This window comes from Pseudomonas sp. UBA1879, assembly GCF_002338065.1.
GTDB lineage: Bacteria > Pseudomonadota > Gammaproteobacteria > Pseudomonadales > Pseudomonadaceae > Aquipseudomonas.
This window is the reverse complement of the sequence record NZ_DDHJ01000010.1, coordinates 151,005-208,675: the sequence shown is the minus strand read 5'-3', so window position 1 is coordinate 208,675 and position 57,671 is coordinate 151,005. Positions and strand designations below refer to the sequence as shown.

The following is a 57,671-nucleotide window of genomic DNA, read 5'->3' as shown; positions in this document are numbered from 1 at the left end:
ATTGCAAGGCGATCTCGCCACTGTTGGAGGATAGCGGCCCGCTGACCCGCACGGTCTGCCGCACGCCGTCACGCTCCACATGCCAAATGCCGAATGCATTGTCCCGTTCTTTGATCACTAGGCAGTCGTGCTGCTCCAGATCCGTCAACTGCTGAGGCATGCCTCGGCGCGCGAGGTAATCCGGGGCCGCGCACAGCACGCGCCGGTTGCTCACCAACTGGCGGCCGATGTGCTGACCCGGAATGTCGTCACCGACACGAATCTCCAGATCGAAGCCTTCGCTGACGATATCGACGACCCGGTCGAACAGATCCAGGCGCACCTCGAGGTCGGGATACGCTTCGGCAAACTTCGAGATCGCCGGAGCGACGTGATTGCGGCCAAAGCCGAACGAGCTGCACACGTGCAACTTGCCCCGTGGGGCCGAATGGGCGTCGGACAATTCGTCATGTAGCCGCTGGAAATCTTCAAGAATCCGCACCGCCCAACGCTGCACGCGCTCGCCGTCCTCGGTCAGCGCGACTTTGCGGCTGGTGCGGTGCAACAGGCGAGTGGCCAGGGTCGATTCAAGAATCTGGATACGTTTGCTGACGTACGCAGGCGACAGTCCGAGTTCATCGGCGGCCGCAGCGAAACCGGCCTTGCGGACCACAGTGAGGAACACCCGGAGGTCTTCGGGCAACGGCGCCACTTCTTTTTTTGAGGTCATGCGGCTTCTTTGGTCAGGCTTGGTTTATGACCTGTGGGAGCCGGCTTGCTGGCGAATGCGGTAGGTCAGTCGACGCATCCATCGCTGACACACCGCATTCGCCAGCAAGCCGGCTCCCACAGATGAAATCGCGCACAACAATAACACTGCCGCTCACCGTTGGTTTCAAAATGTAAAACCCCGCATATCTCTTTACGTTCTAAAAGTATGGGATTCCGTTCTTTTACGGAATAAATCGCAACCTCTATAACTAGCGCACTTATTCCAAAAGCCACCGATTCCGCTCGAAGGATTTCTCATGGATGTTTTCTGGTTTCTACCGACCCACGGCGACGGCCATTTTCTGGGGACCACCAAGGGCGCGCGCCCGGTCACGCTCAATTATTTGAAGCAGGTGGCCCAGGCCGCTGACGACCTCGGCTACCACGGTGTGTTGATCCCGACCGGCCGCTCCTGTGAAGACTCCTGGGTGATCGCCTCGGCGTTGGTGCCGCTGACTGAACGCTTGCGTTATCTGGTGGCGATCCGTCCCGGCATCATTTCTCCGACCGTGTCCGCGCGCATGGCCGCGACCCTGGATCGCCTTTCCGGCGGACGTCTGTTGATCAACGTGGTGACCGGTGGCGACCCTGACGAAAACCGGGGTGACGGCAGTTTCCTCGATCACAGCGAACGCTATGAAGTCACCGACGAATTCCTGAAAATCTGGCGCCGCGTGCTGCAAGGCGAAGCCGTCGACTTCGAAGGCAAACACCTGAAAGTGCAGAACGCCAAGGCCTTGTACCCGCCGATCCAGAAGCCCTACCCGCCGCTGTATTTCGGGGGCTCTTCCGAAGCGGCTCACGAACTGGCTGCCGAGCAAGTGGACGTGTACCTGACCTGGGGTGAGCCCCCTGCCGCTGTCGCCGGAAAACTGGCCGACATCCGCGAACGCGCCGCGCGCAACGGCCGCACCGTGAAGTTCGGTATTCGTCTGCATGTGATCGTGCGCGAAACCAGCGAAGAAGCCTGGAAAGCCGCCAACACCCTGATCGAACACATCAGCGACGAGACCATCGCCGCTGCGCAGAAATCCTTCGCCCGCTTCGACTCCGAAGGCCAGCGCCGCATGGCGGCGCTGCACGACGGTCGCCGCGACAACCTGGAAATTGCCCCCAATCTGTGGGCCGGCGTCGGCCTGGTGCGTGGCGGTGCGGGCACCGCGCTGGTGGGCAATCCCGAGGAGGTCGCAGCGCGGATCAAGGAATACGCAGATTTGGGCATTGAGAGCTTCATTTTCTCCGGCTACCCGCATCTGGAAGAAGCATATCGCTTCGCCGAGCTGGTGTTCCCGCTGCTGCCCGAGCCGTACCGCAGCCTGGCGGGACGCGGCATCACCAACCTGACCGGCCCGTTCGGCGAGATGATCGCCAACGATTTGCCACCGCAGAAGTAACCCGTTCACCGCATGACCTGTGGGAGACGCCGGAGGTTACGACGGCAGCGACTGCGTCGGGTCAGGGTTGGATGTATCGCCTGACACACCGCTTTCGCGGCCGTCGTAACCTCCGGCTGCTCCCACAAGGTATTAGGCGGCATTCGTACACGGAGTTCCCCGCATGACCGCCAGCGTTCCGTTTCAACCACAAGTGATCCCCATGCAGCTACTGACCTTACCGCCCTCCCCGGCCCTGGCGACGTCCATTCGCGCCACCGCGCAGGTGTTCGAAGACCCGAAATCCCAGGCGCTTCTGGCCCACGTCCAACAGGTCGCACCGAGCGACGCCAGCGTGCTGATCGTGGGCGAAACCGGCACCGGCAAGGAGCTGGTCGCCCGTCACATTCATAATCTGAGCGACCGCCGCCACCAGCCCTTCGTGGCCGTCAACTGCGGGGCATTCTCTGAGTCCCTGGTCGAGGCCGAGTTGTTCGGTCACGAAAAAGGCGCCTTCACTGGCGCCCTGACCGCCAAGGCCGGCTGGTTCGAAGAGGCCAACGGCGGGACGTTGTTCCTCGACGAAATCGGCGACCTGCCGATGGCCATTCAAGTCAAGCTGCTGCGCGTGTTGCAGGAACGCGAAGTGGTGCGCCTGGGCTCGCGCAAAAGCACGCCGATCAACGTCCGGGTGCTCGCGGCGACCAACGTTCAGCTGGAACGCGCGATCAACGCCGGGCACTTTCGCGAAGACCTGTTTTATCGCTTGAATGTGGTCAATCTGGAGCTCAGCACCTTGCGTGAACGCCCCGGCGACATCATGCCGCTGACCCGTCATTTCATCGAGGTGTACAGCCATCGTCTGGGCTGCGGCCCGATCCAGATCAGCGGCGAGGCCGAACACAAGCTGCGCACCTACAGCTGGCCGGGCAACATCCGCGAGCTGGAAAACGTCATTCATCACACCCTGCTGATCTGCCGCAACGGCGTGATTCAGGCCAGCGACCTGCGCCTGTCGAACCTGCGCCTGGAACGTCAGGACGATTCAGCGCCCGTTGTCGACGATTCCACCGACGCACTGCTGGCGCGGGCGTTTCAGAAGTTGTTCGAAGAGCAGGCCGGCGCCTTGCACGAGAAAGTCGAAGACGCGCTGTTGCGCGCGGCCTACCGCTTCAGCCACTACAACCAGGTGCATACCGCGCAGCTGCTGGGGCTCAGTCGCAATGTGATCCGCGCACGGCTGATCAAGATCGGCGAACTGGCCGTGAACAAGCGACGGCCGGGCGAGCAGGTGCAGGGTGACCGAATGGTGCAGCTGTCGGTGTGATCCCTAAAGGCGCCCCACCGATCTGCTGCTGCCCAAGGCATAGGCGCGTCGCCTGCCCGCGATCTGCCGCGAGGCGCCAGCAAAACCAGACGCCTCGGGTGTGTGCAGGCATACGCTCAGGTGTCGGACACGCTGACCAACCTTGCCGCCAACGCCTTCGCCTGTAACGCCACATCCGTCACCGCCGTGCTCTCCCACCACATCCCCCGCAACGGCGGGCCCATGGCGAACAGTCGCGACGAGACGCGCCCCTCAGCATCCAGCACTGCGCCGCCGGCATCGGCCGCAATCCCCAGCGCCAGCGGCCCCGGCTGGATCAGCCCTCGTGACAGCAACTGTCGAGGCAGGGGTCGGTCCACGCGCCGCCAGTCATATTGAATGCCGGTCGAATTGATCAGCGCCGCACCTTGCACTTCGGTCGGCTGAGCCTCTCCGCGATACCGGACGCTGATGCGCACCTGGCCTGCCTGACGGTCCTGCACCTCCAGCAACGAGGCCGCGTGAATGTTCAAGCGGCCTTCTTTCAGCAGCCGGTCCAGCAAGGCTGCGCTTGGCGGTGGCGAACGGTGGTGATGGCTTTCCCACCAGGGCCGGACATGGCGTACGAACTGACGTCGCTGCACGTCAGTCGCCTGGCTCCATAAACGTGGGATATGCACCCGAACCGTATCCAGCGGCGCCTGCCAGTCGATGCCCCGAGCGATGGCCTGCTCGCATTGTTCCCGCAACGCCCGGACCAGTTGCCGAGTGCTGCGCAGGCCAGGATCGGCGCCGAGGAAATCCGGCCAGGTGGGAGGCTGACGGCGCACGTGAGGCAGCAAGCCGTGACGGGAAAACACATCGATGGGGCCGCGATGGCCAGCTTGGTCCAGCGACCCCACGGCATCGACCATGGTCAGCCCGGAGCCAATGATCAACACCCGGCCGTCAGGGTCGAGATGACGCATCGCGGCGACATCCCAAGGGTCCACGGCAGCGGCATTCAACGCATTGGAATCGGTTTGCGGCGTGCGGGCGGCGGCGAACATACCCGTCGCCAGAACCGCGAAGCGGCCGTTCAGTTCATTGCCGTCAGCCAACGTCAGGCGAATGCCGGATGCCACGGATTGCAGATCCGCGGCCTCACCCCGCACATGCGCGAGACTCGAACCGTGCTGCGCGCCAACCGCCTGAGCCTCAGCCAGACGCTGCTGAACATACAGCCCGAAAATGCCCCGCGGAGGAAACAGCTCGGCCAGCGGCACAGCCTGTTGGTCGGATTCTGGCCAGCCGCCCGCAGCGATGAACTCGCCCAACCAGCGCGTCAGGTCATCGGCGGCGTCCGGGTCAACGCTCATGCGCGCGGCATTGCCGTTAAGGGTGTGTCCCAACTCCGTGGCGCTGTAAGCCTCGCCGCGCCCCAGCTCACTGCGGGACTCGACGATTACGATCCGCCGCTGCCCTGGCAAACGCAGCAACTGCACCGCCAGCATCGTGCCGCTAAGTCCGCCGCCCACAATCAGAATGTCGGCGTCAGGTCGATTGTCATGTGAAGTCATTGTGCTTGCCTTATCTTCGCCACAGTGGCGCGCCCGCCCGATTATCGCGAGCCTGCGGATGGATTCAAACAGAACGTTGGCGTAGCCCGTTCCGGTACGAAGGATGCAAGGCACGGCGCGTGCCGCGGTATCAGAGTTTTAATGATCGGAAAACGAGCAAGCTGTTGAACGGGTGTTCCTGCTGAAGCAGTTCGAATGCGAGACCAGCCCTGTGAGCTTGCTCACGAAGACCGATTCGGAGCGTAAGAAAATGTGGCGGATGCAATGGCCTGTTCGTCAGCACGCTCACTCCCACAGGTGATCAGCGTTCAGATGAGAAAACCGTCGATGGCTGCTGCCTACGACACCACGTTTCTCACGAATCGCACCGTGACGTCCCCGTCATTGCGGTAAGCATGAGGCCGGTCGCTGGCAAACATGAAAAACTGTCCCGCCGCCACGTGGTGCGTGTCTTCCGGCAAGGCGACGGTCAGGCGACCTTCGATGACATACACCTGTTCGCTCCACCCTGCCGGATCGGGCTCGGAGGCGTACGCTTCGCCGGGCGCCAATGAGAACTCCCACAACTCCACACCATGCCGCGCCGAGGCCTTGGCCAGCAGCACCGCTTTGCTGCCGGGCAGCTCGCCCGCCCACGCCACTTCATTGATGCGGCTCGGATCGCGCCCGTCAGGCGCTTGAATCAGATCACTGAACGCCACGTCCAGCGCCTCCGCGACCCGATCAAGGGTGGCCAGACTGACATTCCTTTCCCCCGCCTCGATCGCCACCAGCATGCGTCGACTGACGCCGGACTTCTCCGCCAGCGCTGTCTGGCTTAATGCCGCCCCATGCCGCAAACGTCGAACGTTAAGGCTGACGTGCTGCAACACCGACGCGCGGTGCGAATGTTCCTTGTCCACGGAATCGCTCTCCCTCACTGGGCTTGGTGGGCAATGTACTGCTCATCGCCAGGTGCTACAAACCTTGGCCGAGTCTGACGCACTGGCGTGGCAGACCTGCTGCCGCTGCGCGCCAGATCGTCCGGTGGCGCCCGAAGCAAGCAACCCGCCCGCGCACGGCCTTCGGCCAGAATCAAAAGGGCAGATCCCGCACAGGTTCGCGTCTGCCCGAAGGGCGTAGGCGCGCGCTTGCCCGCGATAGCGTCCGATCAGTCGAGAACGGGATGCCCGGATGTACACCATCGCGGGCAGGCGCGCGCCTACCTATAGGTCATTGAGCGCCGTCACGCCTTACGTTTCCCATCCAGCCGCCGTAAATGACACGTCACCTCTTCCCGGTCGTGATACAGCTGTTTGCATCCAATCGACACCTTCACGCCCCGCGCGTTGAACCCCTCTTCGATGCGCGCCAGCAGCCGCTTCACCTCGGCATAGCGCTGTTTCATTGGCAGCTTCAGGTTGACCACCGCCTCCCGACACAACCCTTCGCCCAACCAGGTTTCCAGCAACGCGGCATTTCTCGCAGGTTTCTCGACGATGTCGCACACCATCCAGTCCACCGTCTGATGCGGTTTGTAGGTGAAACCGTCGGCCATCAGGTGCTGCACCAAACCGGTGTCCATCAGGCTTTCGGCCATCGGGCCGTTGTCGATGGCTGTGACCAGCATGCCGCGTTTCACCAGTTGGTACGTCCAGCCACCGGGCGCGGCGCCGAGGTCGACGCCGGTCATGTCGCCAGACAACCGCTCGTCCCATTGATCGCGAGGGATGAAGTGATGCCAGGCCTCTTCCAGCTTCAGCGTCGAACGGCTCGGTGCCTCGCGGGGGAATTTCAAGCGCGGGATGCCCATCGGCCACATCGCTGAATTATCAGCATCGGCCAAGCCCAAAAACACCTCACGACCGCTTTTGAAGGTCAACAGCAAACGCGGCAGGCTCGGGTTGTCCACCAGCTTGCCCGCCTTCTCCAACGCCTTGCGCAACGGGCCTTCGAACTTGCGGCAGAAGGTCGACAGCTCCTTGCCATCGTTGGTGTCCACCACTTCCAGCCACAGACTGCCGCAGGTCGTAAACTCGGCCATGTGCTGAAGAATGACGCTGATGCGGTCGGTTTCCGGCAGCTCGACGAATACCCCACGCGCCCACTGCCGAGGGAAGATTAGGTCGATGAAGCGCACACCGTGCATCAAGCGTTCCGCGCCATCCGGTTCGGTGCAAATGAACTCGGCGCAGGCCGCATTGGGCTTGGCCTTGGCATAACCGGACACGCCCAGCAGCGCGGCATGATCGCTGATTTCCGAGCAGACCTCGCCCTCGAAGCCCGGACGGCAATGCATGAAAAGGGTGTTCACGGCATTCTCCATGACGCGCCGGACAAAAGGCCCACGCGTCCTATACTTGAGGCAATTTCACCTCAGTGACTCGAAAGCCGCGCATGATAGCGGAATCAGGAACCACTGGCCCACGCCAAAGGTCCAGTACTACTCAACGACCGTTTAAAGCCGCCCCCAGAGCGCCCAGACAGACCGTCTTACCGTTTATGCGAGATACACCCGTCCGATCCGTGCGGACCCCGTCAAGGAGTTAGTTCATGCCCTCCCTCGATAGCCTGAAAAGCCTCAAGACACTCGACGTCGGCAACAAGACCTACCACTACTTCAGCCTGCCCGACGCCGCCAAAACCCTTGGCGACCTCGATCAACTGCCCATGTCGCTCAAGGTGCTGCTGGAAAACCTGCTGCGCTGGGAAGACAACAAGACGGTCACCGGCGAAGACCTGAAATCCCTCGCTGCCTGGCTGAAGGACCGCAAATCCGACCGCGAGATTCAATACCGCCCCGCTCGCGTACTGATGCAAGACTTCACCGGCGTGCCCGCCGTGGTCGACCTGGCGGCCATGCGCGCCGCTGTGGCCAAGGCCGGTGGCGATCCCCAGCGCATCAATCCGCTGTCCCCGGTGGACCTGGTCATCGACCACTCGGTGATGGTGGACAAGTTCGGCGATCAGCAAGCGTTCAGCGAAAACGTCGACATCGAAATGGAACGCAACGGCGAGCGCTATGCCTTCCTGCGCTGGGGTCAGAGCGCGTTCGATAACTTCAGCGTCGTGCCACCGGGCACCGGCATCTGCCACCAGGTCAACCTCGAATACCTGGGCCGCACGGTGTGGACCAAGGAAGAAGACGGCCGTACTTACGCCTTCCCGGATACGCTGGTCGGTACCGATTCCCACACCACCATGATCAACGGCCTCGGTGTTTTGGGCTGGGGCGTGGGCGGAATCGAAGCTGAGGCGGCGATGCTGGGCCAGCCCGTGTCGATGCTCATCCCCGAAGTGATCGGCTTCAAACTCACCGGCAAGCTGAAGGAAGGCATCACTGCCACCGACCTGGTGCTGACTGTCACCCAGATGCTGCGCAAGAAAGGCGTGGTGGGAAAATTCGTCGAATTCTACGGCGACGGCCTGGCCGACCTGCCCTTGGCGGACCGCGCCACCATCGCCAACATGGCCCCGGAATATGGCGCCACCTGCGGCTTCTTCCCGGTGGACGAGGTGACTTTGCAATACCTGCGCCTGTCGGGCCGTCCGGATGACACGGTGCAGTTGGTCGAGGCCTACGCCAAAGCCCAAGACCTGTGGCGCCTGCCCGGCAAAGAGCCGGTATTCACCGACGCACTGGAGCTGGACATGGGGTCGGTGGTCGCCAGCCTCGCAGGGCCGAAACGGCCGCAGGATCGCGTCGCATTGCCCGATGTGTCGCAAGCGTTCGACGATTTTCTCGGCCTGGCGCTCAAGCCCAGCAAACACGATGAAAGCCGTCTGGAAAGTGAGGGCGGCGGTGGCGTGGCCGTGGGCAACGCTGAGCAAGTGGGCGAAGCCGAGTATGAATATGAAGGCAATCGCTATCGCCTGAAGAACGGCGCGGTGGTGATCGCGGCGATCACCTCCTGCACCAATACCTCGAACCCGAGCGTCATGATGGCGGCAGGCCTGCTGGCGAAAAAGGCCGTGGAGAAAGGCTTGCAACGCAAACCATGGGTGAAGAGCTCGCTGGCGCCCGGCTCGAAAGTCGTGACCGACTACTATAAGGCCGCCGGGCTGACCGAATACCTCGACGCGCTCGGATTCGATCTGGTGGGCTACGGCTGCACCACCTGTATCGGCAACTCGGGTCCCCTGCGCGATCCGATCGAAAAGGCCATTCAGCAATCGGACTTGACCGTGGCGTCGGTGCTGTCGGGCAACCGCAACTTCGAAGGCCGCGTGCATCCGCTGGTGAAAACCAACTGGTTGGCCTCGCCGCCGTTGGTGGTCGCCTATGCCTTGGCTGGCACCGTGCGCGTGGACCTCAGCAGCGAACCGTTGGGCGAAGGCAAAGACGGTCAGCCCGTGTATCTGCGTGACATCTGGCCGACTCAGCAGGAAATCGCCGACGCCGTGCTGAACGTCAGCACGGGCATGTTCCACAAGGAATATGCCGAAGTGTTCGCTGGCGACGCGCAATGGCAGGCCATTGAAGTGCCGCAGGCGGCGACTTACGTGTGGCAGGACGACTCGACTTACATTCAGCACCCACCCTTCTTCGACGACGTGGCGGGGCCATTGCCGGTGATCGCGGACGTGCAAAAGGCCCGCGTGCTGGCAATTCTTGGCGACTCGGTGACCACCGACCACATTTCCCCGGCCGGCAACATCAAGGCGGACAGCCCCGCTGGCCGCTATTTGCGCAGCAAGGGCGTGGAGCCGAAAGACTTCAACTCCTACGGCTCCCGTCGCGGCAATCACGAAGTCATGATGCGCGGCACCTTCGCCAATATTCGCATCCGCAACGAAATGCTCGGCAATCAGGAAGGCGGCTACACCCTGCACGTGCCCACCGATGAGAAGCTGCCGATTTATGATGCGGCCATGCGCTATCAGGAGGAAGGTACGCCGTTGGTGGTCATCGCCGGTCAGGAGTACGGCACCGGATCCAGCCGTGACTGGGCTGCCAAAGGCACCAACCTGCTGGGTGTTAAAGCGGTGATCGCCGAGAGCTTCGAACGCATCCACCGCTCCAACCTGGTGGGCATGGGCGTGCTGCCGTTGCAGTTCAAGAACGGCCAGAGCCGCAAGACGCTGGAACTGACCGGGAAGGAAGTCCTCAACATCACCGGTCTCACCGGCGCCACCCTGCAACCGGGCATGAGCCTGACCTTGCAGATCACCCGGGAAAACAGCCAGCAGGAAAACGTCGACGTCCTGTGTCGGATCGATACCCTGAACGAAGTGGAATACTTCAAGGCCGGGGGGATTCTGCACTACGTGCTGCGGCAGTTGATTGCGTCGTAACGCTTCATCGCAAGGCGCTTGCCCGAGACCGCGGGCAAGCGCACTGCGCGGTTCTTCCAGACACACCGCGAACTCATGATTTGCTGCCGCTGTGCGCAACACCGCTGCCGTCGTGCCTGCGGCGTCTCCTGCAGTATTCGCGGCATGCCGGCATTCATGAACGACGCTGTCTGCGCCGCTCGCACAATGTTCGTCGACACACCCTGTAGGAGACGCCGGAGGCACGACGGCAGCGATCTGGCGCGCAGCGGCAGCAAAATCTCACGCCTGGGTTAACCCTGACACCCCACGCTGTCCGCCACTGCCCAACCGGTCTCACCGACAACACTTTCAGCCCTTTCCCACAAGCACCCCCGTTTAAACAACGCTAAAATCGCCGTCCTTATCCCACACTCAAGGACGACCCTATGCCGGTGCTGCGCTGGACCGCGCTCATGCTGCTGACCTTCGGCTACGCCGTGGCGTGGGTGTATGGGCAACTAGGCTTGCCGGTCGTGGTGACGTTTGGCCTGTTGATCATGGCCGGTATCTGCGTCGTCCATTTCCGACACTGGGCCGTGCGCGGGTTCGGTCACGGGCTATTTATCGCATTGGCCGCCGGGCTCGCCATTCACTGGCTCCCCGGTTTCTTCAGCGCAAGGGTCATCGCCGCTGTACGCTTCACCCCCGAAGCCGCGCCCTTTTCGATGTACCTCAATCTCGACAAACCCCTGATCGGTTTCTGGATCATCTTGGCCTGCCCATGGGTATTTAGGGCGTTCAACCTGCGTCGTTCGCTGACCACCATCTGTTTCACCCTGCCGCTTACCCTCCTTGTTTGCCTGTCTGCTGCGGTAGCGATGGGGCTGGTAGGCTGGAGCCCGAAATGGCCCGAGCAAGGGGGCCTCTGGGCGCTGAACAACCTGCTGCTGGTGAGCCTTACCGAAGAGCTGATTTTCCGGGGCTACCTACAGGGTGGCCTGTCCCGCCTGTTCGCGCGAGTGCCCTACGCCCAACCCCTTTGCCTGCTCATCGCTTCCCTACTGTTCGGTCTGATGCACCTCGGCGCGGGCTGGCAGTGGATGGTGCTCGCAGGCATGGCGGGCGTGGGCTACGGCATCGCCTACCGATATGGCGGACTGCCGGCAGCGGTGATCACCCATTTCGGGCTCAACCTCGTGCATTTCAGCCTGTTCACCTACCCCATGTTCGGCCACTGAACCCTGATATTCAGCAAGGCGGCCCATGACGCAGTTCACAAAAAGCTTAATTTCTCGCTAACCGGGCCGATAACTCGTCAAAGCCTTCCTGGATAGAACAGCTTATGCGCAATAACCAGCCCATCACCCAACGCGAACGGACCTTCCCGGCACAACAACGGTTGATTTCGACCACGGATGCTCGCGGCGTGATCACCTACTTCAATGACGCCTTCGTCGAGATCAGCGGTTTTACCCACGACGAATTGCTCAAGGCCCCGCACAACACCGTGCGCCACCCTGACGTGCCGTCTGCCGTGTTCGAACACATGTGGAGCACCCTCAAACAGGGACTGCCGTGGATGGGCATCGTCAAGAACCGCTGCAAGAACGGCGACCATTACTGGGTCAACGCTTACGTAACGCCGATCTTCGAAGGCAAGCAGGTGGTGGGCTTCGAGTCAGTGCGGGTCAAGCCCACCGCTGAGCAGATCCGCCGCGCCGAAGCCCTTTACGTGCGTCTTAATAACGGCAAATCCGCCGTGCCGAGCCGCGACACCTGGCTGCCGGTATTGCAGGACTGGCTGCCATTCATTCTGGTCAGCCAATTGAGCTTCCTGATCGGCGTCTGGCTCAACTCGTACTGGGGCTTTGCGCTCGCTGCTGCACTGTCTGTGCCGCTGGGTCTGCTGGGCCTGAGCTGGCAGCAACGCGGCATCAAACGCCTGTTGCGCCTGGCAGACCAGACCACATCCGACCCGCTGATCGCCCAGATGTACACCGACAGCCGTGGCGCTCAGGCCCGTCTGGAAATGTCCATCCTCAGCCAGGAAGCGCGCCTGAAAACCTGTCTCACCCGTTTGCAGGACACCGCCGAGCATCTGAATGCCCAGGCGCGGCAGTCCGACAGCCTGGCCCAATCCAGTTCCAATGGGCTGGAACGCCAGCGCGTGGAGACTGAACAGGTCGCGACCGCCATCAACCAGATGGCCTCGACCACTCAAGAAGTCGCCAGCCACGTTCAACGCACCGCTGACGCCACCCAGCAGGCCAACGAATTGACCCGTCGCGGTCGCACCATCGCCAGCGAGACCCGCGAGGCCATTCAGCGCCTTTCGGCGTCAGTAGGTGAAACCGGCCTGACCGTCACGCAACTGGCCAAGGACAGCGATGAAATCGGCGGCGTGGTCGACGTCATCAAAGGCATCGCTGACCAAACCAACCTGCTGGCGCTCAACGCCGCCATCGAAGCTGCCCGCGCAGGCGAGATGGGCCGTGGCTTCGCGGTTGTGGCCGACGAGGTTCGCCAACTGGCGCAACGCACCACCGAATCTACCGGCCAGATCCACTCCCTGATTGCAAAATTGCAGGCCACCGCCAGCAACGCCGTACAGACCATGGACACCGGTCGCCGTCAGGCGGAAGAAGGCGTCGAACAGGTGATGGAAGCCGACAAGGCCTTGGTGGGCATCAGCGACGCCGTGGCCAACATCACCGACATGACCACGCAGATTGCCGCCGCGACCGAGGAACAAAGCTCCGTTGCCGAAGAGGTCAGCCGCAACATCAGCACCATCGCCCAACTGGCCGACCAGACTTCCGACGAAGCCCGCCGCTCGGCCGACCTCAGCGCCGATTTGACCCATACGGCGCTCAGCCAATACTCATTGGTAGAACGTTTCAACCGCTGACATTTAATTCGAAAGCACACAGCCCCGGCAGCGACCCTGCCGGGGCTTTTTATTGGACGGTGAAAAAGTAGGACGTTTCCCAAGTTGCGGACCAAGTGCTGTTTTTCGAAGCGGGAGCGAAATGCAGGGTTGACACAAAGTCTGGATCGCTATTAGTTGAAGTTCAGATCGCGATATATATGTAACGCCACAAGGGCGGTTATCGTTGATCTAGGCCAGTTAATAGGAAGGCATCCGTTTGCGATTGAACGTGAAAGAATGTGCTTCAAGGAGGATGTTATGAATGACATGAATGTCAAAGCGCCGATTCCACTTCCGCCTGCCGTTGTACCCGTTGCTTTTGAAGATGGGTTGTTAAAGGTAGCTGACTTGGATGCTCCCATTGCCGTAGAAGTTGAAGTGTGGCCTGCTGCCGAGACGGGATATACCGTGAGATTGCATCTGGATAACGAGCCCGTTACGAACGAACGCGTCATTACCGACGATGACAAGCCTGGCAATATGCTCACATTGCATCTAGCCGAGAGCCTGCTACTGCATGACGGCACATACAACCTTCAGTACCGTATTTACAGCCCCTTCGCAGACCTGGAAGACTTCTCGCCCGAAGTCGCGCTTAAGGTAGACCGCACCCCACCGGGCGGTGCACTCCTCGGTCCCGTGCTCTTCGCCGAACGCGAACTCAATAGCAACACCCTCGCCTTCATCCCCGGCTACGCCGGCATCGAAACGGGCGACCTCATTCGCACCCTGTGCAACGGAGTCGCCGGCCCCACCCACACCGTGCAGGCCGACGAACTCACCCTGCGGCCTATCGAAATCGTCTTCGAAAAAGCCTTCCTGCAAAGCCTGGGGGCTGACTACGTGAACATCGATTACACAGTGACCGACCGAGCCGGCAATGAATCGATCCGATCGTTGCCCAAGACGCTCGCGCTGGTCTCGTAACACCCTCCGGCGAATCCACGGCCGGACAAAAATCAACACGATCACCCGATCAAACAGACACACGTTCCGCAAGAGAACGCGGACGACTGTGCCTTATGGAGAAATGCCATGAACGACATGAATGTCAGAGAACCGATCCCGCTCCCGCCTGCTGTAGTGCCAGCAGCGTATGAAGATGGACTGTTGAAAACCGCCGACTTGAATGCGCCCATTGCCGTACAGGTGAAAGTCTGGGCTGGCGCCATAACTGGCTACACTGTACGACTGGACTTGGATGGTGTCCCTGTGACCGATGAACGCGTCCTTACGGACGGCGACAAAGTCGGCGATACCATTACCCTTCATCTGTCTGAAACACACTTGGTGAACGAGGGTTTACATGCCCTTGAGTACCGAATCTGTAATCCGCTCACCGGGGACGAAGTGTTCTCACCCTCGATCCCTCTGATCGTCGACCGAACCCCTCCCGGCGCCCCTGTTCTCGCCCCGCTGTTCTTCGCCGAGGGCTCGGTGGACGGTAACGCCACAGCCATCCTGCCCGGGTACTCGGGCATGGACACGGGCGACGTCGTCCAGACGCTGTGCAACGGCGTTCCTGGCCCGATGCACATCGTGCAGCCTGACGAACTCACTGTTCGCCCGATTGAAATCGTCTTCCAACAGGATTTCCTTTTGAGCCTGGGCGCCGACACCGTGGCGATTGACTACGTCGTGGTCGACCGCGCAGGGAATGAGTCCATGAGATCCCTGCCCATGACGATTTCACTAACTTCGTAACAGCATATTTTCGATATGCATTTGAGTCATTGAGCGGCAATCCGCCATGCATTTGCGTGGAGGATTGCCCGCCATTACGGAAAATTCAAAGATTAGGAAATATTTTTTCAGCGCTTATTTCCTGTTTGCCTACAGCCATCAAGGACTCGTGGAAGTGGGCAAGCACATCCCATGCAGCGGCATGCAATATATATGTACTTACACAGTGGACAAAATCAGCAAAACATCCGGGAACGCATAAATCCGATAGGGTTTCAACCCGTACAAATGACCCAACCCCTACCGTCAAACCTCTACAGCTCGCTTAATTGACATCAAGGCTTTACAACTTGAACATATGCCGCCGGGACATTATGCCCCACCGCGTTATCCCTATCGCTTAGTTGTTTTACATGCTCAATTTCCATTTAATCCGAGGAGTTTCAATGGAAGACGATATGGACGTTCCATCGTCCAACCCTACGCCCGACAACGCCCCAAACAAAAAAGAGATGTCCGCAGAAGATCAAATGGCGAATGCTGACGAACGCTTTGATCAATCGAGTTTCAATCTGGATTCGATACCGCACTACGAAGACTTACGCGCCATTCAACCGCCTGGCGCCACGTCGAAGGATATCGTCGCGTTCTACAGTGAGCACCTTGAACACGTATTGGGTTTTTCTTGGGAGGTCAATGAAGAAGCGAGAAAAACAGCCCCTACCCTGCCTGCACCGACATTGAGCGGAAGCCAGCACGGCGAGGTCTCGACGGAGCAACTCGCCCGAGGCGTGTGCCTCGCTATTCCTCGCTGTTCAAAGATCTGGGCTGACGATCAGCTCAAGGTGCGTTGGGGCAGAAGCATGTTCTACACCGCCGTCCCTCGTTGTGAAGACCGCAAAGGACCGCGGGTGATTATGTTCGTTGCCGCTGAAGGGGTACCGAACGACCGGACCGGCCTGATCGACATTCACTACGAAGTGGTCCGGCGCAAGCGTCTGATTGGTGTGTCGGAAACCCTCACGATCAACGTGCGCGACGATGGGAAAAACGCGCCCGGGAGTTCATATGGCCGTCCGACCCGACGGGGCAGACTGGACGTGTAAAAACAATCGGGCATAACGGTGATCGGCACCCGCCGGATGTCGGCCTGTCAGTTCGAGTAACGAAGAAAAGCCCCGGCGGCATCAATGCCGTCGGGGCTTTGGCAGCGTCTTGATCGCTAAAACATCAATTATCAGAACGCCAGGCGCAGCCCCAGATTAGCCCCCCATGGCTGCTCGACATGCTCGCCCTTCATGTAATCGAAGTCAGCATGCACATGCAGACGTTTGGACAGCGACACCGACACGCCGGCACCCAGCTCGGCCCGGGAGCCGAACAGATCATTGTCGAAACGCTGATCGTTGACGCTGACATCATTGCTACGGGAGAACTCATGCGCACCTGCGACTCGTACGTAAGGTTGCACCACCCCGCCATCCTTGAGGGTGAACTGCCGGCCCAGCGTGGCCCCCACTTTGCCCACAATCGATTGCGTCTCACGGGTCTTGGCTTTCAGGCCATTATCCAGTGTGTAGCTATCGCCGCCGATCCACACACTCGACAGCTGCGCGAAGGGCTCTACGAAATAATCGTCGGACAGCTTGATGTGTTTGCCGAACTCCACCGACCCACCGACCGCCAAGTTGCTGTAATCGCCCTTGGCCTTCTCGCCATCGCTCATCGCCACCTTCGACGCATTGTGGAATTTGTTCACCTTGACCACGCCGTCGAGGTAATAACCCTCGTCCGACAGCCACGTGCCGTAAGCACCGACATAGTAGCTGTCGACCTCGCCCGAGGTGCCTCGGCCCATGTCCAGATCAGACTGGCTATAGCCCCCCATCAGGCCCACCAACAACTGCCCGTCGCTGACCGACACAGGCCCGTCTGCACCGAACGACAGCCCGTGTTGCCGCTGCTGATAGCTCAGCCCCGTATCCAGCGACGCTTTGAAACGGCTGCCATACGTACGAATCCAGCCGCCCCCCTGCTCCTGGCCGCGCACTTCACCCATACGGCCACGCAATGTGCTCAACTCACTGTTCCAGATCGTCGGCCCGACGTTGAACAGCGCCAACACGCTCTCCGTCGAAGGACTGATAGTCTTGCCGGAACCGATGATGAACCAGTCGTTGCCTTGTTGTTCCAGTGCGTAGGAGTAAGCACCGATGTCAGCACGTGCCCCTCGCAGCCGGAACTGCGCGTCCCCTCCTTCGGTGTGCACCACTCGCAATGCCTCGAAATCCGACGGCACCGCCTCTTCGCCGGTATTGCGAACGTTGAGCAGGTGATTGCCGCTGGCCTGGCCTTTGACATTCAACAAGTCGCTCGCCCCATTGGCGGGATCGATGCGCATGTCAAACCGGCCTCGACCCGACAAGTGACCGAGGGTGAGTGTATGAAAGCCATCCCCCGAAAACCCGACACTGCCACCGTCGATGGTCAAGGACTTGATCGAATTGTCTCCCGGGAGCTGCCAGTGACCGCTGGAATCGATGATCACGGCATTACCGTTTACGATGTTGCCATTCAGACGAGCGTGGTTTCGCAGTGCGACGTTCATCGTGCTGGTGTCGTCGGCGACGAAGTTTCCGGTGAGGGCACTGTCGTTGACCTCTACGTTGGCGGTGCTTTCTTCTTTCACATTGATGAGACGGCCATTGCCCGCTTCCAGGGTGGAATGATTGGCGATAAGAATGGTAGCCGTTGTTTTGTCTCTGCCGAGCTCAGGACTTTCCATCACTTCAATCGCTGATCCGGCACGGGCCGTGACTGTTGAATGGTTAACGGTGAGTACGTTTTTTTCTGTATAGAAGCCCTTTGTACCGTTGAATATTCGGACACCATTCTCATCGCCGATCACATGGCTGGCGTCAGCCAGACGGACGGTGCCGCCAGCCTGCGATATCCCCCCGTGCTGCCCATGTGCATCAGGCATCACACCTTCAATGGTCGATTGCACGACATTAAGCTCTCCATTCGGCGAAACAAGTACGCCGAAGCCCACACCTTGGACACGACTGTTCCAAACGTTGGCAATTGACGAAGCTGATGGGTTGTGTTGATTCGCATGTAGCACCATACCTGCCGTCTTTGGATTCGAGATACGAGCATTCCGGATGTGGGCTGACCCCACCTTCAGGCCAATGCCTTCAGTAACCGTGCCGCCATCGATGCTCAGTTCGGCGTTTATCACATCGACATAGTCTACGACTGCTCCGTTCTGAAGATCTAAAACGCCGGAGTTCTTCACCGAGTAGCTTGCAGGCGTTGCGGTATGATCCAACGTCAGGCGTACCCCATCCACCACTATCACTTCACGCATTTGACCGTTCACGTCAATCGTCTCTGTGCCCATGTCAGCTGAGGCATCTTCACGTGAAAAAGCCTCCTTTTCGCTTGCCCATATCAATGGGGAAAACATACTGATTGCCAGCGCAAGCACGCTTCGCTGGAACCGGTTTGAAGGCATATTTCCGATAGACACCCTGAGTCCTCCTATAAATGAGAGCTCAAGTTTGGGAATACATAGCGTCTTCTTCAGGAAATTAAAAAAATTTTCGAGTGGGACGTTTCCGAAATGGACGGGGAATTTTCCGACTCTGAAATCGGTTGAACTCCCATTTTTTAAGGCTTTCGTCAAAGAATTCTGCAGAGGTTGTCGTCGGGCCTTATTCAAACGTCCTACACGGATCAAAAAACTCCTACAGCGAGGAATTGGTACGACGTTGACCGCTGAATAATCATGCGTTTAAGTTATTTGCAGATCAGGGACACTGAATCTCTGGCACTGCTAATAGCGAATAATGCTGTGTTCAATTGGATAAACGTACTTCAATGCAAAGGACTGAATCATGAGCAACACTAGACAGATACCTACCATCCTGCATAACGGAATCAACAGAGAGCCTATTCCCATCGCTCCGCCGGACATTGCGGTCGCATTTCACGACGAGGACAATTTTGGGCTGATCCCCGTATCGGCATTGGATACTCCCATCACCGTTGATCTTAAAGTATGGGAAGGTGCGGAGCCTGGATATTTTTATCAACTCCAGTGGAACGGCAAAAATACGGGGCCTATCAAGGCAGTACAGGACAATGAAAAACCAGGTGACCCGCTGACACTCGAAGTCCCGGTGGAAGTACAGACTGAAGGAAGACATGAACTTTCTTTTGAAGTGAAGAGCCATATCACCGGAGCAGTCGCATATTCCGGCATTATGGGTATCGTGATTGACAGAACGGCACCTGGAAAACCACGACTCGTAGCCATTCAATTTCCCGTTGAAGTCACCAATGGTCTGACACTCGCCGAGCTCGAGCGTCTAAACAACAAGCTACCCGTTGAAGTGGCGGGCTATACAGGTATGGCCAAGCACGATGTCATTCACACCTACTGGGGTGATGTTGTCGGCCCAACCGCTGTGGTTGACGAAACAGATATGGGCTTGAACAAAGTTATTTTCGATTTCTCTCGTGAGTTCCTCAAAACCATTGCTGATGGACCAAAGCTGGTCAAATACAATGTGACTGATCGAGCCGGCAACGTTTCGGAATATTCATTGCCCACGGAAATTACCCTTCTGCTGGAAGAAATTCCCGAAGATTACCCGGCGCCGATCATCGATCCCACCGTGGGTGATCAGATCGAGTACATCGAGGCTCGTTCAGGCATTCAAGTGGATATTCCACGCTATCCGGGTGCTGCCGCTTTTGACCACATCACCTTGTATTGGGGCACCGATCGTCCGATGTATCCGGTTGAGTTGCCAGCAGGAAGCGAAAATGAGGCTATCGTGCTTTCGTTGCGCGTGCCCTACGAGACAATCGTTGCCCAACCGGTGGGAGAGGTTGCGGTCAGCTATACGGTGACACGTCAAAATCAGCTGAACGGCAGCTCTCTGCCTGTCGCGGTGGATGTCTACGTTACATTACCTGTCTCAGAACCCACGCTCGCTCCGACTATTCAAGGGACTAGTGTTGAGAACCCGAATAAGGCGGATAACTTCATCGATGAAGATGACTATGAGCTGAACAGCAACGCCATTGTGGCATGGAGTGATGACTTCAGACTCAACGATTCGTTGAACCTGTTTTGGGGTGATCAAGAACGTCAACTGTGGCATCAAATCAGCGAATTAGACCTTGCTGCAAAACAAGATCTTATCATCCCCATCGCTAATTCCATTATGAAAGCACAAGGCACCGGTGCCGAAATCCCTGTTCATTACACGGTGAGCCGACAGGGCAATCCCAATTCAACATCTTCTCCAATACAGCACGTAACTGTCAGGTCTAAAGAAGAGCTACCTGGTGGGGAAAGCGGCATTGACGGTCCTGAGTTTGTGCTTACGCCTACTGGTTATCTGGCTCTGCCCGTCGCACCAAATGGCACTAAGGGGTTAATTAAACCTTTTGTAAATATGGCTCCACATCAAAAGCTGTTTTTTACCTTCAAAGGTTTCGACGAGAGTGGCAACCCAATCGATGCTGCAACAGTGACTGCAACGAGGGAACTTTACGAGGAGGACGTTATTAATGGTTATAGCTTTGAAGTCCCTTATAATAACCTTCGTTCCATCTGCACTGGCCACTGCGAAGCTTATGTCCGCGTAGAGCCAGCACCCGGTAGTAACCAAAGTGCCGTGACCTCCAAAGTATCGCGAATTCCGGTAGACATGCGTGGACCTAATGAGGTCTTCTGCAGCCTGCGCCCATAACTCAAATGTAATACCTTGGCGGGTTATGCAAGTAGTCCGCCCTCCTATGAAAACAAAAAGGATAATAAATGAACACTGAAAACAATCCGACACCGCGGGAGCCTATCCCGCTGGACTTGCCTGTCATTCCGGTGGCCTTGGAAGGCGGATTAATCCCGATTGAACATTTGACATCGCCTATTGTGGTCAATTTTCCAGTATGGCCAGCAGCGGAGCCTAAATACACTTATCAACTTGTCCTCAACGGCGAGCGTGTTTCTGATGAAAAGCAGATTCTCGAGTCTGAAAAACCGGGCGACTTGCTTACTGTCGAAGTGCCCGTTGACCTGCTGACAGAAGGTGAGCACGCGGTTTCGTATCGCGTATCTAGTCCAATCACCGGCGCCGAAGCGTTCTCCGACAGCATCACCATGCGCATCGACAAAACCGCCCCCGGCGCACCGGACCTCGGCCCTATCCTCTTCCCCAGCGAAGTCCAGGACACGCTCACCTCCGACGAGTTGGAAGCGATGAATAACGTGCTCCCCGGTCGCATCGCCAGTTACAACGGCATGGCCCTTGGCGATGTGGTGCAGACGTATTGGGGTGAGCTGGAAGGGCCGTTGGTCACGGTCGATGGCAATGACATGGGCTTGAACAGCGTGACGGTGAATTTCACCCGCGAGCTGCTGGAGCACGCTGATGGTGTGAGTTCGCCGGTGTATTACACGGTGACGGACCTGGCGGGTAATGTGTCGATGAAGTCCGAAGCCGTGTCGATCAGCCTGCAGTTGTCGGTCACGACGCCGCTCCCCCTCCCTTCCATTAAAGAAGCCACCGACAACATCCTCGACCCGGCGAACGCCAGCAACGGCGCGACGGTGGTGATCGCCGCTTCGGCGTCTCTGCGTGAAGGCGAGAAGATTGCGGTGCGCTGGGAGGGGCCGAAGGGGAGCGATCTCAAAGAGCATGTGGTCACCGCCGAGCAGGCGGGGCAGGAGGTTTCACTGGTCATCGCCAGCGCCCTGGTAACGGTCAACGACGGGCAGACGGTGGTGGTGTCGTACAGTGTCACGCGGCGCAGCGGTGTGGTGCAGGCGTCAGAGAAAGTCTCGCTGAAGATTCTCAGTGCAGCGCTGGACTTACCGGCGCCGACGCTGGACACGGTCGGTGCAGACGGCGTGCTCCGCCCGTCTTTGATCACGGGGGACGAAGCCATTGCCCGTGCGACGTATCGCGGCATGGCGGCGGCGGATGTGGTGAAGGTGCGCTGGGTCGGCAAGACCACGTTCGAAGGCGAGCCGCAGACGGTGGGCGATAACAGTCATCTGAAGTTCGGCATTCCGAAGTCGTTCATCGACGCGTCTGAAGGTGAAAGCGCGGCGGTGTCGTATCTGGTCAGCCGCGACGGCACGGAATCGGAGTCTCAGAAGCTGGAGCTGAGTGTGCGTGAAGGCCTGTTGTTCGACACCTCGCCCGTGGCACTGCCAGGCAAGGTGTACCTGATCCCTGGCAACCCGGACGTGCTGCCGTCGTTCCCTACGGGCACGACGGTGCAGCGCGTCGCCAGCGGAGGTCGCCCTCCTTATACCTACACGTCCAGCGATCCGAAAATCGCCCATGTCGCTGAAGACGGGCTGACATCGGTCCGCGGCAACGGCAATGCAACGATCAGCGTGACGGACGCCGCGGGTGAAAGCCGCAGCTACACCGTATCGGTCACGGGCGTGATCCAGTGTGTGGGCGTGGGTTCGGGCAATCTGACGCAGATGATGAATGCCGCCGCCGCAGTAGGTGGGCGCATTCCGAACATCAATGAGCTGATCGAAATCTACAACGCCTATGGCAAGCGCTGGCCGATGGGTACCCAGAATTTCTGGTCCTCGACCTACGCGGTGAATTTCCTCGGCGCCAAGTGGTACTACGTGAAGAACATGCAGAACGGTCAGCACTTCAAGCTGCTGCACACCAATTCCAGTCTGGGTGTCGCGATCCGCTGACGCCATGATGCTCCACCGCCCTCGGACATCGCTGCAGTCAGGCGATGTCCTTGGGGTTCGTGCCTTAACGCCACACTACAATTCCAAGAGAGATCATGAACGATTCAACACATCTCCATCCCTCGAACGTCCTGCCTTTCGACAAGGATTCGCGCTTCAGTGCGTTGGTCAATGACAAGCCGTTCATCACCACGCGCCTGCAAGGGCTGGCGTGTCTGCGCTCCGAACTGGAGGGCATTCAAACCCACCGGATCTGGAAGATCCATGCGACGGGTAAGGTCGCGAACCGGCGTACGGTGTTCGGCTTTTTCATCGACCAATCCCTCAAGCCCGGCACCTACGACCTGGTGCGCAACGAGCGCGTTTCGGCGGTGTATCACCTCACGCCGCGGCAGCAGGCCCTCGTGTTTCATTCGCGGGATTTTCAGGACGGCACGCTGACCTTGCTGGAATGCGATGTTGAAACGGGCCGATTGCGCGGGACGTTCGCGTTCTCGATCCCGGCCATCGATTTCAATGTGACACGTGGGCATTTCAATCTAGTGTGCAACGCCAGCCAGGGCACGTCCGCATCAGTGCGCTAAGCGTTTGGCGATCTGTTCAGCGGCCGCTTGCAGGCACGCTTCTTCGCTGACGCCCGCCGTCTTCAATGGCTTGAGGTCATGGTTGGCGGTGGGCAGCCAGTGGATGTGGATCGCGGAAGAAAGTGTGTAGCCCTCCACGGCTTGGCGGTTGCCCAAAGCATCGCGTTCACCCTGGACGATCAAGGTCGGGGTCTTGAGTTCGGCCAAGTGCGCGACACGAGGTTTTTCGGGCTTACTCGCGGCGTAGAACGGATAGCCCAGGCAGATCAAAGCGTCGGCGTGCAGTTCGTCCGCCAGCAGACTGGCCATGCGACCGCCCATAGATTTGCCGCCGATGGCCAACGTACCGCTGACCTGCTCGCGGACCGCCGTGTAGACCTCTCGCCACTTCTCCAGCAGCTTGGGCTGCGGATTGGGCGGACGTTTGCCGCCATCGATTCGACGTTGCGCCATGTAGGGGAATTCGAAGCGCAACACCCCGATGCCCAGGGTCGCGAGGCGATTGGCGATGTCGTCCATGAACGCGCTGTCCATCGGCGCACCGGCGCCGTGGGCGAGGATCAATGTTGCAGACGGGCCCTCTTCGACCAACGCCGGGGCGTTCCACAGCCACCCGTGTTCGTCGGCGAGTCGGGCGCAGGGGTCGGCGGCGGATCGAGCGTTGCTCATGGGGGCCTCGATTGGGGTGTCGGAGGATAAAGCGGTTGCAGATAGTAGGGGATTACATCGGATACCGAAACCTCCGGCTCGTCAGCCTCTGCAGGACCAGGCTTGCCGCGATAGCGTCCTGCTAGCAAACGTAAACGTATCCGAGCGATCGCCATTGCGGGCAAGCGCGCCCACAACGTTGTCGGCGTGTGGCTGGCGTCAGTCCATGAAGATACCCACCCGCGACAGCCACGGTTCAGCTTGCAGTCCTTACCCTCTCAAAACACTTCGGCATAAAGCACCGCTGCCTTGAGCGCCCCAAACCCTGCACAACCGGGCGGTTTCATCGGCGGGTGACCTTTACGTCCGGTGCCGGTCGATCATCCGTGGCGATCTCCGGCCTTGCTTGCCAGCTCGGGCCAACTTTTTTTGGGCAGCAAAATGTGCAATTGCTAACGGCTTTTGTATACAAATTCGAAGTAGAAATGTGCCTCTCGCGCGCAAGGAAAGCAGGGAGTGAAGCGTTTCAGCGACCTTCGAAGCAGGTGAGCGCCGCGCCTCGCAATGGGGCGCGGCATCCTGCCATGTGAACGCGTCCAAGTGTCGCAGCCCCCTGCTCTGGTGCTTCCATCCTGTCATAAACCGGTCTAAGCTAGGCGCCACAGTGGTCCGGCGACAGCTGGCCACAGGTTTGGCGTAAGGATTGTGCACGACCGCTCAGCCCTCTTGCAGACAGACAGCGCAGCCCTGTCCGTCACCCGCAGGGTTGTATCCAATTTTTCTTCCATTCACGCGCGCTGCCTCACCGACCTGTCTTCCGCCCTCCTCGGCCCACTAGGGCAGATCGTCGTCGCGCGCGTTCGCACGGCCTCTGTTGGAACACCCCGACAATCGACTGGCAGCCCCGGTTTGCGCCTGGAAATGGCATAAAGGCTACGGATGAATCGAGGTCGCGGTCGTCACCCCACATAACAAAATCCAAACCGTGGAACCTGAGAATGAGCACTGCAATCACTCCGACTGCGTATAACTACAAGGTCGTCCGCCAATTCGCCATCATGACGGTGGTCTGGGGGATCCTTGGCATGGGGCTCGGTGTTTTCATCGCCTCACAACTGGTGTGGCCCGAGCTGAACTTCGGTCTCGAATGGACCACGTTCGGACGCCTGCGCCCCCTGCACACCAATCTCGCGATCTTCGCCTTCGGCGGCTGCGCGCTGTTCGGCACCTCTTACTACGTCGTGCAACGGACCTGTCAGACACGTCTCATCTCCGACGGCATGGCGGCTTTTCATTTCTGGGGCTGGCAGGCCGTCATCATCGGTGCCCTGGTCACACTGCCGATGGGCTACACCACCACTAAGGAATACGCCGAACTCGAATGGCCGATTGCGATCCTGCTGACCATCGTCTGGATCACCTACGCAGCCGTGTTCTTCGGCACCATCGTCAAACGCAAGACCAAACACATCTATGTAGCCAACTGGTTTTACGGGGCCTTTATCGTGGTCACGGCGATGCTGCACATCGTCAACCACATCTCGCTGCCGGTGAGCCTGTTCAAGTCGTACTCCGCCTACTCGGGCGCCACTGACGCGATGATCCAGTGGTGGTACGGGCACAATGCGGTGGGCTTTTTCCTGACCACGGGCTTTCTGGGGATGATGTATTACTTCGTGCCAAAACAGGCCGAACGCCCTATCTATTCCTATCGCTTGTCGATCGTGCACTTTTGGGCGCTGATCACGCTGTACATCTGGGCCGGCCCACACCATTTGCACTACACCGCCCTGCCCGATTGGGCACAATCGCTGGGCATGGTGATGTCGATCATTCTGCTGGCTCCGAGCTGGGGCGGGATGATCAACGGCATGATGACCCTCTCCGGCGCCTGGCATAAATTGCGCACCGACCCGATCCTGCGCTTCCTCGTCGTGTCGCTGGCGTTCTACGGCATGTCGACGTTCGAGGGGCCGATGATGGCGATCAAGACAGTCAACTCCCTTTCTCACTACACCGACTGGACCATCGGCCACGTACACGCCGGGGCGCTGGGCTGGGTGGCGATGATTTCCATCGGCGCGGTGTATCACATGATTCCGCGTCTGTACGGGCGTCCGCAGATGCACAGCATCGCGCTGATCAATGCGCACTTCTGGCTGGCGACCGTCGGCACCGTCCTTTATATCGCCTCGATGTGGGTCAACGGGATTACCCAAGGGCTGATGTGGCGCGCGATCAACGACGACGGCACGCTCACCTATTCCTTCGTCGAGGCACTGCAAGCCAGCCATCCGGGGTACATCGTGCGCGCGCTCGGCGGGGCATTCTTCGCCAGCGGCATGCTGTTCATGGCGTACAACGTGTTCCGCACGGTGCGCGCCTCGAACGCCGAAGAAGCGGATGCCGCCACTCAGATCGCTGTCGTGGGGGCCCACTGATGATCAAGCACGAAGCACTGGAAAAGAACATCGGCCTGCTGTCGATTTTCATGGTCATCGCGGTGGCCGTGGGCGGTCTGACGCAGATCGTTCCGCTGTTCTTTCAGGACGTCACCAATCAACCGGTGGAAGGCATGAAGCCGCGCCCTGCCCTGGAAGTCGAAGGCCGGGACGTATTCATCGCCAATGGTTGCGTGGGTTGTCACTCGCAGATGATCCGGCCGTTCCGGGCTGAAACCGAACGCTACGGCCATTATTCGGTGGCGGGGGAAAGCGTGTGGGACCACCCCTTCCTATGGGGCTCCAAACGCACCGGGCCGGACCTGGCCCGTGTCGGCGGCCGCTATTCCGATGACTGGCACCGCGCGCACTTGTATAACCCGCGCGACGTGGTGCCGGAATCGATCATGCCGGCCTACCCGTTCCTGGTTGAACACACGCTTGACGGCACGCTGACCGGTCGCAAGCTGGAAGTCCTGCGAAACCTCGGCGTGCCGTACACCGACGCGGACATTGCCGGGGCGGCGGCTGCGGTGAAGGGCAAAACCGAAATGGACGCGCTGGTGGCTTATTTGCAAGGCCTGGGCACTGTCATCAAGAGCAAGCGGTGATCGCCATGGATATCGGAATGATTCGAGGTCTGGGCACCGTCGTGGTGATGGTGGCCTTCATCGGCCTGGCGCTGTGGGTGTTCAGCCCGCGCCGCAACGCCGAATTCGACGACGCGACCCTGCTGCCCTTTGCCGATGACCCCGAGGCCATCGCCCAGCTGGAAAAAGCCAAAGCCGCCAGGAGCCACACAGAATGACTACGTTTTGGAGCCTTTACGTCACGGTCCTGACGCTGGGCACGATCATATGCCTCACCTGGCTGCTGTTTGCGACGCGCAAAGGGCAGCGCGCAGACACCACCGACGAGACCGTCGGCCACGCGTTCGACGGCATCGAGGAGTACGACAACCCGCTGCCCAAGTGGTGGTTCATGCTGTTCCTCGGCACTCTTGTTTTCGCGCTGGGCTATCTGGCGCTGTACCCCGGCCTGGGCAACTGGACCGGTCTGCTGCCGGGCTACGACTACGCCGACAACGACAAGAAAGTCGCCTTCTCGGACGGCAAGACCGGCTGGACCGGCGTGCATGAGTGGGAAAAGGAAATGGCCCGCGCCGAGATGCGCTTTGGCCCGATCTTCGCCAAGTTTGCCGCGATGCCGATCGAGGACGTCGCCAAAGACCCCCAAGCGCTGAAAATGGGCGGGAGGCTTTTCGCCTCGAATTGCTCGGTGTGCCACGGCTCCGATGCCAAAGGCGCGTACGGCTTTCCCAACCTGACCGACGCCGACTGGCGCTGGGGCGGAGACGCGCAAACCATCAAAACCACGATCATGGGCGGGCGTCATGCAGTGATGCCGGCGTGGGGTGAAGTGGTCGGCGACCAGGGCGTGCGCGACGTCTCGGCTTACGTCCTGAGCCAATTGGGCGGTCGCCCACTGCCTGAAGACGCCAAGGCCGACGTGGCAGCCGGGCAGAAAATCTTCGCCACCAGCTGCGTCGCCTGCCACGGCCCCGAAGGCAAAGGGAACCCCGTCATGGGCGCCCCGGACCTGACCCACCCCGGCGCGTTCATCTATGGTTCGAGCTTTGCCCAATTGCAGCAGACGATCCGTTACGGCCGTCAGGGGCAGATGCCTGCGCAAGAACAGCTGCAGGGGAATGACAGGGTTCATCTGTTGGCGGCGTATGTGTATAGCCTTTCTCATGGGGAGAAGGCGGCGGATTCGCGGGAATAAGGATTGGGAAAGACAGGCCCGCCAATGTGGGCCGGCGGGGTCCTTCTTGGTTACATATTGAAGATTGAGTCACGCACGCAAGTGGCATAGGATGCGAAATCACGTAGAGTAGCAACGTAACTACATTAAATATAAAGCAGGTGCCCCCATGATCACGACGATTTCCAGCCGCGAATTCAACCAAGACACCAGTGGCGCAAAAAAAGCGACTAAAGAAGGGCCGGTTTTCATCACTGATCGCGGTCGTCCCGCGCACGTACTGCTGACGATTGAGGATTATCAAAAGCTTACTGGCGGATCGGTCAGCATCGTCGATTTGCTCGCGATGCCCGGCATCGAAGACATCGATTTCCATCCGAAACGTGCCGTTGTCACGCCCCGAGACGTGGACCTTTCCTGATGTATCTGCTCGACACCAACGTTGTGTCCGAACTCAGAAAAAACCACAAGGCGGCGCCGAGCGTGCGCAGGTGGGCGGACCGAACACCCGCCTCAAGCCTCTATCTTTCTTCGATTACCGTGCTGGAACTGGAGACAGGCATCCTACGACTGGGGCGACATGATTCAGCGCAATCGGCAATGCTAAGGACCTGGCTCGATCATCACGTACTGCCTGCATTTTCGGGACGAATCTTGCCCGTTGACGCCGCAGTGGCCCTGAAATGCGCCCGGTTGCACGTTCCAGATCCGCGCAGTGAATACGATGCCATGATCGCTGCCACGGCATTGGTGCACGGTATGACAGTGGTGACACGAAACACCGCTGATTTTTCAGGCAGCGGCGTGAGCGTGATCAATCCGTGGGTCAGTCAGCTGAATGAAACACCTGCGACCTACGGGACAGAGGGCTGACCTGTACCCCTCAGCGCATGCGCCCATTACCTCCGGGCAGGGACAGACCGTGCAGATCGTCCCGGCGACTGAAATCATAGGGAAAAGAGTCACCGATTGAACACCACCCACCGACTCCGACCGGCACGCACTGGCCGGGGCAATTCCCCCACCCGGGGACGCTTTGATGAGCACACGCCGATGAGCACTCAAATTCCGGTCCACAATGTCACCCCGCCTTCGAACGGCGACGACGTTGACCTTTACGCCTCTCGGGAGAAGATCTACACCCGGGCGTTCACCGGCGTGTTTCGCAACCTGCGGATCGGTGGCGGCATCGTGCTGTTTCTGCTGTATTTCGGCACGGTGTGGCTTGACTGGGATGGGCATCAGGCGGTGTGGTGGAACCTGCCGGAGCGCAAGTTTTACATCTTCGGCGCCACGTTCTGGCCACAGGATTTCATCCTGTTGTCCGGCATTCTGATCGTCAGCGCTTTTGGGCTTTTCTTCATTACCGTGTTCGCCGGGCGCGTCTGGTGCGGCTATACCTGCCCGCAGAGCGTCTGGACCTGGATCTTCATGTGGTGCGAAAAGGTCACCGAGGGCGACCGCAATCAGCGCATGAAGCTGGACAAGGCGCCGATGAGCGCCAGCAAGTTCGGGCGCAAATTCGCCAAACACGGCTTGTGGCTGTTGATCGGGTTGATCACTGCCCTGACCTTCGTCGGCTACTTCACCCCCATTCGCGACCTGGCCGTGGCGTTTTTTACCGGGCAGGCCGATGGCGGGTCGTATTTCTGGGTCGCTGTGTTCACCCTCGCGACTTATGGCAATGCCGGTTGGCTACGCGAGCAGGTGTGCATCTATATGTGCCCCTACGCGCGTTTTCAAAGCGTGATGTTCGACAAGGACACCCTGATCGTCTCCTACGACCCACGTCGCGGCGAGAAACGCGGGCCACGCAAAAAAGACGTGGACTACAAGGCGCAAGGATTGGGTGACTGCATCGATTGCACGATGTGCGTTCAGGTCTGCCCCACCGGCATCGACATTCGCGACGGCTTGCAGATCGAATGCATCGGCTGCGCCGCGTGCATCGACGCCTGCGACAGCGTCATGGACAAAATGGACTACCCGCGCGGGCTCATCAGCTACACCACCGAGCACACTCTTTCCGGGCAGGTCACGCATACTCTGCGGCCGCGCCTGATCGGCTATGCCGTGGTGCTGTTGGTCATGATCGGCGTGCTGACCGGCGCGTTTTTCATGCGCTCGCTGGTGGGCTTTGACGTCAGCAAGGACCGCATGCTGTACCGGGAAAACGCCGAGGGCCGGATCGAAAACGTCTACAGCCTGAAGGTGATGAACAAGGATCAGGTCGACCACACCTACGTGCTGGATGCCAGCGGCCTGCCTGACCTGAAGTTAGAAGGACGTCGGGAAATCAAGGTGCCTGCCGGCGACATCGTCACCCAGCCGGTAGAGCTGTCAGTGGCCCCCGATCGGCTGCCGTCGAGCACCAACGACATCACCTTCAGCCTGAAAGACATTGAAAACAACGGCACCGAAGTGCAGGCCAAGAGCCGATTCATCGGCCCACACGCTCGTTGAGAGAACGCAGACATGATCGCAACAACCGCTCCGAACCCATGGTACAAGCATCTCTGGCCATGGATCATCATCGGCATTCTGGCCTGTTCGGTGACCCTCACGCTGTCGATGGTGACCATTGCCGTGACGCACCCGGACAACTTGGTCAGCGACAATTATTACGAGGCTGGCAAAGGCATCAACCGCTCGTTGGACCGCGAGCTATTCGCGCAAACCCTGAAACTGCGCGCCACCGTAAGTCTGGACGACCTGACCGGCGAAGCGAATCTGCGCCTGACCGGCAACACCCAGCCGGAAACCCTGATCCTTAACCTGATCTCCCCGACCCAACCGGAGAAAGACCGCAAGCTGGTGCTCGCGCGGGTCGCCGCCGAGCCGGGGCGCTATGTCGGGCAGCTCGGGGACCGGATCGAAGGGCGGCGCTTCGTGGAGTTGCTGGGCGTGGAAAACAGCCGGACCTGGCGCCTGTTCGAAGAAGAAGCCATCACCCGCGACAAGGATCTGGTTCTCGGCGACGAGCCGATCCAGGGTGCCGAGGCGCCGAAGAAGGGATGACGTGAACGCACCCATTCCCTGCTATCACTGCGCCCTCCCGGTCCCCCGTGGCGGACGGTTCAACGCGAGCGTACTGGGCGAAAACCGTGCGTTTTGCTGCCCTGGCTGCCAGGCGGTCGCGCAGGCCATCGTTGCTGGCGGGTTGGAAAGCTACTACAGCCATCGCAGCGAAGCCTCGACCAATCCTCGGACATTGCCTACGCAGCTAGCGGACGAACAGGCGCTTTATGATCGCCCCGATGTGCAAGCGCCCTTCGTGCGCCACGACGCACATCTGGCCGACACCACGTTGCTGATCGAAGGCATCAGCTGTGCCGCCTGCGGCTGGTTGATCGAGCGTCATTTGCGCACTCTGCCTGCGGTCGTTGAAGCGCGGCTTAACCTGTCCACTCACCGCCTGCACCTACGCTGGAATGACAGCGACCTGCCCTTGAGTCAGGTCATGCAGCAAGTGCGCAGCATCGGCTACGCCGCGCACCCCTACCAGGCGGATCACGCCACCGAGCGGCTCGCCCAGGAAAACCGCCGAAGCGTGCGCCAACTGGGCGTGGCTGGATTGCTGTGGTTTCAGGCGATGATGGCGAACATGGCCACATGGCCGGAATTCAACATCGACCTGAGCCCCGAGATGCACACGATCCTGCGTTGGGTGGCGATGTTTCTGACGACCCCCATCGTGTTTTACAGCTGCACGCCCTTTTTCAAAGGCGCCTTGCGCGACCTGCGGACCCGTTATTTGACGATGGACGTTTCGGTGTCGCTGGCGATCGGCATGGCCTATCTCGCCGGGATCTGGACCGCAATCACCGGCGTCGGCGAGCTGTACTTCGATGCCGTGGGCATGTTCGCGCTGTTCTTGCTGGCCGGACGCTATCTGGAACGCCGTGCCCGGGAGCGCACCGCCGCTGCGACCGCACAGTTGGTCAATCTGCTGCCCGCGTCCTGTTTGCGCCTCAATGAAGATGGCCAAAGCGAACGTATTTTACTGAGCGAATTGCGCCTGCATGATCGCCTGCAGGTGCATCCGGGCGCGGTGTTGCCGGCCGACGGGCGTATCGTGGACGGGCAGTCAAGCGTCGATGAATCGCTGCTGACCGGGGAATACCTGCCCCAAGCGCGGGTGACGGGCGACGCCGTGACGGCGGGCACCCTCAACGTCGACAGCCCGCTAGTCATCGAAGTCCTGGCGCTGGGGCATGACACGCGGCTGTCTGCGATCGTTCGCCTCCTCGACCGGGCGCAGTCGGAAAAGCCCCGAACCGCTCAAATTGCCGACCGTGCCGCCCAGTGGTTCCTGCTGATCTCGCTGGTGCTCGCTACGGGTATCGGCCTGTTGTGGTGGCAACTGGACCCGCAGCGAGCGTTCTGGATCGTGCTGGCGATGCTGGTCGCGACCTGCCCCTGCGCCTTGTCGCTGGCCACGCCGACCGCGCTGACCACGGCCACCGGCACGCTGCATGGCATCGGTCTGTTGCTGACCCGCGGACATGTCCTCGAAGGGCTGAACCGCATCGACACCGTGATCTTCGACAAGACCGGCACTCTCACCGAGGGCCGTCTCACCCTTAAAGCCGTTCACCCGCTCGGCTCGGTGGGCAGTGACGATTGCCTGGCAATGGCGGCCGCGCTGGAGCGCCATTCCGAACACCCCATCGCTCGCGCATTTGGCAGCACTGAGCTAACTGCGCAACAGGTGCTGAATACACCCGGCCGTGGGCTCGAAGGCCGCGTGGAAGGCCGTCGTTTGCGGATCGGCGAGCCGCGTTTCGTCTGCGACCTGAGCGCCAGCGCCGTGCCCATGATGCCGGACGAGTCGGGGCAATGGCTGCTGCTGGGCGATCAGCAGCAAGCGCTGGCGTGGCTGGTGTTGGATGACCGCTTGCGCGATGACGCGGCAACCTTGATCGACGCCTGTAAGCGGCGCGGCTGGAAGACGCTGTTGCTCTCGGGTGACAGCTCGCCGATGGTCGCGAGCGTCGCGGCGCAGCTGAAGATCGACGAGGCCCACGGCAGCCTGCGTCCGGAGGACAAACTGCGCTTGCTGCAGCAGCTCAGGGCCGAGGGTCGCACGGTATTGATGCTCGGTGACGGGGTTAACGACGTGCCAGTGCTGGCGGCGGCCGACATCAGCGTGGCCATGGGCTCAGCCACCGATCTGGCCAAGACCAGCGCTGACGCGGTGCTGCTGTCGAACCGCTTGCCAGCGCTGGTGCAGGCCTTCGATCTGGCTCGTCGCACTCGGCGCGTGATTGTCGAGAACCTGATCTGGGCCGGTCTGTACAATGGCGTCATGTTGCCCTTCGCCGCGCTGGGCTGGATCACGCCGCTGTGGGCGGCAGCGGGCATGTCAGTCAGTTCGCTGATGGTCGTGCTCAATGCGCTGCGTCTGACGCGGATCAAGGCCACCGCCGCCGCGACTGTCGCGACGGGCCATCCACGCGCATCGCCTGTGTAACGCATTCCGGAGGTTCGATGCCCGCGCTCTACATCATGATTCCGGTGGCCCTGCTGATCGTCGCGGTAGCGATCTACGTGTTTTTCTGGGCCGTGGACAGTGGTCAATACGACGATCTGGACGGGCCGGCGCACAGCATCTTGTTCGACGATCAGGATCCGAGTCACCAGGCCGGGGTGGACGAGGCGTTGGGGAAAGCGGTTCCGAGTGAGAAGAAGATCGGGTGAACAGTTCAGAGGTTGAGGTGCATTCAACGTCGCTATCGCGAGCAAGCTCACGCCTACAGAGTTATGCGGTCTCCTGTAGCCGTGAGCTTGCTCGCGATAGCGTTTGTGTGCTCACCCTAAAAACACCAGATGCCGCCCATGCCTGACCTCCTCCCCCAACTCGTCTCCGCCCTGATCCTCGGCCTGCTCGGCGGCGGTCACTGCCTGGGCATGTGCGGCGGACTGATGGGTGCATTGACGTTGGCCATCCCCAAAGAGCAGCGCAGCCGACGCTTTCGCCTGCTGCTGGCCTACAACCTGGGGCGCATTTTCAGCTACGCCTGCGCCGGTTTGCTGATCGGGCTGGCCGGCTGGGCTGTCGCCAACAGTCCTGCGGCCATGCTGCTGCGGGTAGTCGCAGCGCTGTTGCTGATGTGCATGGGCCTGTACCTGGCGGGCTGGTGGAGTGGCTTGACCCGCATCGAAGGGCTCGGCCGATGGCTGTGGCGATACGTTCAGCCAGTGGCGAGTCGGACGCTGCCGGTGACGAGCTTGCCGAGGGCGTTGCTGCTTGGCGCATTGTGGGGCTGGCTGCCGTGCGGGTTGGTCTACAGCACGCTGCTGTGGTCGGCCAGTCAGGGCAATGCGCTGCACAGCGCGGTGTTGATGCTGGCGTTCGGTGTCGGCACCTGGCCGGTTTTGCTGGCCACAGGGCTGGCCGCCGAACGCACGACTGCGCTGCTGCGCAAACGCGGCATTCGGATCGTCGGCGGGTTGCTGGTGATGCTGTTCGGGCTGTGGACCTTGCCGGGGCCGCATCAGCATTGGTTGATGGGGCACTAGTTATCACGCCTCACTGAACCCGGATCCCCCAAAGGAACAACACCATCCTTCACTTTCGCCTACGAGCGCCATTGACCCAGATCAATAAACCCTCGTCCCGCCGTCCTTAAACTGCCTTTAACGCCAACCTTCCCGGGACGACCCGCATGCTCGACGACCTTCGTTGGGACTCAGACCTCATCCGCCGCCACGATCTGACAGGACCGCGTTACACGTCCTACCCCACGGCGGTGCAATTTCATAATCAGGTTGGCGCGTTCGATCTGCTGCATGCCTTGCGCGAAAGCCGCAAAGGGGCGCGTCCGTTGTCGCTGTACGTGCACATCCCGTTCTGCGCCAACATTTGCTACTACTGCGCCTGCAACAAGGTCGTCACCAAGGACCGGGGTCGGGCGCTGGCGTATTTGCAGCGCCTGGAGCAGGAAATCCAGATGGTCGCCTGCCACGTCGACGAACGGCAGGTGGTGGAGCAACTGCATTTCGGCGGCGGCACACCGACGTTTCTCAGCCATGCCGAACTGCGTCAGTTGATGGCACAGCTGCGCAAGCATTTCACCCTGTTGGACGATCACACCGGCGACTACAGCATCGAAATCGACCCCCGCGAAGCCGACTGGTCCACCATGGGCCTGCTCCGCGAACTGGGGTTCAACCGCGTCAGCCTAGGTGTGCAAGACCTTGATCCGCTGGTGCAGCGGGCCATCAATCGTCTGCAAAGTCTCGACGAAACCCGCGCCATCGTCGAAGCGGCACGCACGCTGCAATTCCGCTCCATCAACATTGACCTGATCTACGGCCTGCCTTTGCAGACGCCCGACGGCTTCGCGCGCACGGTGGATGAGGTCATCGCCCTGCAACCCGACCGCCTGTCGGTGTTCAATTACGCGCACTTGCCTGAGCGCTTCATGCCGCAGCGGCGCATCGACACCGCGCAACTGCCGAGCGCTGAGCACAAATTGAAGATGCTGCAGCGCACCGTCGAACAGCTGACCGGCGCCGGTTATCGCTACATCGGCATGGACCACTTCGCACTGCCCGACGACGACCTGGCCATCGCCCAGGAAGAAGGCACGCTGCAACGCAACTTTCAGGGTTACACCACTCACGGTCATTGCGATCTGATCGGCCTCGGCGTGTCAGCCATCAGCCAGATCGGCGATCTGTACGCGCAAAACAGCAGCGACCTGGCCGACTACCAAACCGCGCTGGCCAGCGACCAACTGGCGACAAAACGTGGGCTGGTGTGCAATGACGACGATCACATACGCCGCGCGGTTATCGCGCAGTTGATCTGTCACTTCAGGCTGGACTTCGAGGTGATCGAGAACCGCTTCGGTATCCATTTTCGAAGCTACTTCAGCGACGTTTGGCCCCAACTCCTAACCATGGCCAAAGATGGCCTGATCCACCTTGACGCCCATGGCATCCGGGTTACGCCCGCCGGACACCTGCTGGTACGCTCGGTGTGCATGGTGTTCGACGCCTACCTCGACTTACAAAACCGTCAGCGTTTTTCCAGAGTGATCTAGGAAATTTCCGCTAAGTCGGCAGGAATCATTTTCACGCCACGGAAGGCGCGTGCTGGTTGCAAGGTTGAGCCTTGGGCTACCCTTACGACTGATAAGTGTCTTCTCACAAGGAATTTCCCCAATGTCTGAGCCAGTCAAAATGCGCGCTCATACCCAGGCTCACTGCAAGGATTGCAGTCTGGCCCCGCTCTGCCTCCCACTTTCATTGAATATGGAAGACATGGACGCACTGGACGATATCGTCAAACGTGGCCGTCCACTGAAGAAAGGCGAGTTTCTGTTCCGTCAGGGCGACCGCTTCGACTCGGTGTACGCCGTGCGTTCCGGCGCGCTGAAAACCTTCAGCCTCAGCGACAGCGGCGAAGAACAGCTCACCGGTTTTCACCTGCCCAGTGAACTGGTCGGGTTGTCGGGCATGGACGCGGAGGCCTACCCCGTCTCGGCTCAGGCCATGGAAACCACCTCGGTCTGCGAAATCCCCTTCGAGCGCCTCGACGAATTGTCGGTGCAGCTGCCGCAACTGCGCCGCCAGTTGATGCGGGTCATGAGCCGGGAAATCCGTGACGATCAGCAGATGATGCTGCTGCTGTCGAAAAAGACCGCCGATGAGCGAATCGCCACCTTTCTGGTCAACCTCTCCGCCCGTTTCCGTGCCCGAGGTTTTTCGGCCAATCAATTCCGCCTGAGCATGTCGCGCAACGAGATCGGTAATTACCTCGGGCTGGCCGTGGAGACGGTTTCTCGGGTCTTTACGCGCTTTCAGCAGAACGAAATGATCTCCGCCGAGGGCAAGGAAATCCGCATTCTCGACCCCATCCAGCTGTGTGCCCTGGCTGGCGGTTCGTTGGAAAGCTAATGGCAAGCCGGTCCGGGCGGGCTTAGACTACGCTCTTTGCGCGCGTCTTCCTGCCCAGGACCCTTTGATGATTTTCGACGAATTCAGCTTCAAATCCCTCATCCGCCCGGTTGTGGACTTTCCAAAGCCCGGCGTCATCTTTCGTGACATCACCCCGTTGTTTCAGTCGCCCAAGGCCTTGCGCCTGGTGATCGACAGCTTCGTCCAGCGTTACATTGAATCGGAATTCACCCATGTCGGCGCAATGGACGCTCGCGGGTTTCTGATCGGGTCGATCATCGCCTACGAACTGAACAAACCGCTGGTGCTGTTTCGTAAACAGGGCAAGTTGCCCGCGGACGTCTTGGCCGAGGGGTATCAGACCGAATACGGCGAGGCATTTCTCGAAGTCCACGCCGACAGCCTGTGCGATGGCGACACCGTGGTGATGTTCGATGACTTGATCGCCACCGGCGGCACGCTGGTCGCCGCCGCCAATCTGATCCGCCGCATGGGCGCCAAGGTTCACGAAGCCGCCGCCATCATCGACCTCCCGGAACTGGGGGGCTCGCAGCGGCTGGAAGACATGGAAATCCCGACGTTCTGCCTCACACAATTCTGAGCGGCAAGTCTTAAGCTGCAAGTTTCGAGCTGCAAGCGGCAAGCTGATCGAGTAACCCTGAGTCACTCGGTCAGCTCTTAACTTGTAGCTTGAAGCTTGAAGCTCAAAGCTTTATGGGTTTGCGCCCGGCAAACGAATGCGCCAGCGTTCCGCCGTCCACCAATTCCAGGTCGCCGCCCAGCGGTACACCGTGGGCGATGCGCGAGGTGATCAGGCCTTTGTCGGTCAGCAGTTGCGCAATGTAATGGGCGGTCGCTTCGCCTTCGACGGTGGGGTTAGTGGCGAGGATCACTTCGGTGAAGGTGTTCTGCTCTTCGATGCGTGCCATGAGTTGCGGAATGCCGATGGCTTCAGGCCCGAGGCCGTCGAGCGGCGACAGGTGGCCCTTGAGCACGAAATAGCGACCGCGATAACCGGTCTGCTCCACGGCGTATACATCCATCGGCCCTTCCACCACACACAGCAGCGTGTCGTCGCGGCGGTTGTCGGCACACTGCGGGCACAATTCATCTTCGGTCAGCGTGCGGCATTGTTTGCAATGGCCGACCCCTTCCATGGCCTGACTCAGCGCCTGAGCCAGACGCGAGCCGCCGCTGCGATCGCGTTCGAGCAGCTGCAACGCCATGCGCTGGGCGGTTTTCTGACCGACGCCAGGCAGAATGCGCAGGGAGTCGATCAACTGGCGAATCAAGGGGCTGAAGCTCATTGAAGAAAAGTCTCACAAAAACACGAGACGCGGTTTATACCCGCGCCTCTGACAAGCGTCAAATGGCGCTTAGGACACCTTCACCACCAGCTTGCCGAAGTTCTTCCCTTCCAGCATGCCGATAAAAGCGTCCGGCGCATGTTCCAGTCCCTCAACCACATCTTCGCGGAACTTGACCTTGCCGTCCTTCACCAACGGCACCATCTCACGCATGAATTCGTCCAGACGGTGGTAATACTCTTCGTAAACGATGAAGGCCTGAATCCGGGCGCGTTTGGTCAACAGCGTACGCATCAGCAGCGGCAGGTGGTTCGGGCCGTCTGGCAAGCGCTGGGCGTTGTATTGCGCGATGAGGCCGCACAGCGGAATGCGGGCATGCTGGTTGAGTAACGGGATCACCGCTTCGAAAATCTTACCGCCCACCAGCTCGAAATAGATGTCGATGCCGCTGGGGCAGGCCTCGCTGAGCTGCTCGGCAAAATGTGGGCTCTTATGGTCGATGCATGCATCGAATCCCAGTTCGTCCATCACATAGCGACACTTGTCGATGCCCCCGGCAATGCCCACCACACGCAGCCCGTGCAATTTGGCCACTTGCCCGACCACGGAACCCACTGCGCCCGAAGCCGCAGCGACCACCAGGGTTTCCCCGGCCTTGGGCTGACCGATGTGCATCAACCCCATGTAGCCGGTGATGCCGGGCATGCCCAGTACGCCCACCGCCATCGAAGGGCTGGGCAGATCCTTGGGCATGGCCATCAGGTTTTTGCCATCGGAAATGCTGTGGCTTTGCCAGCCCGTCTGCCCCACCACCAGATCGCCTTCCTTGAAGGCGGGGTTGCGAGACTGCTCGACCACGCTCACCGCGCCGCCTTCCATGACACCGTCGATTTCCACCGGCGGCGCATAGGACGGTGCATCGCTCATGCGACTGCGCATGTACGGGTCGAGCGAGAGGTAAAGGGTACGAAGTTGCACCTGGCCGTCTTGCAGGTCAGGCAATGCCTCGCGCTCAAGCCGAAAATTCTCTGGCGTGGGTGAGCCTTCGGGACGCGAGGCCAGGACGATACGCTGATTGAGGATCAGTTCATGCGACATCGGAAGCGGCTCCTTGAATGACTATAGAAAGCAGACCGTGGCTGTCGAGCGGCGTTCGGTTGAATGCAGTGATCAATATGACACACGCAATACTTCAGAACGCAGTGGGATTTTGTCGGCGAGAGCCTCACTTAAGACCCGATATGACACCCGCGACAGTGCAGGAGGGATCGGGATCTGTGGGAGTGAGCGTGCTCGCGAATGCGTGGGTACATGCACAGCAGATCCGTCGTCTGGACGTCAGCCTTCGCGAGCAAGCTCACTCCTACAGGTGAGGCGCACGCCTGAAGTCGGGTGTTCCCTGAAAAAATGTGAATACAAAAATGCCAGGCACAAGCCTGGCATTTCGGGTGACGCAACGACCGTTCGATCAGAACGGCAGTTTCATGCCCGGCGGCAATTGCATGCCCGCGGTCATGCTGGCGGTTTTTTCCGCGCTGGCTGCTTCGATCTTGCGCACGGCGTCGTTGACGGCAGCGGCGATCAGGTCTTCGAGGATTTCTTTCTCTTCCTGCATCAGGCTGTCGTCCAGGCTCACGCGCTTGACGTCATGACGCCCGGTCATGACCACACTCACCAGGCCTGCGCCCGATTGGCCGGTCACTTCGGCATTGGCCAGTTCTTCCTGCATCTTGGCCATTTTTTCCTGCATTTGCTGGGCCTGTTTCATCAGGCCCGCCATGCCACCTTTCATCATGGTGCTTCTCCTCGAAAAGTCGATGGGTCATTGCGCGGCGCTGTTGAAGCTTAGCGCCTCGCGGTCATTAAGGCGTTACCGGTGCATCCACGGGGGCTATCGTGTCGTCCCGGATGATTGCACCAAACTGCTCGCGCATCTGCTGGATGAACGGATCACTGTGAATCGACGCCTCGGCCTGACGCTGGCGATCGGCACGTCGACGCGCCGCTGCTTGGGCCGGGGTTTCCTGCTCGGGCTTGATCAGCTCGATACTCAGGGTGAGTGTGCGTTGATGGTATTGGTTCAGCGCGTCGTTCAAACGGCGTTGCTGCGTCGCGTTGAACAGCGCGCTGTGCGCCGGGTCCAGGTGCAACAGCCAATGGTCGCCGTCCACGGAAATGAGCGTGCAGTTGGCGGCGATGCTGCCGGTCATGCCGGACACCGGCAGTTTCGGGAACAGGTCCAGCCAATCAGCCGCCAGCCCGGTTGCAGGCTTGGCCGCAGGCAGCAGCTCAGGCTCTTTTTCCACAGCCTCGACAGTTTCGTGGGCCAGATCATCGAGGTAGGCGAACGAAGCGGGATCGATGTCCACGTCGGGTTCGTAATAGTCGTCGTCCGGTGGCGGCTCGTCGTCGCGTTCCATGGGCGCCGGGACATACGGCGCAGCGTCGGGCACGTGTTCGAGCATGGCCGGGGTCACGGCTTCGGCGGCGGCTTGCAATTGCGCCTCGGATTCAACCTCGGGCGCATCCGGCACCGGGCTCACAGGCGCTGGCGTCGGCATGGGCGTGAGGTCTGGCTGCTCGGCGACCGTGTCGAGGACCGGCTCGGGTGTCGTCTCGGCGACTGGCGCAGTGACCGGTTCGGCCTCGGGCATAGAAGCGGGCTCAGCGGCCTTGGGCTCATTCCACGGTAAATCGAGGTCTTCTACCGGCGCAGGGGACGGCTCGGCAGCCGCAGTCGCCGCCGGTTTTTCCGCGGGCTGCGCTTCAGCGACAGGCGTGGGAGACGGCGCCGGGATGTACGCCGGAGCCGACGCAACAGGCGCTGCACCGGCCACCGCTACCTGGGAATCAACCGTGGCCGGGTTGATCCCCACTGACTTTAACGGTTGTCTCGGCGCGTCATCGCTGTCGGCGGGGCGAAACGCGAGCATGCGCAACAGCACCATTTCGAAGCCACCGCGCGGATCCGGCGCCAACGGCAGGTCGCGGCGGCCGATCAAGCCCATCTGGTAATAGAACTGCACATCTTCAGCGGGCAAGGCCTGGGCCAGCGCCAACACCCGCTCGCGGTCGCCATGGCCGTTGTCCACGCCTTCAGGCAATGCTTGGGCGATGGCCACGCGGTGCAACACATTGAGGATTTCCGATAGCACACCACTCCAGTCCGGCCCTTGCTCGGCAAGGTGACGCACGGCTTCGAGCAGCGAGCGCGCATCGCCGTCGATCAGCGCGGTGAGAACGTCATAGACCTGACCGTGATCCAGCGTGCCGAGCATGGCTCGCACGTCGGTGGCCAGCACCTTGCCTTCACCGAAAGCGATGGCCTGGTCGGTGAGGCTCATGGCGTCGCGCATCGAACCGTCGGCGGCACGGCCCAACAGCCACAGCGCGTCGTCTTCGAAAGGGATGTTTTCAGCGCCGAGCACGTGGGTCAGGTGCTCGACCACACGCTCGGGCGTCATGTTTTTCAACGAGAACTGCAGGCAGCGCGACAGGATGGTCGCGGGCAGTTTCTGCGGGTCAGTGGTCGCGAGGATGAATTTGACGTAGGGCGGCGGCTCCTCCAGGGTCTTGAGCAAGGCATTGAAGGAGTGGCTGGACAGCATGTGCACTTCGTCGATCAGGTAGACCTTGAAGCGGCCGCGGCTCGGGGCGTATTGCACGTTATCGAGCAGTTCGCGGGTGTCCTCGACCTTGGTGCGGCTCGCGGCGTCGATCTCGATCAGGTCGACGAAACGACCCTCGTCGATCTCGCGGCAGACCGAACATTCGCCACAGGGCGATGACGTGATACCGGTTTCGCAGTTCAGGCACTTGGCGATGATGCGCGCGATGGTGGTCTTGCCGACGCCCCGCGTGCCGGTGAACAGATAGGCGTGGTGCAGGCGTTGGCTGTCCAGTGCGTTGATCAAAGCCTTGAGCACATGGGTCTGGCCGACCATTTCGCGGAACGAGCGCGGACGCCATTTACGTGCAAGAACCTGGTAACTCATTGAAAACCGTCGCGACTGGGATGCGGAAGACCGCCAATGCTAGCGGAGCGGGGGCAAAATTGCATCCGGGCAATATGAGTGCGCGCATATAAAGGATCTGCCGCTAGACTGCCATCACCGCCCGAAAGCACCGTTTTGCTCTTGAGGAGACCCTATGCGTCTGCTGGCATTGAGCGCTGTGTGGCTGATGAGTGGGCCTGTTGGCGCCGAAGAGGCACCGCTGCGGTTTTCCATCGCCGATGCGTGGGCGATGCCGCTGGTGCAGATCGAGGATCATCAGCCCACCGGCGGCCTCATTTTCGACATCATGCAAAGCATGGCCGCCCACGCCAAGCTGTCGGCGCAATACCGCGTCGTGCCGATCCAGCGCGTGCAACGCACCCTGGAGCGCGGCGCCATTGACGTGCGTTGCTACGCGGCGCAATCCTGGATGCCCAATCTTTCCGGCGACTACACCTGGAGCCTGCCGCTGTTGATCCAGCGTGACCTGCTGATCAGCACCCCGGACAACGCCACGCCGCGCGCCCCCGACACCCTCGCCAACGAAACCATCGGCACGGTGCTGGGCTATGTCTACCCCACTCTTCAAACCGCTTTCGACAACCGCACCTTGCATCGCGACGATGCCCGCAGCGAAGTCCAGGTCCTACAGAAGCTTCAGATCCATCGCTACCGTTACGCGGTCGGCAATCAATGGTCGCTGGACTGGTTCAACCGTAACCTGCCTGACGACCAGAAGCTGCGCGGCGTGGCAGTGATTGACGAGCAACCGGTGGGCTGCATCGTGCGCAACGACACCGACATCCCGGCGCAACGGCTGATGCGAATTCTGCTGCGGATGCGTATGTCCGGCGAGATTGATCGAATCATGAGTCGCTACAACACCTCGTCCGGATTGCCGGCGGATGGGCCTGCGACGCCGTGAGAGCAGATCGTGAATGAAAACGGTGTGAGTGAGCTCGCTCACGAACTCGGTAGCCCGGACACAGAAGCTTCGCTGCCACGGCGTGTTCGCGAGCAAGCTCACTCCCGCAGCAAACGCAGTGCAGTTGGCGTAGAAGCTCGCCCTCTCATCTCTCGAATCTGTAGCAATACCGTCACATCGCAGGATTAGGCTCCCTCGACACAATTCGCAACACTTCAGTTCTGCGAGCAGGAGCCGTGATGAGCGACACACCTCAAGACCCAAGCCAGTCCCCTCTCCGCGAAACCCTCGTCGACACGCCTGTCGACACCAGCCGTCGTCGCTTCCTTGGCGGTGTCGCGGTGTTGGGCGCAGGCGCGACGCTAAGCGGGGTTGTGGCGGCCAGCGAATCGGAGAAAACGGGCGATGCCGTGGCGCTGGAAACGACGCTGACTGGCGCTGCGCTGGACAAGGCCCTACATGACAACGTCAAGACCATCGTAGTGATCTACGCCGAGAACCGCAGCTTCAACAACCTGTTCGCTAACTTTCCGGGCGTGGAAAAACCCCTGTCTGCCGTTAAACAAGACGACTATCGGCAACGCGACCGGGACGGCAAGATCCTCGACACCCTTCCACCGGCCTGGGGCGGGGTGTGCCAGGTCGGTCCGCAAAGCCTCGACGGCGTGACCTACGCCACCGGCGTGCAGTATCAGGAAAACCTGCCCAACGCGCCGTTTGCCCTCAAAGGCCCAGGCGGCGAAGACCTGCCGTTCGGCCTGGTCACCCGCGACCTGTGGCACGTCTTCTATCAAAACCAGATGCAGATCAACGGCGGTAAGAACGATGCCTTCGTGGCGTGGGCCGATTCCGGTGGCCTGACCATGGGCTACTACAGCCAGAGCCAATATTCCCTTCGTCTGTGGGACGTCGCCCGGGAGTTCGTGCTCTGCGACAACTTTTTCCAGGGCGCCTTCGGCGGCTCGTTCCTCAATCATCAATACCTGATTTCGGCCAGAGCGCCGTTCTACCCGGACGCCGCCTCTTCCGTCGCCAGATCCCAGATCGCGACCCTCGAAAGCAGCGACCCGCTGGATTACCGCCTCAAGCCGCTGGAGAAATCCCCGGCCAGCGCAATGTCCGGCCCGCCGCAATTTGGTCCCAGCGCCCTGACGCCGGACGGCTACGCGGTCAACACCATGGCCCCGCCGTATTGGCCGACCTGGCTGCGCGACAAGGAAAAACCCGACTATTCGCAACCCAATCTCGCCAATGTGCTGGTGCCGCAGAGTCACGATCACATCGGCGACAAGCTGTCGAAAAAGGACATCGAGTGGGCCTGGTACGCCGGAGCGTGGCAGGTGACGCTGGACGAGTACAAGGATTCGACGGGCATCCCCAAGATCCCGAACTTCCAGTACCACCATCAGCCGTTCAACTACTTCAAGCAGCAAGGCCCGGAGCACCCGGCCGAGCGCAAGAAGCGCCTGCGCGACGGCGGCCTCGGGGATGAAGCCAGCACCAACACGTTCCTCGCTGATGCCGAGGCGGGCAAGCTGCCGGCCGTGACGTTCTACAAACCCCAGGGCAACCTGAACATGCACGCCGGTTATGCCGACGTCGCCGCCGGCGACCGACATATCGACCGGGTGCTGAAAGTCCTGCGCAACAGTCCGCAATGGAAAAACATGGTGATCGTCGTGACGGTCGATGAAAACGGCGGCTGGTGGGACCATGTCGCACCGCCGAAGGGTGATCGCTGGGGGCCAGGCACTCGGGTGCCGGCCCTTGTCGTTTCGCCGTTCGCCCGCAAAGGCACCGTGGACCACACGGTCTATGACACGGCGTCGATCCTGCGCCTGATCACCCGTGTGCACGGCCTGGAGAAGCTCGACGGCCTCACCGAACGCGATAACGCCATGATCGCTCGCGGCCAGACGCCGATGGGCGATCTGACCAACGCGCTGCACTTCCCAGCCTGATCGAAGCTCTGCTCTCTTCGCAACGTTGCAGCCGTCGTAGAGACGTTCTGCAACGTTTGCGTGGTTGACCCTCGCCCTACTTGCGTATTTCTTCGAGGTTCCTATTGACCTTGCAAGGAAGCAATACCATGAACGCCCCACCCTCCCTTTACAAACCAACCTTTCGTACGGCCACCGATCTGCTGGTGGTCCACTGCTCGGCGACTCGTCCCACGCACGACATCGGCGTGAAAGAGATCACCCACTGGCACGTCCAGCGTGGCTTCGATACGGTGGGCTACCACTACGTCATCCGCCGCAACGGCACCGTGGAAACCGGTCGCCCGGAGACAGCCGTCGGCGCCCACGTCAAAGGCCATAATTCACGCTCGATCGGCATATGCGTGGCCGGCGGCCTGGACGCAGGCGGCAAACCCGCCAACACCTTCACCGCCGCGCAATTCGCCGCCTTGGGACAACTGCTGGACGACCTGCGCAAACTCTACCCCGACGCCCGCATTCTGGGCCATCGAGACCTGTCACCGGACCGCAATGGCGACGGCGTCATCAGCCCCGATGAGTTCATCAAGGCCTGTCCCTCGTTCGATGTGGCCGCCTGGTTATCGGGCCGCGAACTGGCCGGATGACGTCTATGCAGACCACACACATCGGCCGAGAATGCGCGTGCATCTGTGCCTGTACAGTGTGGTCGCTCCTGCCTAGAGTGGACGCGCCCACCGTATTGCACAGGAGAGTGCCGTGCCCCAGCCACTGAATTTTCAGCAGGTCGATGTCTTTTCCAGCGCCGCCACCGAAGGCAATCCCCTGGCCGTGGTGATCGCTGCCGATGGCGTCAGCGATGCGCAAATGGCTGCATTCGCCCGCTGGACCAACCTCAGCGAAACCACGTTCCTGCTGCGCCCGACCCACCCTGACGCCGACTACCGCGTGCGCATTTTCACCACCACCCGTGAACTGCCCTTCGCGGGGCACCCGACCTTGGGCAGCTGTTTCGTCTGGCTCGACAACGGCGGTATTCCGAAGGGTGATGAAGTCGTGCAGGAATGCGGCGCGGGTCTGGTCCGGCTGCGTCGCGAAGGTTCACGCCTGGCCTTCGCGGCCCCACCCTTGCTGCGCAGCGGCCCGGTCGAAGCCGAGGTATTGGCCACCCTTGCCGCGGGCTTGCGCATAACGCCTGAGCGCATCGTCGCCAGTCAATGGGCGGACAACGGCCCGGGCTGGGTGGCCATCCTGCTGGAAAGCCGCGACGAACTGCTGGCGATCCGCCCTGACTACCCCGCACTTCAAGGCTTGAACGTCGGTATGGTTGCGCCGTGGTCTGGGCCTGACGCCGAAGCCGATTTCGAAGTGCGCGCCCTCACCGGCGACCTCAACGCCGAAGATCCGGTGACCGGCAGCCTCAATGCCAGCCTGGCGCAGTGGCTGATCGGCGCGGGACTGGCGCCCCATCGCTACACCGCTCGGCAGGGCACGGTGATTGGGCATAAAGGGCGGATTTACGTGGAGCAGATCGGCGAGCGGATCTGGGTCGGCGGGGATGTGCAGCCGTGCGTGGTGGGGCGCGTGGATTTATAACGCCCGAGCCCATCGCGACGCGGATCATCGCGAATCTGTCTAACTGACCCCGTGCACGCCGCTACCTTTATAAGGAAGGTCAGCGATCACGAGAGACACCATGAGCACGGAGTCAGAGCAGGGGAAATTCAAGACCGATTACCGTGAATATTCCGAACGTGCAAGAAAAGCGCGCGAACCCTTTCCCGACGCGGTGGAAGAGAAACCCGACCCCTCTTCCACCCCTTCGGCGCCGCCATTGCCGAACGGCACAGATTCAAAACGACCGAAGGGCCGCTGATGAACAAGCCTTAGCCATTCACGGCATCCACCACGGTGGCCCGCGGGGTCTCATCGCCCTCCTTTGGCAAGCGCAACGCCAGCCCTGCCATCACCAGCGCCACCAGCCCGATCGCCACATACAACCCCATGAACGACCCCGTCACACTCGCCAGCACGCCGCCACTGAAGTTGCCGAGCATGCCGCCCACGCCCTGCATGATATTTGCCACGCCGAATAGGGTCACCGCCAACGCAGCACTTCCGGCCATTTTCGAGACGTACGCCGGGATCAGACCAAAAATGGGATAGAACGCGATGGCGAACAGCACGCCCGCCACCAATGGCCAGTAGCCTGCCGGGTGCACGACCAGTATCAGCGAGGCCAGCCCCACGCACAGGTAGACCAGCATCATGGTGATACGCAGGCCGATACGGTCTGACAGCCCACCCACCGCCAGCCCCGCGAACATGCCGACAAAACCGATGCTGGCCCAGATTTGCGCGGTGTAGGTCACGTCGAATTGCAGTTCGGTGCGCAGGTAGGACGACAGGTAGTTCTGAAACGGAAAGGTCGAGAAACCGAGCAGGAAATTCATCGCCCAGACCATCAGCACCCAAGGCTGCATCATCGCCGCCTTACTCACCTTCGCCGTGGGATCCCCCAACACTCGGGGCTCGGACGGGTTGACGTCGGACGCGTCGGCGAACAGCCGCGCACGTTTGAATACGAACAGCACACCGATCGCTATCACGGCCGTGATCAGCCCGACCATCCACCACACGGTGCGCCATTCGCCTTGAGGCGCGTAAAGCGGCACCAACAGGCTGTTGATGAACACCCCATAACTGGTGCCGCTGGACACCAGTCCCATGGCCATGCCGCGGTACTTGAAGGCGACGGTGCGGGAAATGACGTCGACCATGGGCACGAACACCGTGGCTGCCGTCCCTGCCAAGAGCGTCAGCAGGACGCCGATCAGCAGCACATTCTGGGCCAGTGAAAGCCCGATCAAGGCCACGGCGCACACGACCCCTGAGCCGAAAATCACCCAGCCTCCGCCCAGTCGAGCCGTTAGCCACGCTGCCACCAACGCGCACGTCAGATAGCCGAACTGCCCGGCGGCAGTCAGCGTGCCGACGTAGGAAATATCGAAGCCCAGACTGGCGCGCATGTCTGGCACCAACTGAGCGAACAGGTAGATTCCGAAACCGAACGTTGCCGCGACCAGCCCGGTCAACAGCACAACAATCAAGGCATTGATACGCATGGTCAGTGTCCTTTCATTTCCAAGCGGGACAGAAACGCACCATCACGTCGCCCGAAGGTGCGTTTGAAAACGTAGGAGGATTCGCCAGTAAAACCCGACCGGCCCATCCACTTTAGACGCTGACGGGATTTACGCGCGGGGCATGACGTTTATTCGCAAGGGAAGGCGTTTTTCAGCGCGGCGGTGACCAGAACGGACTCGTTCAAGTGCAGGCTCTGCGGGTGTTCTGCGAGCGACTGAACAACGATGCGCATCGACTGAATCATCGGGATTCCGCCTTCGGGCACGCACACCAGCTTCGGCGTGCCACCCGCTTCGTGGACCAGGTCAAGCGTGTCCATGGTCGCTTGCAGCACGCCCACACAATGACCAATCCCCACCGGATTTTTCGCCGCGCCGCCGCTCATGCTGGTAATGCCGTCCTGGCATTCGAGCAGCAGCTTGTTGCCGTCCGCCAGCGCTGAGGCACTGACGCTCAGGGCGAACAGCGCCGAGGCGAACAGCGTGGATTTAAACATCAACGCAGCCACAATTCCTTGACCGAATGATCCGCCGCCTTACGCACCACCAGGCTGGCTCGCTCGCGGGTCGGCAAGATATTTTCCAGTAGGTTCGGTCGGTTGATGTCGCGCCAGATCTTGCGCGCTGCGTCCGGGGACTTCTCCGGAGGCAAGTCGGCCAGCTCGCGGAAGTAGGCACCACGCGCGCGAAACGCAGTTTGCTGCAGCATCAAAAAGCGCTCGACGTACCAGCGTTCGATGTCGCGCTCATCGGCGTCGAGATAAATCGAAAAGTCGAAAAAGTCCGACACGATGCTGCCCGGTTTCTGACCGTCGTTGCCCTCGGTCTGCAAGACGTTGAGCCCCTCGAAAATCAGAATGTCCGGCTGGCTGATCTGCAGGAATTTATCCGGCACGATGTCGTAACTGATGTGCGAATACACCGGCGCGCTAATCGCCGGAACACCCGCCTTGAGGTCGGAGAGAAATGTGACCATGCGTTTGCGGTCGTAGCTTTCCGGAAAGCCCTTGCGGTGCATGATGTCCCCGGCCGCCAGCTTGGCGTTGGGGTAGAGAAAGCCGTCGGTCGTCACCAGATCGACGCGCGGATGATCCGGCCAGCGGGCCATCAGCGCCTGCAACACGCGGGCAAACGTGCTCTTGCCAACCGCCACGCTGCCTGCGACGGCGACCACGTACGTCTGCTTTTTCGCCGGACGACCGAGAAACGTGTCTTTGATGCTGGCCAGACTGCGGGCCGCGTTGACGTGCAAATTGATCAAGCGAGACAAAGGAAGATAGATATTGGCGACATCTTCCAGGGAAATATCTTCGTTTACACCCCGTAATGCCGCCAGATCGTCTTCGGACAACGTCAGTGGCGTACTGGCGCGAAGCCCCGCCCATTCCGCGCTGCTCATTACGAGATAGTCATCAGGCGCCATCTATAGCCTTCCAATCCAGGTGTCCGTTTCGACAATGGTGCGAAGACTATCGTATTGACCTAAAAACCGGGCAGATTTCTTTGATTTGCCACGCATTATGGATGCGACCGAGGTCAATCTGGCGCGATGTATTGCGCCAGATCAAACCCTGCTCGATTAATCGGTTTGCCCGAATCGTTTATCACCGGCGCACGTCCCGAGACAGGCGCGGCCGAGCCGCTGCTGCGCGATGCCCTGCAGACCGGACCGCAGTTGCAGCGCCGGTTCACGACGCTGACCATGGGGTCACTACGGCAGTGGCGAAATGACTGAAAGCGTCTGCCGTTCCCGTCGCCCGACCTTCAGAAAAGCGTCCGAATGCAAAGTCGGGCGCTTTTCAAAGCGGCATCACAAATAAATGGAACTCTGGTTTGAGCCGTGGTGACAAATAGCCACTAACTCACACGCACCCAGAGGCAACCCCCGATGCGGCTTGAATCCCTGGCTCTCAGCTTGCTCGCGACCTTGACGGATGAAGTGGCGTCGCGCGTTAACCCGCTGGACTTCACTGCACTGCTGTACCTGCGGGATCAGGGCTATGCCGCTGTATCGGTCAAGGATGGCTGCGTGGTGGCCGAGCGCACGCCCGCCGGAAAGCAGTTCGCCAGTGACCGAGCCAGTGGTGCGACGCGACACCGCTACTGCCGTTAACAGGAACACCCCCTTAGTAACCGTGGGACTCGCGGTATTTCTGGTACTGGTGGTACTCGATCCACTCAACCACATCGTAAGGCACATACAACTGGCGCTTGGCCCGCGAAATGGCGATGTACAACGCGCAGATGCGTTTATCGAACGAGTAGGCGTCCCTGAATTGCACGTTGGTCAGCAATTCCGGCGTCAGCAGCACTTCATCGAACTCCATGCCCCCCGCCTCATCGGCCTGCATCAGCAGGCAGCGCTTGTCGGGATCGCCTGCCAGGCGACTCAAGCGAGTGACGTCCGCCATGCGGAAGTCTTTGTTCCTGAGCAGAGCTTCGACCTGCAAAAACGATTCGTCGAACCGGTTGGCCGCATGCACCTGCGCCCAGTCGGGCAGGTCGGCAAAGTAAGGATGCAGGCCTTCAGCGCTGCGTTCCGGCGCATAGAAATCCGGGTCCGACAAACCTACGGCCGTGGTCATGAAGTGTTCGAAACTGCGCCGCGTTGCGTCATCCGGATACCCGAAAGGGCTGTTGGCGCCGTGCAACTCGATGGCCCAGCGCATCGTGTCCCAAGGCGAGGCGGTCAAGATCACGCATCGCTCGGGCGGCACGAACCCTTGTGGATACTCGACAATCGTGACGTCGGCGTCGCGAGTGCCTTCGAACGGCACTTTACCCTTCTCCGAATGCTGATAGATCAGCGGATTGACCAGCCGCTCGACGTTGCGCCCCGAACGCATGGAATAGCTGATGTCGGTCTGCCGCACCTTGCGCTCGCGCTTGACCATCACCCTCCCCGCCTGCTGATACTCGTCGCCGAGGGTGATCAGCACCTGCCGACCCCGCTCGATGATCTGCAGCAACGACGGCGGAATATCCTGACTCTCGTCGATCAGCACATGGGTGTACCGATCGGGCAACACGCAGCCGTCCAGATTCGCCCGCTTGATCATCCACAACGCCTCGAATCCGCTTTGACTTGCCCAGGCCGGGTGCGCTTCCAGCCAGACCCAGAGCCGACTGGCGTATTCCAGCAACACCTGAAGCTCCAGGCCGCTGAGTGGCTGATTGAAATGCGGCAGATGCTTGCTCGACAGGCTGCGATCCCACGATTGGCAGTACAGCTCCAATACCTTCAGGCAGATGTCGAGTGTCGCCTGCGCCCCGTGGTTGCGAAAACCCAGGATGTTCAAATCACGCGCCAGGGCCTGTCGGGTGGGGCCTTTGGCCGGCGCGCGTTCGGGCTGGAATCGCGGGCCGCGCAGCAAGGCTTGGGCGAAGGCTTTGAAGGTTGAGCCGGGCGCCTTGCCCTTGCCATGCTTCAGCCGCTCGCGAAGGGTGTTCAGCTTGGCCGGCGTGCGCGCCAGCAACAGCGTTTTCTCAGGCCGCAGGCACTCGATCAGCACGCCGAGCAAATGACTTTTACCGATGCCGGCGTAGCCTTGCACATGCAGGTCTTCATCGAGATTGGCGCGAAAGGTTCGGACCAGCTTGTCCTGCGCGGCACTCAACCAGCGTTCGCGAAAACGCGGCGTGACCATCTGCTGACTGAACGGGTCGTGGTTGCGATGATGGCGCACTTTGTACTCGACGTCCCATTGCCCATCGGGCAGCAGGTACTCCCGCGCCGCCACTTCCTCGGCCAACAGCAGGCGCAGGTTCAGGCCCTTGATCGCCTCCAGCCCGAAATACAGCTTGCGCGGGTCGAACAAACGACGCGCCTCCGACAGCAGCCCCATGCCTGTCGTCTGCTGATGGGTGACAGACCACGCGATGAGCCGCGCCAGAATATTCTCCGCCGCCGCGCTGCTCAGGTCGTGTTCGCTCATCTGCGCCAGGTTCTGGATGACCAGCACAGCGGCCAGTTCCGGGTCGGTCAGGGTGTCGAGCAGGTCAGCGCCGTCGGTTTTCAGCGCTTCACAGGTCACCGACGTGACAGGCAAAAAGACCGGCGTGGATAAATCGGAATGTTCCGGTTGCATGGCGTCTCAGAGCTTGGGAAGGCGGTTGATGTCGAGCGTGTATTCATAGTCGCCCAACGTGCCGGACATGCCGCCGGGGCAGGTTCGTGGGGCGTCGGTGGCCGCGTTATCGACCTCCTCGCGCAGTTCGTAAACGGCCATCTCCAGCAGCTTGCGCAAGCCCTCGCGGGAGTGAGCGGTGACGCGCAGGGTCAGGTCGAAGGCGGGTGCAAGCGTGTCATCGGTCAATTTCGGTGGAACAGCGGCGGGTGCCTGCGCTGGCTCAGACTCGAGTTCAGGCTCAGATGCCGACGGCACGCGGGTCGCACCCGCCAGAATCGCCGCATGCTCCTCGTCCATCAAGTCCAGCACCTTCGACAACTCCAGCGTCTGCTCGGGGTGCGACTGCATCCGGTCCTTGAGTGCCAGGCGACGCATCTGCCATTCGCGGAGTTTGATCCGGGTCTCGTCGTCAATCTTGTCCACTGCCTTACCTCACGATGCCAGGCACGGGAGTATGCCACTGTTCGTCACCAAGGCCGAACGCGCAGGCGCAATCGAGGGATAACCCGTTCCCATCGGCCTTGGCCGCACAGCCTGGGGAGGACTGGCCATCGCCTAAGGCTCCACATGCCTATCCGGTCCACATTTGAAAGCGGGATCGCTCATTCAACTGCTGCCTGATTTCACATCCAACGACGTGAAGATCCACGCGGTTTACCCGACAGCCCAATACCTGCCATCCACGCTACGCAGCTTCGTTGACCATCTGCTTCAGACGCTGAAGGGCGGACCGGAATGGGATGAGTGTTGAGCAGCCGCAGTCAGTCACGCATCATCAGCGTGTCAGTGCTAAGCATTCAGTTTCAGGGGGGGGGCAACTCATTGGAGGGCAATGAGGTTTCGTTAGGAGGCAACCCCACCAGCCACACCCCGGCACACAATGTTCCCGCTGTGGCTGCTCCCTTCCGGGCCTGACCAGGTTAACGGGTAATCGTTGCGGGGGGACCGATGGGGTCACCATAACGACACTCGCCAGTCGGCGAGCCGCGCCATTGTACCGGTCTGGCGCGAAGTTACAACCTTTGGTTTCAGATAAAAAATCCGTGGTCGCTCAAGCACTTGTGTCCGGCAATCACCGGGGCGTGACGCTGAACGTCGCAACACCCGAACAACGCGCGTGCACGCTGGACTTGTGCGCGTCGACCTTGCAAGGTGGCGTCATGAAAAACCGGGTAACGACATACGAGGCGCTGTCCGCCGAGCAGCGCCAGCAGGTTTTGCAGATCGAGCTGGCGGATGAGCAGAAACGCAGCGTGGGTGACATCCACGGGGTGCTGCACGCGCTGACCGCTCGCCCTTCGTCCGACATTCAGGGCTTCGCGCTGCTGGTGGATGACATGCCGAGGGGGTTCTTTTTGCTCAAACGCCGGTCGTTGTTGCCGCAATGGGCGCGCGGCAGAACGGCGACGTTGCATGGGCTGATGATCGATCGGCGCTATCAGGGCCTGGGGTTGGGCGCGGTCTGCATGGGCGAGCTGCCGGCATTAGCGCTGGGCCTGTGGCCAGACGTCGAGCGATTGATGCTGGCCGTCGCTCCTGACAACCATCGCGCGTTGGCGCTGTATCGCGCGTGGGGTTGGGTCTTCAGTGACGAACCGGCGGACGCTGCAGGCGGCGAACGGCTGATGAGTCGCCACCTGCCTTGATATTCATACCGCTCCTACTCAATGTGACAACGCGCGCAGTTGCCGGACTTTGTTATTGCGCTCGCCGTTCATCCAGTGTTCCAGCGCGCTTGCGGTCATAGGGCGGGCGACGAGGAAACCCTGCACCTCGTGGCAGCCGAGCTGGCAAAGGACTTCGTAGACGTCTTCGGTCTCGGCGCCCTCTGCGACGACGCGATAGCCCAAGCGTCGGGCAAGGTCGACGATGGCTTCGACGAGGCGCCGATCCTTTTCATTGGCGTCCAGGTTCTCCACCAGCGACTTGTCGAGCTTGACGGTGGTGGCGGGCAATTGGCGCAGGTAGGTCCAGTTGCTGTAGCCAGTGCCGAAATCGTCGATGGCGATGTCGATGTCCAGCGCACGAAGGCGTTCCAGTTGCTGCCGGGTGATGTCGGGGTTGTCGCACAACGCGCTTTCGGTGAATTCCAGTTCGAAGCGACCGGGGTCCAGTTCGCTGATGGACAACTGTTCGAACAGCGCGTCACTGAATTGCGAGTTCGCAAGGTCGATGGCAGACACGTTCATCGCGACCTTGAACGCATAGCCCTGCCGTTGCCAGGTCCGCGCTTGCTCGACGGCGTGGCGCAAGACCCACAGGCTGAGGGAGCGAATCAACGCAGTCTTTTCGGCCAGCGGAATGAATTCGACCGGGCTGATCGGCCCCAGCACCGGATGCTGCCAACGCAACAGCGCCTCCACGGTGACGATACGCCCGGTGCTCACTTCCATCCTCGGCTGGAACACCAACGACAACTGATCGGGGCTGCGCACTGCATCGGCCAGTGACGCGAGCAACAGAAACGCGCGCTGCTGTGCGAAGTCGAGGTGCGGTTCGTACCAGCGCCAGCCGGTGGCCTTGCCCCGCGCTTCATCCGCAGCGCTGACCACCAGGCGTATCCAGTCTTTCTCATCGGTGCGACCCAGCCCCAAAGGAAGTACGCCGATGCCGAGGTCCATCTGAATCGGGATGTTGCGACACACCAGCGGGCGCTGGAAATGCTTGATCAGTTTGCGGAACAGCTGCTCGGCCTGCTCCGGCCCGTCGTGGCGGGTCAGCAGCGCGATGCGCGTGGGGCTGACCTTGTACAGCGCGGTGTCGGGGGGCAATTGCTCACGGCAGCTGTCGATCATGCAGCGCACCAATTCCTGAGCGAAGCTGTAGCCCAGCGCCTTGATGATGCTGTCGAGAAATACCGGATTGACCATGTCCAGGGCCACCAGCGCGTGGTCCTCCCGATTGGCCAACGCAATGATGTCTTCTTCCAGGCGCAGTCGATTGAACAGCCCGGTAGGGTGATCGACATAGCTGTCCTTGCGCAGGTTGTTCAGGCGCTTCATCACCAACTGTCCGTACATTTCGAACATGGCGATGTCGCGCGCGTCCAGCGGCGACCGGGTGGCGTTGTCGATAATGCACAGGGTGCCGAGGGCCAGGCCGTCAGCGGTCACCAGCGGCACACCCGCGTAGAAGCGCACAAAGGGCTCCCCTGTCACCAGCGGGTTTTCACGGAAACGTTCGTCGAGCTGCGCGTCCGGGACCTGAAACACCTCATTGGACAGGATCGAATAGGCGCAGAAGGATATTTCCCGTGGCGTCTCGCGTTCGGCGAGGCCCGTCCCCGCGCGAAACCATTGGCGATGTTCGCTGACAATGGAGACCAGCGCGATGGGCACCTGGAAATAATGGGTGACCATGCCGATGATGTGATCCAACACTTCATCCGCGCCCGAATCAATCAGCCCCATGTGCAGGATCCGGGAGAGCCGCGAGGCTTCGTTCAACGGGGTTGGAGCGCTATTGGCCATATGCGAATCCCTTTGCAACTGCTCTGTGCCACTAGTATCAAAACGATATTGCAGGGGAAAGTAGCATTAGATTCAGAGGCATGCAGGCATTCTTAGACCGGCGGTGGCAATGCGACCGCCAGCGCAAAATTCCGCTCCCAAGGCCCTATTCAGTTGAAGGGATCACTGCACCTGAAGCACTTCATCTGCCTTGCCGCCCGCGCCCTGGATGACCAGATGGATGAAATGCAGCTTGGTGATCACCGCAGGGGGCAGCACGAACGGGTAAAAATCCGGCTGTCCCATGGCGCGGGACAGTTCGTTGAGCATGCCTGCCAATTCGATCCACGCATTGACGAATGCAAGGAAGGACGGCCCGCCGGGGTGTTGCGGATCGTAGAGGGTGTTCAGCTCGAACGGCTGATAATCGAGGTCCATGTCCCGCGCACTCATGCCCAGGCTGAGTGCTGTGTCGACGGCGTCCATCATGTGAAGGTAATGCGCCCAGGTCTCGGCCCAGTCTTCCCATGGGTGCATGGTGGCGTAGGCGCTGACGTAATGTTGCTGCCAGTCTGCCGGGGCGCCGTGTTGATAGTGGTGATCGAGGGCATCGGCGTAGCTGGCGCGGTCATCGCCGAACAGGTGACGGAAACCGTCCTGCCAGTAGGTGTTGGCGATCAACCGATCCCAGTAGTAATGCCCGACTTCATGACGGAAATGCCCCAGCAGCGTGCGGTAGGGTTCGTGCATCTGTACCCGAACTTTCTCACGAATCGCGTCGTCGGCTTCTTCAACGTTCAAGGTGATCAAGCCATTGGCGTGCCCGGTGGTGGGCAAGTTGCCCTGCAAGTCGACGCCGAGGAATTCGAAGGCCAGACCGCGTTCTTCATCCACGGTCTTGGGGATGACGGGCAGTCCTAGAGTGATCAACTGCGCGATGAGGCGCCGCTTGGCGGTTTCGAGCTTCAGCCAGCGCTCAGGATTTTCCGCTACAGACAGGTCGGGAATGGTGCGATTGAGGCTACAGGCCACGCAGAACTCTCCGGCGTTATGCGCGGGAAAAATCCAGTTACACGCCGCAGGTGTGTCGAGGTTCGCACACCGACGGTACAGCCCGGCACCCGGTTCCTCGCTCAGGCGCCAGGTGTTCAGATCGGGGCCCGGTTCCAGTGCTGCGATCTTGCTCTGCTCCGGCAGATAGCCCAATGCCGCCGAGCAGGCCAGGCACTGGCTGTTGCGGAAAAACACCGATTGTCCGCAGCGGCAGTGCCAGACTTTGCTGTTGCGCTTCGTTTCCCCGGCAAAAGGCGCCGCGATCCGTGTGCTGAGGTGCTCGAAGAACTGGAACATGGTGATCTCCCGAATAGGCTGCAAGCACTAGATCACCGGGGGGTGCGGGGGTTCCGGATATTTTTCGAAGGGAGGAATCTGTGCCGGGAAACCGGTCTCAACTGAACCGGCGCCTTCGCGGCCGTCGTGCCTCCGGCTGCTCCTACAGGATCGGCGGTGGGCATGCAGCTCACTGGCCGCACTGACGTTCTCAGCGCCAGACAAAATCCTGAACCTACCGCAAACCCGTAGGAGACGCCGGAGGCACGACGGCAGCGAAGCGGTGTTACAGACACACCCCAATCGCCAGACCCACCGCCTTCGCGGCCGTCGTGCCTCCGGCTGCTCCTACAGATCAGCGTTGGACATAGGGCTTGCATCGACTGCACTGACGTTTTCAGCGCCAGACAAAATCCTGCACCCACCGCAAACCTGTAGGAGACGCCGGAGGCAAGACGGCAGCGAGGCGGTGTTACAGACACACCCCAATCACCAGACTTACTGCCTTCGCGGCCGTCGTGCCT

49 protein-coding genes and 1 other RNA gene (1 of these 50 only partly in view) are annotated in these 57,671 nt (G+C 60.4%); 32 read left to right on the top strand and 18 right to left on the bottom strand.

Translation table 11 applies throughout. From position 1 onward, the window contains the following. Positions 1-709, bottom strand: the 5' portion of a protein-coding gene (locus tag B3N48_RS10175; RefSeq protein ID WP_296182892.1) for a LysR substrate-binding domain-containing protein. Its footprint begins 206 nt before the window's first position; only the first 709 of its 915 coding nucleotides appear in the window; its start codon is at positions 707-709; its stop codon lies beyond the left edge, outside the window. Between the two features lie 298 nt (positions 710-1,007). Here B3N48_RS10175 and ssuD point away from each other — a divergent pair, with 298 nt between their 5' ends. Together ssuD and B3N48_RS10165 are read left to right on the top strand one after the other, a co-directional pair. Beyond that, positions 1,008-2,144 (top strand): FMNH2-dependent alkanesulfonate monooxygenase, encoded by a 1,137-nt coding sequence (gene ssuD / locus B3N48_RS10170; RefSeq protein WP_296182890.1) that lies wholly within the window; start codon positions 1,008-1,010, stop codon positions 2,142-2,144. 202 nt (positions 2,145-2,346) lie between these two features. Then, on the top strand, positions 2,347-3,450 hold the full coding sequence (locus B3N48_RS10165) for a sigma-54 interaction domain-containing protein (protein ID WP_296183065.1): 1,104 nt from the start codon (positions 2,347-2,349) through the stop codon (positions 3,448-3,450). 116 nt (positions 3,451-3,566) lie between these two features. Here B3N48_RS10165 and B3N48_RS10160 read toward each other — a convergent pair whose 3' ends face one another. The 3 genes from B3N48_RS10160 to rlmM form a co-directional block, all read right to left on the bottom strand. Next, positions 3,567-4,988: an FAD/NAD(P)-binding protein gene (locus B3N48_RS10160; RefSeq protein ID WP_296182888.1), complete on the bottom strand. Its 1,422-nt coding sequence runs from the start codon at positions 4,986-4,988 to the stop codon at positions 3,567-3,569. Between the two features lie 338 nt (positions 4,989-5,326). Beyond that, positions 5,327-5,890, bottom strand: a complete 564-nt coding sequence (locus tag B3N48_RS10155; protein ID WP_296182885.1) for a helix-turn-helix domain-containing protein — start codon at positions 5,888-5,890, stop codon at positions 5,327-5,329. A 323-nt stretch (positions 5,891-6,213) separates the two neighbouring features. Beyond that, complete coding sequence (rlmM, locus tag B3N48_RS10150; RefSeq protein WP_296182883.1) at positions 6,214-7,281, bottom strand: 23S rRNA (cytidine(2498)-2'-O)-methyltransferase RlmM; 1,068 nt, start codon at positions 7,279-7,281, stop codon at positions 6,214-6,216. A gap of 239 nt (positions 7,282-7,520) precedes the next feature. Here rlmM and acnA point away from each other — a divergent pair, with 239 nt between their 5' ends. The 6 genes from acnA to B3N48_RS10120 all read left to right on the top strand — a co-directional run bounded on the left by acnA (position 7,521) and on the right by B3N48_RS10120 (position 15,941). Next, on the top strand, positions 7,521-10,262 hold the full coding sequence (gene acnA / locus B3N48_RS10145; RefSeq protein WP_296182879.1) for an aconitate hydratase AcnA: 2,742 nt from the start codon (positions 7,521-7,523) through the stop codon (positions 10,260-10,262). Positions 10,263-10,669: 407 nt separating this feature from the next. Beyond that, a complete protein-coding gene (locus tag B3N48_RS10140) occupies positions 10,670-11,461 on the top strand; it encodes a CPBP family intramembrane glutamic endopeptidase (RefSeq protein WP_296182876.1) in 792 nt (263 codons plus the stop codon). Positions 11,462-11,565: 104 nt separating this feature from the next. Then, entirely contained in the window at positions 11,566-13,131 is a 1,566-nt protein-coding gene (locus B3N48_RS10135; RefSeq protein WP_296182873.1) for a methyl-accepting chemotaxis protein, read from the top strand. A gap of 279 nt (positions 13,132-13,410) precedes the next feature. Beyond that, a complete protein-coding gene (locus B3N48_RS10130; RefSeq protein WP_296182872.1) occupies positions 13,411-14,079 on the top strand; it encodes a hypothetical protein in 669 nt (222 codons plus the stop codon). A 108-nt stretch (positions 14,080-14,187) separates the two neighbouring features. Next, a complete protein-coding gene (locus tag B3N48_RS10125) occupies positions 14,188-14,856 on the top strand; it encodes a hypothetical protein (protein WP_296182870.1) in 669 nt (222 codons plus the stop codon). A 425-nt stretch (positions 14,857-15,281) separates the two neighbouring features. Continuing rightward, positions 15,282-15,941: a hypothetical protein gene (locus B3N48_RS10120; protein ID WP_296182869.1), complete on the top strand. Its 660-nt coding sequence runs from the start codon at positions 15,282-15,284 to the stop codon at positions 15,939-15,941. 131 nt (positions 15,942-16,072) lie between these two features. Here the strand turns inward: B3N48_RS10120 and B3N48_RS10115 are convergent, their stop codons facing one another. After that, complete coding sequence (locus B3N48_RS10115; protein WP_414704222.1) at positions 16,073-17,962, bottom strand: autotransporter outer membrane beta-barrel domain-containing protein; 1,890 nt, start codon at positions 17,960-17,962, stop codon at positions 16,073-16,075. A 772-nt stretch (positions 17,963-18,734) separates the two neighbouring features. Between B3N48_RS10115 and B3N48_RS10110 the strand changes: the two genes are divergently transcribed. From B3N48_RS10110 to B3N48_RS10100, 3 genes are all read left to right on the top strand, one after another. Beyond that, on the top strand, positions 18,735-20,603 hold the full coding sequence (locus B3N48_RS10110) for a hypothetical protein (protein WP_296182863.1): 1,869 nt from the start codon (positions 18,735-18,737) through the stop codon (positions 20,601-20,603). Between the two features lie 68 nt (positions 20,604-20,671). Next, the gene (locus B3N48_RS10105; protein WP_296182861.1) at positions 20,672-22,582 is read left to right on the top strand and encodes a hypothetical protein; all 1,911 of its coding nucleotides are present in this window, start codon (positions 20,672-20,674) and stop codon (positions 22,580-22,582) included. Positions 22,583-22,677: 95 nt separating this feature from the next. Next, positions 22,678-23,166 carry a hypothetical protein gene (locus B3N48_RS10100; RefSeq protein WP_296182859.1) on the top strand — a complete coding sequence of 163 codons (489 nt, stop codon included), beginning with the start codon at positions 22,678-22,680 and terminating at the stop codon, positions 23,164-23,166. Here the strand turns inward: B3N48_RS10100 and B3N48_RS10095 are convergent. Then, entirely contained in the window at positions 23,155-23,835 is a 681-nt protein-coding gene (locus B3N48_RS10095) for an alpha/beta family hydrolase (RefSeq protein WP_296182857.1), read from the bottom strand. The genes B3N48_RS10100 and B3N48_RS10095 overlap by 12 nt on opposite strands. A gap of 977 nt (positions 23,836-24,812) precedes the next feature. Here B3N48_RS10095 and ccoN point away from each other — a divergent pair. The 14 genes from ccoN (at position 24,813) to B3N48_RS10025 (ending at position 37,527) form a co-directional block, all read left to right on the top strand. Continuing rightward, complete coding sequence (gene ccoN, locus B3N48_RS10090) at positions 24,813-26,255, top strand: cytochrome-c oxidase, cbb3-type subunit I (RefSeq protein WP_296182853.1); 1,443 nt, start codon at positions 24,813-24,815, stop codon at positions 26,253-26,255. Beyond that, a complete protein-coding gene (gene ccoO / locus B3N48_RS10085) occupies positions 26,255-26,866 on the top strand; it encodes a cytochrome-c oxidase, cbb3-type subunit II (RefSeq protein WP_296182849.1) in 612 nt (203 codons plus the stop codon). Before ccoN ends, ccoO begins: the two co-directional genes overlap by 1 nt. A gap of 5 nt (positions 26,867-26,871) precedes the next feature. Then, a complete protein-coding gene (locus tag B3N48_RS10080; protein WP_296182846.1) occupies positions 26,872-27,063 on the top strand; it encodes a cbb3-type cytochrome oxidase subunit 3 in 192 nt (63 codons plus the stop codon). Continuing rightward, on the top strand, positions 27,060-28,040 hold the full coding sequence (gene ccoP, locus B3N48_RS10075; protein ID WP_296182845.1) for a cytochrome-c oxidase, cbb3-type subunit III: 981 nt from the start codon (positions 27,060-27,062) through the stop codon (positions 28,038-28,040). The genes B3N48_RS10080 and ccoP overlap by 4 nt, the downstream gene beginning before the upstream one ends. Before the next feature lie 148 nt (positions 28,041-28,188). Beyond that, entirely contained in the window at positions 28,189-28,440 is a 252-nt protein-coding gene (locus tag B3N48_RS10070) for a type II toxin-antitoxin system Phd/YefM family antitoxin (protein WP_296182844.1), read from the top strand. Next, positions 28,440-28,892 (top strand): type II toxin-antitoxin system VapC family toxin, encoded by a 453-nt coding sequence (locus tag B3N48_RS10065; protein ID WP_296182843.1) that lies wholly within the window; start codon positions 28,440-28,442, stop codon positions 28,890-28,892. The genes B3N48_RS10070 and B3N48_RS10065 overlap by 1 nt, the downstream gene beginning before the upstream one ends. Before the next feature lie 180 nt (positions 28,893-29,072). Then, positions 29,073-30,482 (top strand): cytochrome c oxidase accessory protein CcoG, encoded by a 1,410-nt coding sequence (gene ccoG, locus B3N48_RS10060; protein WP_296182841.1) that lies wholly within the window; start codon positions 29,073-29,075, stop codon positions 30,480-30,482. A gap of 12 nt (positions 30,483-30,494) precedes the next feature. Continuing rightward, on the top strand, positions 30,495-31,037 hold the full coding sequence (locus B3N48_RS10055) for a FixH family protein (protein ID WP_296182838.1): 543 nt from the start codon (positions 30,495-30,497) through the stop codon (positions 31,035-31,037). 1 nt (position 31,038) lies between these two features. Beyond that, on the top strand, positions 31,039-33,492 hold the full coding sequence (locus B3N48_RS10050) for a heavy metal translocating P-type ATPase (RefSeq protein WP_296182837.1): 2,454 nt from the start codon (positions 31,039-31,041) through the stop codon (positions 33,490-33,492). Between the two features lie 17 nt (positions 33,493-33,509). Continuing rightward, positions 33,510-33,719, top strand: a complete 210-nt coding sequence (gene ccoS, locus B3N48_RS10045) for a cbb3-type cytochrome oxidase assembly protein CcoS (RefSeq protein ID WP_296182836.1) — start codon at positions 33,510-33,512, stop codon at positions 33,717-33,719. Positions 33,720-33,857: 138 nt separating this feature from the next. Beyond that, positions 33,858-34,541: a sulfite exporter TauE/SafE family protein gene (locus tag B3N48_RS10040; RefSeq protein ID WP_296182834.1), complete on the top strand. Its 684-nt coding sequence runs from the start codon at positions 33,858-33,860 to the stop codon at positions 34,539-34,541. Positions 34,542-34,687: 146 nt separating this feature from the next. Beyond that, positions 34,688-36,070, top strand: a complete 1,383-nt coding sequence (hemN, locus tag B3N48_RS10035; RefSeq protein ID WP_296182831.1) for an oxygen-independent coproporphyrinogen III oxidase — start codon at positions 34,688-34,690, stop codon at positions 36,068-36,070. 121 nt (positions 36,071-36,191) lie between these two features. Next, complete coding sequence (gene fnr, locus B3N48_RS10030; protein WP_296182829.1) at positions 36,192-36,926, top strand: fumarate/nitrate reduction transcriptional regulator Fnr; 735 nt, start codon at positions 36,192-36,194, stop codon at positions 36,924-36,926. A gap of 67 nt (positions 36,927-36,993) precedes the next feature. Beyond that, positions 36,994-37,527 carry an adenine phosphoribosyltransferase gene (locus tag B3N48_RS10025; protein ID WP_296182827.1) on the top strand — a complete coding sequence of 178 codons (534 nt, stop codon included), beginning with the start codon at positions 36,994-36,996 and terminating at the stop codon, positions 37,525-37,527. A gap of 103 nt (positions 37,528-37,630) precedes the next feature. Here the strand turns inward: B3N48_RS10025 and recR are convergent, their stop codons facing one another. The 4 genes from recR to dnaX all read right to left on the bottom strand — a co-directional run bounded on the left by recR (position 37,631) and on the right by dnaX (position 42,228). Next, complete coding sequence (recR, locus tag B3N48_RS10020) at positions 37,631-38,233, bottom strand: recombination mediator RecR (RefSeq protein WP_296182826.1); 603 nt, start codon at positions 38,231-38,233, stop codon at positions 37,631-37,633. Between the two features lie 69 nt (positions 38,234-38,302). Then, positions 38,303-39,331: an NADP-dependent oxidoreductase gene (locus B3N48_RS10015; protein WP_296182824.1), complete on the bottom strand. Its 1,029-nt coding sequence runs from the start codon at positions 39,329-39,331 to the stop codon at positions 38,303-38,305. A gap of 370 nt (positions 39,332-39,701) precedes the next feature. After that, positions 39,702-40,028: a YbaB/EbfC family nucleoid-associated protein gene (locus tag B3N48_RS10010; RefSeq protein WP_296182821.1), complete on the bottom strand. Its 327-nt coding sequence runs from the start codon at positions 40,026-40,028 to the stop codon at positions 39,702-39,704. Positions 40,029-40,095: 67 nt separating this feature from the next. Continuing rightward, the gene (gene dnaX, locus B3N48_RS10005) at positions 40,096-42,228 is read right to left on the bottom strand and encodes a DNA polymerase III subunit gamma/tau (protein ID WP_296182818.1); all 2,133 of its coding nucleotides are present in this window, start codon (positions 42,226-42,228) and stop codon (positions 40,096-40,098) included. Positions 42,229-42,382: 154 nt separating this feature from the next. On the opposite strand from dnaX, the gene B3N48_RS10000 reads away from it, so the two are divergent. The 5 genes from B3N48_RS10000 to B3N48_RS09980 all read left to right on the top strand — a co-directional run bounded on the left by B3N48_RS10000 (position 42,383) and on the right by B3N48_RS09980 (position 46,969). After that, the gene (locus B3N48_RS10000) at positions 42,383-43,153 is read left to right on the top strand and encodes a substrate-binding periplasmic protein (RefSeq protein ID WP_296182816.1); all 771 of its coding nucleotides are present in this window, start codon (positions 42,383-42,385) and stop codon (positions 43,151-43,153) included. A gap of 239 nt (positions 43,154-43,392) precedes the next feature. Next, positions 43,393-45,114, top strand: coding sequence for an acid phosphatase (acpA, locus tag B3N48_RS09995; protein ID WP_296182814.1), 1,722 nt, complete (start codon positions 43,393-43,395; stop codon positions 45,112-45,114). 128 nt (positions 45,115-45,242) lie between these two features. Continuing rightward, complete coding sequence (locus tag B3N48_RS09990) at positions 45,243-45,740, top strand: N-acetylmuramoyl-L-alanine amidase (RefSeq protein WP_296182811.1); 498 nt, start codon at positions 45,243-45,245, stop codon at positions 45,738-45,740. A 112-nt stretch (positions 45,741-45,852) separates the two neighbouring features. Continuing rightward, positions 45,853-46,689 (top strand): PhzF family phenazine biosynthesis protein, encoded by an 837-nt coding sequence (locus B3N48_RS09985; RefSeq protein ID WP_296182808.1) that lies wholly within the window; start codon positions 45,853-45,855, stop codon positions 46,687-46,689. Between the two features lie 100 nt (positions 46,690-46,789). After that, positions 46,790-46,969, top strand: coding sequence for a hypothetical protein (locus B3N48_RS09980; protein ID WP_296182806.1), 180 nt, complete (start codon positions 46,790-46,792; stop codon positions 46,967-46,969). A 10-nt stretch (positions 46,970-46,979) separates the two neighbouring features. Here B3N48_RS09980 and B3N48_RS09975 read toward each other — a convergent pair whose 3' ends face one another. The 3 genes from B3N48_RS09975 to coaA form a co-directional block, all read right to left on the bottom strand. Further along, positions 46,980-48,218 (bottom strand): MFS transporter, encoded by a 1,239-nt coding sequence (locus B3N48_RS09975; protein WP_296182803.1) that lies wholly within the window; start codon positions 48,216-48,218, stop codon positions 46,980-46,982. Positions 48,219-48,367: 149 nt separating this feature from the next. After that, positions 48,368-48,736, bottom strand: coding sequence for a Rap1a/Tai family immunity protein (locus B3N48_RS09970; RefSeq protein ID WP_296182800.1), 369 nt, complete (start codon positions 48,734-48,736; stop codon positions 48,368-48,370). After that, the gene (coaA, locus tag B3N48_RS09965) at positions 48,736-49,662 is read right to left on the bottom strand and encodes a type I pantothenate kinase (protein WP_349677024.1); all 927 of its coding nucleotides are present in this window, start codon (positions 49,660-49,662) and stop codon (positions 48,736-48,738) included. Before coaA ends, B3N48_RS09970 begins: the two co-directional genes overlap by 1 nt. A 465-nt stretch (positions 49,663-50,127) precedes the next feature. Here coaA and B3N48_RS09960 point away from each other — a divergent pair, with 465 nt between their 5' ends. Next, positions 50,128-50,352, top strand: a complete 225-nt coding sequence (locus B3N48_RS09960; RefSeq protein ID WP_296182795.1) for a hypothetical protein — start codon at positions 50,128-50,130, stop codon at positions 50,350-50,352. Between the two features lie 13 nt (positions 50,353-50,365). Here the strand turns inward: B3N48_RS09960 and B3N48_RS09955 are convergent, their stop codons facing one another. The 3 genes from B3N48_RS09955 to ffs all read right to left on the bottom strand — a co-directional run bounded on the left by B3N48_RS09955 (position 50,366) and on the right by ffs (position 53,320). After that, a complete protein-coding gene (locus B3N48_RS09955) occupies positions 50,366-52,327 on the bottom strand; it encodes a hypothetical protein (RefSeq protein WP_296182793.1) in 1,962 nt (653 codons plus the stop codon). Between the two features lie 6 nt (positions 52,328-52,333). Beyond that, positions 52,334-52,792: a hypothetical protein gene (locus B3N48_RS09950; protein ID WP_296182790.1), complete on the bottom strand. Its 459-nt coding sequence runs from the start codon at positions 52,790-52,792 to the stop codon at positions 52,334-52,336. 431 nt (positions 52,793-53,223) lie between these two features. Then, an RNA gene (gene ffs / locus B3N48_RS09945) (signal recognition particle sRNA small type) lies at positions 53,224-53,320 on the bottom strand. Between the two features lie 209 nt (positions 53,321-53,529). Between ffs and B3N48_RS09940 the strand changes: the two genes are divergently transcribed. Beyond that, complete coding sequence (locus B3N48_RS09940) at positions 53,530-54,015, top strand: GNAT family N-acetyltransferase (RefSeq protein WP_296182758.1); 486 nt, start codon at positions 53,530-53,532, stop codon at positions 54,013-54,015. Positions 54,016-54,033: 18 nt separating this feature from the next. On the opposite strand, the gene B3N48_RS09935 is transcribed toward B3N48_RS09940, so the two are convergent. Further along, the gene (locus B3N48_RS09935) at positions 54,034-55,839 is read right to left on the bottom strand and encodes a putative bifunctional diguanylate cyclase/phosphodiesterase (RefSeq protein WP_296182755.1); all 1,806 of its coding nucleotides are present in this window, start codon (positions 55,837-55,839) and stop codon (positions 54,034-54,036) included. A 162-nt stretch (positions 55,840-56,001) separates the two neighbouring features. Further along, positions 56,002-57,168, bottom strand: a complete 1,167-nt coding sequence (locus B3N48_RS09930; RefSeq protein ID WP_296182753.1) for a zinc-binding metallopeptidase family protein — start codon at positions 57,166-57,168, stop codon at positions 56,002-56,004. Positions 57,169-57,671 lie beyond the last annotated feature (503 nt).

What these genes read in the sequence shown, in the direction of transcription:
- ssuD (WP_296182890.1), top strand. Translation starts at nt 1,008, where the DNA reads ATGGATGTTTTCTGGTTTCTACCGACCCACGGCGACGGCCATTTTCTG.
- B3N48_RS10165 (WP_296183065.1), top strand. Translation starts at nt 2,347, where the DNA reads ATGCAGCTACTGACCTTACCGCCCTCCCCGGCCCTGGCGACGTCCATT.
- B3N48_RS10160 (WP_296182888.1), bottom strand. Translation starts at nt 4,988, where the DNA reads ATGACTTCACATGACAATCGACCTGACGCCGACATTCTGATTGTGGGC.
- acnA (WP_296182879.1), top strand. Translation starts at nt 7,521, where the DNA reads ATGCCCTCCCTCGATAGCCTGAAAAGCCTCAAGACACTCGACGTCGGC.
- B3N48_RS10140 (WP_296182876.1), top strand. Translation starts at nt 10,670, where the DNA reads ATGCCGGTGCTGCGCTGGACCGCGCTCATGCTGCTGACCTTCGGCTAC.
- B3N48_RS10135 (WP_296182873.1), top strand. Translation starts at nt 11,566, where the DNA reads ATGCGCAATAACCAGCCCATCACCCAACGCGAACGGACCTTCCCGGCA.
- B3N48_RS10130 (WP_296182872.1), top strand. Translation starts at nt 13,411, where the DNA reads ATGAATGACATGAATGTCAAAGCGCCGATTCCACTTCCGCCTGCCGTT.
- B3N48_RS10125 (WP_296182870.1), top strand. Translation starts at nt 14,188, where the DNA reads ATGAACGACATGAATGTCAGAGAACCGATCCCGCTCCCGCCTGCTGTA.
- B3N48_RS10120 (WP_296182869.1), top strand. Translation starts at nt 15,282, where the DNA reads ATGGAAGACGATATGGACGTTCCATCGTCCAACCCTACGCCCGACAAC.
- B3N48_RS10115 (WP_414704222.1), bottom strand. Translation starts at nt 17,962, where the DNA reads ATGGTGCTACATGCGAATCAACACAACCCATCAGCTTCGTCAATTGCC.
- B3N48_RS10110 (WP_296182863.1), top strand. Translation starts at nt 18,735, where the DNA reads ATGAGCAACACTAGACAGATACCTACCATCCTGCATAACGGAATCAAC.
- B3N48_RS10105 (WP_296182861.1), top strand. Translation starts at nt 20,672, where the DNA reads ATGAACACTGAAAACAATCCGACACCGCGGGAGCCTATCCCGCTGGAC.
- B3N48_RS10100 (WP_296182859.1), top strand. Translation starts at nt 22,678, where the DNA reads ATGAACGATTCAACACATCTCCATCCCTCGAACGTCCTGCCTTTCGAC.
- B3N48_RS10095 (WP_296182857.1), bottom strand. Translation starts at nt 23,835, where the DNA reads ATGAGCAACGCTCGATCCGCCGCCGACCCCTGCGCCCGACTCGCCGAC.
- ccoN (WP_296182853.1), top strand. Translation starts at nt 24,813, where the DNA reads ATGAGCACTGCAATCACTCCGACTGCGTATAACTACAAGGTCGTCCGC.
- ccoO (WP_296182849.1), top strand. Translation starts at nt 26,255, where the DNA reads ATGATCAAGCACGAAGCACTGGAAAAGAACATCGGCCTGCTGTCGATT.
- B3N48_RS10080 (WP_296182846.1), top strand. Translation starts at nt 26,872, where the DNA reads ATGGATATCGGAATGATTCGAGGTCTGGGCACCGTCGTGGTGATGGTG.
- ccoP (WP_296182845.1), top strand. Translation starts at nt 27,060, where the DNA reads ATGACTACGTTTTGGAGCCTTTACGTCACGGTCCTGACGCTGGGCACG.
- B3N48_RS10070 (WP_296182844.1), top strand. Translation starts at nt 28,189, where the DNA reads ATGATCACGACGATTTCCAGCCGCGAATTCAACCAAGACACCAGTGGC.
- B3N48_RS10065 (WP_296182843.1), top strand. Translation starts at nt 28,440, where the DNA reads ATGTATCTGCTCGACACCAACGTTGTGTCCGAACTCAGAAAAAACCAC.
- ccoG (WP_296182841.1), top strand. Translation starts at nt 29,073, where the DNA reads ATGAGCACTCAAATTCCGGTCCACAATGTCACCCCGCCTTCGAACGGC.
- B3N48_RS10055 (WP_296182838.1), top strand. Translation starts at nt 30,495, where the DNA reads ATGATCGCAACAACCGCTCCGAACCCATGGTACAAGCATCTCTGGCCA.
- ccoS (WP_296182836.1), top strand. Translation starts at nt 33,510, where the DNA reads ATGCCCGCGCTCTACATCATGATTCCGGTGGCCCTGCTGATCGTCGCG.
- B3N48_RS10040 (WP_296182834.1), top strand. Translation starts at nt 33,858, where the DNA reads ATGCCTGACCTCCTCCCCCAACTCGTCTCCGCCCTGATCCTCGGCCTG.
- hemN (WP_296182831.1), top strand. Translation starts at nt 34,688, where the DNA reads ATGCTCGACGACCTTCGTTGGGACTCAGACCTCATCCGCCGCCACGAT.
- fnr (WP_296182829.1), top strand. Translation starts at nt 36,192, where the DNA reads ATGTCTGAGCCAGTCAAAATGCGCGCTCATACCCAGGCTCACTGCAAG.
- B3N48_RS10025 (WP_296182827.1), top strand. Translation starts at nt 36,994, where the DNA reads ATGATTTTCGACGAATTCAGCTTCAAATCCCTCATCCGCCCGGTTGTG.
- recR (WP_296182826.1), bottom strand. Translation starts at nt 38,233, where the DNA reads ATGAGCTTCAGCCCCTTGATTCGCCAGTTGATCGACTCCCTGCGCATT.
- B3N48_RS10015 (WP_296182824.1), bottom strand. Translation starts at nt 39,331, where the DNA reads ATGTCGCATGAACTGATCCTCAATCAGCGTATCGTCCTGGCCTCGCGT.
- B3N48_RS10010 (WP_296182821.1), bottom strand. Translation starts at nt 40,028, where the DNA reads ATGATGAAAGGTGGCATGGCGGGCCTGATGAAACAGGCCCAGCAAATG.
- dnaX (WP_296182818.1), bottom strand. Translation starts at nt 42,228, where the DNA reads ATGAGTTACCAGGTTCTTGCACGTAAATGGCGTCCGCGCTCGTTCCGC.
- B3N48_RS10000 (WP_296182816.1), top strand. Translation starts at nt 42,383, where the DNA reads ATGCGTCTGCTGGCATTGAGCGCTGTGTGGCTGATGAGTGGGCCTGTT.
- acpA (WP_296182814.1), top strand. Translation starts at nt 43,393, where the DNA reads ATGAGCGACACACCTCAAGACCCAAGCCAGTCCCCTCTCCGCGAAACC.
- B3N48_RS09990 (WP_296182811.1), top strand. Translation starts at nt 45,243, where the DNA reads ATGAACGCCCCACCCTCCCTTTACAAACCAACCTTTCGTACGGCCACC.
- B3N48_RS09980 (WP_296182806.1), top strand. Translation starts at nt 46,790, where the DNA reads ATGAGCACGGAGTCAGAGCAGGGGAAATTCAAGACCGATTACCGTGAA.
- B3N48_RS09975 (WP_296182803.1), bottom strand. Translation starts at nt 48,218, where the DNA reads ATGCGTATCAATGCCTTGATTGTTGTGCTGTTGACCGGGCTGGTCGCG.
- B3N48_RS09970 (WP_296182800.1), bottom strand. Translation starts at nt 48,736, where the DNA reads ATGTTTAAATCCACGCTGTTCGCCTCGGCGCTGTTCGCCCTGAGCGTC.
- coaA (WP_349677024.1), bottom strand. Translation starts at nt 49,662, where the DNA reads ATGGCGCCTGATGACTATCTCGTAATGAGCAGCGCGGAATGGGCGGGG.
- B3N48_RS09960 (WP_296182795.1), top strand. Translation starts at nt 50,128, where the DNA reads ATGCGGCTTGAATCCCTGGCTCTCAGCTTGCTCGCGACCTTGACGGAT.
- B3N48_RS09955 (WP_296182793.1), bottom strand. Translation starts at nt 52,327, where the DNA reads ATGCAACCGGAACATTCCGATTTATCCACGCCGGTCTTTTTGCCTGTC.
- B3N48_RS09940 (WP_296182758.1), top strand. Translation starts at nt 53,530, where the DNA reads ATGAAAAACCGGGTAACGACATACGAGGCGCTGTCCGCCGAGCAGCGC.
- B3N48_RS09935 (WP_296182755.1), bottom strand. Translation starts at nt 55,839, where the DNA reads ATGGCCAATAGCGCTCCAACCCCGTTGAACGAAGCCTCGCGGCTCTCC.
- B3N48_RS09930 (WP_296182753.1), bottom strand. Translation starts at nt 57,168, where the DNA reads ATGTTCCAGTTCTTCGAGCACCTCAGCACACGGATCGCGGCGCCTTTT.